At 65.3% G+C, this 53214-nt stretch carries 61 protein-coding genes, 3 tRNA genes, 4 pseudogenes and 1 riboswitch (2 of these 69 running past the window's edge); of the genes and pseudogenes, 18 read left to right on the top strand and 50 right to left on the bottom strand.

Annotated elements, in window-relative coordinates; translation table 11 throughout:
- The 21 genes and pseudogenes from N7590_RS00295 to merT form a co-directional block, all read right to left on the bottom strand.
- A protein-coding gene (locus N7590_RS00295) for a TIGR03759 family integrating conjugative element protein (RefSeq protein ID WP_003098886.1) crosses the window boundary here: on the bottom strand, positions 1-124 show its 5' end (the start). Its footprint begins 614 nt before the window's first position; only the first 124 of its 738 coding nucleotides appear in the window; it begins with the start codon at positions 122-124; its stop codon lies off the left edge, out of view.
- A 12-nt stretch (positions 125-136) separates the two neighbouring features.
- On the bottom strand, positions 137-781 hold the full coding sequence (locus tag N7590_RS00300; protein ID WP_003098888.1) for a hypothetical protein: 645 nt from the start codon (positions 779-781) through the stop codon (positions 137-139).
- Positions 778-1377: a PilL N-terminal domain-containing protein gene (locus N7590_RS00305; protein ID WP_003098890.1), complete on the bottom strand. Its 600-nt coding sequence runs from the start codon at positions 1375-1377 to the stop codon at positions 778-780. The genes N7590_RS00300 and N7590_RS00305 overlap by 4 nt, the downstream gene beginning before the upstream one ends.
- Before the next feature lie 138 nt (positions 1378-1515).
- The gene (locus N7590_RS00310) at positions 1516-3795 is read right to left on the bottom strand and encodes a helicase-related protein (protein WP_003098893.1); all 2280 of its coding nucleotides are present in this window, start codon (positions 3793-3795) and stop codon (positions 1516-1518) included.
- 136 nt (positions 3796-3931) lie between these two features.
- Positions 3932-4237, bottom strand: coding sequence for a hypothetical protein (locus N7590_RS00315; RefSeq protein WP_003098895.1), 306 nt, complete (start codon positions 4235-4237; stop codon positions 3932-3934).
- An 89-nt stretch (positions 4238-4326) separates the two neighbouring features.
- On the bottom strand, positions 4327-4647 hold the full coding sequence (locus N7590_RS00320) for a hypothetical protein (protein ID WP_003098896.1): 321 nt from the start codon (positions 4645-4647) through the stop codon (positions 4327-4329).
- A gap of 50 nt (positions 4648-4697) precedes the next feature.
- The gene (locus tag N7590_RS00325) at positions 4698-5831 is read right to left on the bottom strand and encodes a DUF6094 domain-containing protein (protein ID WP_254917107.1); all 1134 of its coding nucleotides are present in this window, start codon (positions 5829-5831) and stop codon (positions 4698-4700) included.
- Positions 5832-5871: 40 nt separating this feature from the next.
- Positions 5872-6519 (bottom strand): hypothetical protein, encoded by a 648-nt coding sequence (locus N7590_RS00330; protein WP_003098901.1) that lies wholly within the window; start codon positions 6517-6519, stop codon positions 5872-5874.
- Positions 6520-6595: 76 nt separating this feature from the next.
- Positions 6596-6856 (bottom strand): hypothetical protein, encoded by a 261-nt coding sequence (locus N7590_RS00335; RefSeq protein ID WP_003098905.1) that lies wholly within the window; start codon positions 6854-6856, stop codon positions 6596-6598.
- 16 nt (positions 6857-6872) lie between these two features.
- Complete coding sequence (locus N7590_RS00340) at positions 6873-7280, bottom strand: hypothetical protein (RefSeq protein WP_003098908.1); 408 nt, start codon at positions 7278-7280, stop codon at positions 6873-6875.
- Positions 7281-7386: 106 nt separating this feature from the next.
- Positions 7387-7725 (bottom strand): annotated as a pseudogene (locus N7590_RS00345) (hypothetical protein).
- A gap of 94 nt (positions 7726-7819) precedes the next feature.
- Positions 7820-8509 (bottom strand): DUF3275 family protein, encoded by a 690-nt coding sequence (locus tag N7590_RS00350; RefSeq protein ID WP_003098913.1) that lies wholly within the window; start codon positions 8507-8509, stop codon positions 7820-7822.
- 94 nt (positions 8510-8603) lie between these two features.
- A complete protein-coding gene (locus N7590_RS00355; RefSeq protein ID WP_003098915.1) occupies positions 8604-9431 on the bottom strand; it encodes a DUF932 domain-containing protein in 828 nt (275 codons plus the stop codon).
- Between the two features lie 145 nt (positions 9432-9576).
- The gene (locus tag N7590_RS00360; RefSeq protein WP_003098919.1) at positions 9577-10482 is read right to left on the bottom strand and encodes a DUF3577 domain-containing protein; all 906 of its coding nucleotides are present in this window, start codon (positions 10480-10482) and stop codon (positions 9577-9579) included.
- Between the two features lie 310 nt (positions 10483-10792).
- Positions 10793-11077: an XF1762 family protein gene (locus N7590_RS00365; protein WP_003098923.1), complete on the bottom strand. Its 285-nt coding sequence runs from the start codon at positions 11075-11077 to the stop codon at positions 10793-10795.
- Positions 11058-11243 (bottom strand): annotated as a pseudogene (locus N7590_RS22115) (XF1762 family protein); the annotation flags it as partial. The pseudogene N7590_RS22115 and the gene N7590_RS00365, both read right to left, overlap by 20 nt.
- A gap of 141 nt (positions 11244-11384) precedes the next feature.
- Entirely contained in the window at positions 11385-11669 is a 285-nt protein-coding gene (locus N7590_RS00370; protein ID WP_031629745.1) for a DUF3085 domain-containing protein, read from the bottom strand.
- 45 nt (positions 11670-11714) lie between these two features.
- A pseudogene (locus tag N7590_RS00375) lies at positions 11715-12706 on the bottom strand (Tn3 family transposase); the annotation flags it as partial.
- A 24-nt stretch (positions 12707-12730) separates the two neighbouring features.
- Positions 12731-14419: a mercury(II) reductase gene (merA, locus tag N7590_RS00380; RefSeq protein WP_003098932.1), complete on the bottom strand. Its 1689-nt coding sequence runs from the start codon at positions 14417-14419 to the stop codon at positions 12731-12733.
- Positions 14420-14429: 10 nt separating this feature from the next.
- Complete coding sequence (gene merP / locus N7590_RS00385) at positions 14430-14735, bottom strand: mercury resistance system periplasmic binding protein MerP (protein WP_003098934.1); 306 nt, start codon at positions 14733-14735, stop codon at positions 14430-14432.
- Between the two features lie 12 nt (positions 14736-14747).
- Positions 14748-15098, bottom strand: a complete 351-nt coding sequence (gene merT, locus N7590_RS00390) for a mercuric ion transporter MerT (RefSeq protein WP_003098936.1) — start codon at positions 15096-15098, stop codon at positions 14748-14750.
- Positions 15099-15169: 71 nt separating this feature from the next.
- Between merT and merR the strand changes: the two genes are divergently transcribed.
- On the top strand, positions 15170-15577 hold the full coding sequence (gene merR, locus N7590_RS00395) for an Hg(II)-responsive transcriptional regulator (RefSeq protein ID WP_003098939.1): 408 nt from the start codon (positions 15170-15172) through the stop codon (positions 15575-15577).
- A 261-nt stretch (positions 15578-15838) separates the two neighbouring features.
- Here merR and N7590_RS00400 read toward each other — a convergent pair whose 3' ends face one another.
- The 8 genes and pseudogenes from N7590_RS00400 to N7590_RS00435 form a co-directional block, all read right to left on the bottom strand.
- Positions 15839-16663, bottom strand: coding sequence for a hypothetical protein (locus N7590_RS00400; RefSeq protein WP_003098941.1), 825 nt, complete (start codon positions 16661-16663; stop codon positions 15839-15841).
- Between the two features lie 288 nt (positions 16664-16951).
- Positions 16952-17230: a hypothetical protein gene (locus N7590_RS00405; RefSeq protein ID WP_003098943.1), complete on the bottom strand. Its 279-nt coding sequence runs from the start codon at positions 17228-17230 to the stop codon at positions 16952-16954.
- 96 nt (positions 17231-17326) lie between these two features.
- Positions 17327-18064 (bottom strand): hypothetical protein, encoded by a 738-nt coding sequence (locus tag N7590_RS00410; RefSeq protein ID WP_003098947.1) that lies wholly within the window; start codon positions 18062-18064, stop codon positions 17327-17329.
- Between the two features lie 213 nt (positions 18065-18277).
- Complete coding sequence (locus tag N7590_RS00415) at positions 18278-18670, bottom strand: hypothetical protein (protein WP_003098949.1); 393 nt, start codon at positions 18668-18670, stop codon at positions 18278-18280.
- Positions 18671-18691: 21 nt separating this feature from the next.
- Positions 18692-18943, bottom strand: a complete 252-nt coding sequence (locus N7590_RS00420; protein WP_005408894.1) for a hypothetical protein — start codon at positions 18941-18943, stop codon at positions 18692-18694.
- Positions 18944-19241: 298 nt separating this feature from the next.
- Positions 19242-19424 (bottom strand): annotated as a pseudogene (locus N7590_RS22120) (hypothetical protein); the annotation flags it as partial.
- Positions 19425-19889: 465 nt separating this feature from the next.
- On the bottom strand, positions 19890-20390 hold the full coding sequence (lspA, locus tag N7590_RS00430; protein ID WP_003098955.1) for a signal peptidase II: 501 nt from the start codon (positions 20388-20390) through the stop codon (positions 19890-19892).
- Between the two features lie 3 nt (positions 20391-20393).
- Entirely contained in the window at positions 20394-23306 is a 2913-nt protein-coding gene (locus tag N7590_RS00435; RefSeq protein WP_003098961.1) for a heavy metal translocating P-type ATPase, read from the bottom strand.
- A 91-nt stretch (positions 23307-23397) separates the two neighbouring features.
- Here N7590_RS00435 and cadR point away from each other — a divergent pair, with 91 nt between their 5' ends.
- Positions 23398-23796 (top strand): Cd(II)/Pb(II)-responsive transcriptional regulator, encoded by a 399-nt coding sequence (gene cadR / locus N7590_RS00440; protein WP_003098965.1) that lies wholly within the window; start codon positions 23398-23400, stop codon positions 23794-23796.
- A 454-nt stretch (positions 23797-24250) separates the two neighbouring features.
- On the opposite strand, the gene N7590_RS00445 is transcribed toward cadR, so the two are convergent.
- Positions 24251-24454: a hypothetical protein gene (locus N7590_RS00445; RefSeq protein WP_023657334.1), complete on the bottom strand. Its 204-nt coding sequence runs from the start codon at positions 24452-24454 to the stop codon at positions 24251-24253.
- Positions 24455-24871: 417 nt separating this feature from the next.
- On the opposite strand from N7590_RS00445, the gene N7590_RS00450 reads away from it, so the two are divergent.
- Positions 24872-25507, top strand: a complete 636-nt coding sequence (locus N7590_RS00450) for a cation transporter (RefSeq protein ID WP_003098972.1) — start codon at positions 24872-24874, stop codon at positions 25505-25507.
- 723 nt (positions 25508-26230) lie between these two features.
- Here the strand turns inward: N7590_RS00450 and N7590_RS00455 are convergent.
- The 11 genes from N7590_RS00455 to N7590_RS00505 all read right to left on the bottom strand — a co-directional run bounded on the left by N7590_RS00455 (position 26231) and on the right by N7590_RS00505 (position 36539).
- Entirely contained in the window at positions 26231-28261 is a 2031-nt protein-coding gene (locus N7590_RS00455; protein ID WP_003098974.1) for a DNA topoisomerase III, read from the bottom strand.
- A 283-nt stretch (positions 28262-28544) separates the two neighbouring features.
- Positions 28545-28985: a single-stranded DNA-binding protein gene (locus tag N7590_RS00460; RefSeq protein ID WP_003098976.1), complete on the bottom strand. Its 441-nt coding sequence runs from the start codon at positions 28983-28985 to the stop codon at positions 28545-28547.
- A gap of 73 nt (positions 28986-29058) precedes the next feature.
- Positions 29059-29586: a DUF3158 family protein gene (locus N7590_RS00465; protein WP_003098978.1), complete on the bottom strand. Its 528-nt coding sequence runs from the start codon at positions 29584-29586 to the stop codon at positions 29059-29061.
- Positions 29583-30374, bottom strand: a complete 792-nt coding sequence (locus N7590_RS00470; RefSeq protein ID WP_003098981.1) for a PFL_4669 family integrating conjugative element protein — start codon at positions 30372-30374, stop codon at positions 29583-29585. The genes N7590_RS00465 and N7590_RS00470 overlap by 4 nt, the downstream gene beginning before the upstream one ends.
- Positions 30375-30801: 427 nt before the next feature.
- The gene (locus tag N7590_RS00475; RefSeq protein ID WP_005408896.1) at positions 30802-32040 is read right to left on the bottom strand and encodes an STY4528 family pathogenicity island replication protein; all 1239 of its coding nucleotides are present in this window, start codon (positions 32038-32040) and stop codon (positions 30802-30804) included.
- Positions 32041-32043: 3 nt separating this feature from the next.
- Entirely contained in the window at positions 32044-32604 is a 561-nt protein-coding gene (locus N7590_RS00480) for a DUF2857 domain-containing protein (RefSeq protein ID WP_003090097.1), read from the bottom strand.
- 14 nt (positions 32605-32618) lie between these two features.
- A complete protein-coding gene (locus N7590_RS00485) occupies positions 32619-34298 on the bottom strand; it encodes a ParB family protein (protein WP_003098985.1) in 1680 nt (559 codons plus the stop codon).
- Entirely contained in the window at positions 34291-34560 is a 270-nt protein-coding gene (locus N7590_RS00490) for a hypothetical protein (protein ID WP_003050422.1), read from the bottom strand. Before N7590_RS00490 ends, N7590_RS00485 begins: the two co-directional genes overlap by 8 nt.
- A complete protein-coding gene (locus N7590_RS00495) occupies positions 34544-35419 on the bottom strand; it encodes a ParA family protein (RefSeq protein ID WP_003098988.1) in 876 nt (291 codons plus the stop codon). The genes N7590_RS00490 and N7590_RS00495 overlap by 17 nt, the downstream gene beginning before the upstream one ends.
- Before the next feature lie 42 nt (positions 35420-35461).
- Complete coding sequence (locus N7590_RS00500) at positions 35462-35674, bottom strand: AlpA family transcriptional regulator (protein WP_003090093.1); 213 nt, start codon at positions 35672-35674, stop codon at positions 35462-35464.
- 118 nt (positions 35675-35792) lie between these two features.
- The gene (locus N7590_RS00505) at positions 35793-36539 is read right to left on the bottom strand and encodes a hypothetical protein (protein WP_003098991.1); all 747 of its coding nucleotides are present in this window, start codon (positions 36537-36539) and stop codon (positions 35793-35795) included.
- Positions 36540-36989: 450 nt separating this feature from the next.
- Here N7590_RS00505 and N7590_RS00510 point away from each other — a divergent pair, with 450 nt between their 5' ends.
- From N7590_RS00510 to N7590_RS00530, 5 genes are all read left to right on the top strand, one after another.
- Positions 36990-37490 (top strand): DUF305 domain-containing protein, encoded by a 501-nt coding sequence (locus tag N7590_RS00510; protein ID WP_003098996.1) that lies wholly within the window; start codon positions 36990-36992, stop codon positions 37488-37490.
- A 547-nt stretch (positions 37491-38037) separates the two neighbouring features.
- Positions 38038-38113 (top strand) — tRNA-Gly (locus N7590_RS00515).
- A 67-nt stretch (positions 38114-38180) separates the two neighbouring features.
- A tRNA-Cys gene (locus tag N7590_RS00520) sits at positions 38181-38254 on the top strand.
- Positions 38255-38395: 141 nt separating this feature from the next.
- On the top strand, positions 38396-38893 hold the full coding sequence (locus N7590_RS00525; RefSeq protein WP_053511159.1) for a GNAT family N-acetyltransferase: 498 nt from the start codon (positions 38396-38398) through the stop codon (positions 38891-38893).
- 110 nt (positions 38894-39003) lie between these two features.
- Positions 39004-39549 carry a DUF4124 domain-containing protein gene (locus N7590_RS00530; RefSeq protein WP_053449320.1) on the top strand — a complete coding sequence of 182 codons (546 nt, stop codon included), beginning with the start codon at positions 39004-39006 and terminating at the stop codon, positions 39547-39549.
- A gap of 8 nt (positions 39550-39557) precedes the next feature.
- Here the strand turns inward: N7590_RS00530 and N7590_RS00535 are convergent, their stop codons facing one another.
- A complete protein-coding gene (locus tag N7590_RS00535; RefSeq protein ID WP_230078961.1) occupies positions 39558-40127 on the bottom strand; it encodes a flavin reductase in 570 nt (189 codons plus the stop codon).
- A 178-nt stretch (positions 40128-40305) separates the two neighbouring features.
- Here N7590_RS00535 and N7590_RS00540 point away from each other — a divergent pair, with 178 nt between their 5' ends.
- Positions 40306-41010: a winged helix-turn-helix domain-containing protein gene (locus N7590_RS00540; RefSeq protein WP_164240760.1), complete on the top strand. Its 705-nt coding sequence runs from the start codon at positions 40306-40308 to the stop codon at positions 41008-41010.
- Positions 41011-41135: 125 nt separating this feature from the next.
- Complete coding sequence (locus N7590_RS00545) at positions 41136-41405, top strand: hypothetical protein (protein WP_008267735.1); 270 nt, start codon at positions 41136-41138, stop codon at positions 41403-41405.
- A 15-nt stretch (positions 41406-41420) separates the two neighbouring features.
- Here the strand turns inward: N7590_RS00545 and N7590_RS00550 are convergent, their stop codons facing one another.
- The gene (locus tag N7590_RS00550) at positions 41421-42185 is read right to left on the bottom strand and encodes a thioesterase family protein (RefSeq protein ID WP_164240761.1); all 765 of its coding nucleotides are present in this window, start codon (positions 42183-42185) and stop codon (positions 41421-41423) included.
- 147 nt (positions 42186-42332) lie between these two features.
- Complete coding sequence (locus tag N7590_RS00555; protein ID WP_164240770.1) at positions 42333-43409, bottom strand: hypothetical protein; 1077 nt, start codon at positions 43407-43409, stop codon at positions 42333-42335.
- A gap of 221 nt (positions 43410-43630) precedes the next feature.
- Between N7590_RS00555 and N7590_RS00560 the strand changes: the two genes are divergently transcribed.
- Positions 43631-44464 (top strand): AraC family transcriptional regulator, encoded by an 834-nt coding sequence (locus N7590_RS00560; protein WP_053449324.1) that lies wholly within the window; start codon positions 43631-43633, stop codon positions 44462-44464.
- 3 nt (positions 44465-44467) lie between these two features.
- Here N7590_RS00560 and crcB read toward each other — a convergent pair whose 3' ends face one another.
- Positions 44468-44860 (bottom strand): fluoride efflux transporter CrcB, encoded by a 393-nt coding sequence (gene crcB / locus N7590_RS00565; protein WP_006430497.1) that lies wholly within the window; start codon positions 44858-44860, stop codon positions 44468-44470.
- Positions 44861-44942: 82 nt separating this feature from the next.
- Positions 44943-45005, bottom strand: a riboswitch (Fluoride riboswitch).
- 22 nt (positions 45006-45027) lie between these two features.
- A complete protein-coding gene (locus tag N7590_RS00570; RefSeq protein ID WP_040008084.1) occupies positions 45028-45429 on the bottom strand; it encodes an XRE family transcriptional regulator in 402 nt (133 codons plus the stop codon).
- 111 nt (positions 45430-45540) lie between these two features.
- On the opposite strand from N7590_RS00570, the gene N7590_RS00575 reads away from it, so the two are divergent.
- Both N7590_RS00575 and N7590_RS00580 read left to right on the top strand, forming a co-directional pair.
- Positions 45541-45750 (top strand): hypothetical protein, encoded by a 210-nt coding sequence (locus tag N7590_RS00575; RefSeq protein ID WP_080376007.1) that lies wholly within the window; start codon positions 45541-45543, stop codon positions 45748-45750.
- A gap of 353 nt (positions 45751-46103) precedes the next feature.
- Positions 46104-46340 (top strand): hypothetical protein, encoded by a 237-nt coding sequence (locus N7590_RS00580; protein ID WP_008267971.1) that lies wholly within the window; start codon positions 46104-46106, stop codon positions 46338-46340.
- 1 nt (position 46341) lies between these two features.
- Here N7590_RS00580 and N7590_RS00585 read toward each other — a convergent pair whose 3' ends face one another.
- A complete protein-coding gene (locus N7590_RS00585) occupies positions 46342-47391 on the bottom strand; it encodes a 4Fe-4S dicluster domain-containing protein (protein WP_053511149.1) in 1050 nt (349 codons plus the stop codon).
- Complete coding sequence (locus N7590_RS00590; RefSeq protein WP_053449326.1) at positions 47388-47675, bottom strand: hypothetical protein; 288 nt, start codon at positions 47673-47675, stop codon at positions 47388-47390. Before N7590_RS00590 ends, N7590_RS00585 begins: the two co-directional genes overlap by 4 nt.
- Positions 47676-47853: 178 nt before the next feature.
- On the opposite strand from N7590_RS00590, the gene N7590_RS00595 reads away from it, so the two are divergent.
- Both N7590_RS00595 and hemN read left to right on the top strand, forming a co-directional pair.
- Positions 47854-48294, top strand: a complete 441-nt coding sequence (locus N7590_RS00595; RefSeq protein WP_053511164.1) for a group III truncated hemoglobin — start codon at positions 47854-47856, stop codon at positions 48292-48294.
- Between the two features lie 44 nt (positions 48295-48338).
- On the top strand, positions 48339-49748 hold the full coding sequence (hemN, locus tag N7590_RS00600; RefSeq protein WP_053511161.1) for an oxygen-independent coproporphyrinogen III oxidase: 1410 nt from the start codon (positions 48339-48341) through the stop codon (positions 49746-49748).
- Between the two features lie 4 nt (positions 49749-49752).
- Here hemN and N7590_RS00605 read toward each other — a convergent pair whose 3' ends face one another.
- Both N7590_RS00605 and N7590_RS00610 read right to left on the bottom strand, forming a co-directional pair.
- On the bottom strand, positions 49753-50220 hold the full coding sequence (locus N7590_RS00605; RefSeq protein WP_164240762.1) for a hypothetical protein: 468 nt from the start codon (positions 50218-50220) through the stop codon (positions 49753-49755).
- 56 nt (positions 50221-50276) lie between these two features.
- Positions 50277-50363 (bottom strand) — tRNA-Leu (locus tag N7590_RS00610).
- A 131-nt stretch (positions 50364-50494) separates the two neighbouring features.
- On the opposite strand from N7590_RS00610, the gene N7590_RS00615 reads away from it, so the two are divergent.
- From N7590_RS00615 to N7590_RS00625, 3 genes are all read left to right on the top strand, one after another.
- The gene (locus tag N7590_RS00615; protein ID WP_053449328.1) at positions 50495-50929 is read left to right on the top strand and encodes a BLUF domain-containing protein; all 435 of its coding nucleotides are present in this window, start codon (positions 50495-50497) and stop codon (positions 50927-50929) included.
- Positions 50930-51070: 141 nt separating this feature from the next.
- Positions 51071-52357 carry a nucleotide sugar dehydrogenase gene (locus tag N7590_RS00620; RefSeq protein WP_164240763.1) on the top strand — a complete coding sequence of 429 codons (1287 nt, stop codon included), beginning with the start codon at positions 51071-51073 and terminating at the stop codon, positions 52355-52357.
- Positions 52358-52412: 55 nt separating this feature from the next.
- A protein-coding gene (locus N7590_RS00625; RefSeq protein WP_164240764.1) for an FMN-binding glutamate synthase family protein crosses the window boundary here: on the top strand, positions 52413-53214 show its start. Its footprint extends 821 nt past the window's final position; only the first 802 of its 1623 coding nucleotides appear in the window; the start codon lies at positions 52413-52415; the stop codon falls past the right edge of the window.

Consider the following 53214-nt stretch of genomic DNA (forward strand, 5'->3'; position numbering starts at 1 on the left):
GGGCGGCCAGCGGGCGCTCCTGGCTCTGTGCGTTGCGCGCCGAGGTCGTTGCGGGCTGCTGCGCCCAGGCGGGCCATTGCGACGACGCCACCAGGACCGCGAAAAGGAGGATCGACGGCTTCATGGGGTGCTCCGGTCAGGGAATCGCCACGCGGCGGGTCTGGTTGCCGGCCTGGAACACTGCGGTGTTGCCCTCGATCGCCTGCAGGCGCCACGGGCCGACCGCATCCCCGGGCAGCAGCACCTGAAGTTGGGCGGGCGTGAAGTCCCCGATGCTCGGCGCGACGGACACGCTGCGCTGGCCGGCGCGCAGTTCGGCGCCGACGACGCGGAATGGCAGCGGCGGCAGCTCGGTCTTGGAGGCGGCGGACGTGCGCGATGCGCGCCGCTGGGCGGGTGCGGTGGCACGCGCGGCGGCTTGGCGCGCCTTGATCTGCTCGACCTCCGCGCGCAGCGCCTGGAGGTCGTCGGCCGCTGCGTAGCCACTGAGAGATTTCTCGACCTGGGCCGCGCGTGCTTCCAGAATCTGGCGGGTGTCTTTGAGGTCAGCGTCCGTCGCGACGGCCGGGCGCTGCTGGATGGCCTCGATCGTCTCGGCCAAGCCAGTTGCCTGCGCTTCCAGGCGTTGCAGGCGGGAATCCAGCCGCTCCTGGTCGGCCTGGTCGCTGAGGGCCTGGTAGCCCAGGGCCGCCAAGACGCTGAGGAAGATCAACCAGAGCCACATCAGGCTCTGCACCACCACGGCGGCGGTCGATCGCTGGGCAGGTTGCGGGGCGTTCATGGCTGGCCTCCCGAAACCATGGGTGCCAGCGGGAACGTCTGCACCGCCTCGGTGGCGGGTGGCTCGGATGGGGACTCGGCGACCGCGCGATCGCCGGGCCGCTCGAAGCAGATTTGCCGTGCGCGGTCATCCGCGTGCAGTTCCCAGGCCGGGCCAGCCAGCGTGAGCAGCGCATCGCGCAAGGTCATGGGGCCGAGGTGCAGGTGTACCGCCGGCAACGGCAGCGCGTACAGCTCGATCACGGCATGCGCGGTCTGGCACAGGCCATAGCCGCTGCGTTTGAGCACGTGCCGAAGCCCATCCCCGACCGTGGCGCGGGCATCCTCGGGCATGGACACGTCGATGGTCTGCAACAACAGGTCGCGCTGCGCCGCCATGGGTGCCAGTTCGACCAGTGTGTAGCGGGCGTAGCGCACGACCGGGATGTACTCGGAAGCCTCGGGTTCAGGCGCGGCCAAGACTTCCGCGATGGTGTCGGGCGCGACCGGCGCAGTCGTCGTCGCGCAGCCACCGGCCAGCACCGACCACAGCAGGCCGAGAAATCCCGCCAGAAGGCGGCGTTCGGGATAGTGAAACCACGGTGGAGAGGGGCACATAGCTCGGCGTCCTGAAACATCCAGCCCTCACCATCGCCGCTCAGGCCGCGAGCGGCAGCAAACAATGCGAACCAGGCAGCGTCCGATTTACCGGGAGCGGCAAAAAAAACGGCCCCGAAGGGCCGTAAGTGGAACGTGTCATGCGGCGACAAGCTGCCGGGCCAGTGCGACCTCGACGGAATCACCGTCCTGGTTCAGGACATCGAGCCCGGATTCGGGCACGTCGCCCGAGGTGGACTGCGAGACCATGATCTTCTTGGCCATCAGCTCCAGGCAGGTCATCTGCGAGGAACCGGCGTAGCCGAGGTAGATCACACGCACGGGCTGCTTCTGCCCGATGCGCCAGGAGCGGCGTGCCGCCTGCTGGAGCGAGTACACGTTGTAGCCCGACTGCATGAACACGATCGTCGGGAACTCCAACAGGTCCAGCCCCGTCTTGACCAACTCGGGGTTGGTGATGAGCACGTCGATGCCACGGTCCAGTTGCTCGGCGATCCAGTCTTCGCGGCGGCTGGCATCCACGCTCGCGCGCAGCACCGCCACCTTGAAGCCTTCCTGCTCCAGCAACACCTTCAGGCGCGACGTGGTGTCGCGCGTGCCGGTATAGACCGTGTAGGCCAGGACCTTGCGGCCCTGCGCCTTCTCCTCTTTGCAGATGTCGATCAGCTCACGCTCCTTGGGGCTGATCTCGAACTCGTTGAACTGAGCCGGGACAAACGCCAAGGTGTTGCGCGTGCGCGGATGCACCACGGTCTCCGACCGGAAGCAGCAATCCGGCCAGGCCAGCAGCACGTTGAGGACCACACCCAGCAAGGTCGTATCGCGTCGCGCCAGAGCCTGTTTCAGCTCGGCGGTCAGCCGACCCGCCAGATCGCGGTAGGCCGCGGCTTGCGCCGTGTCCATCGCGACTTCACGGAACTCCTCGTCATACGGCGGCAGGACGTTGCCGCCGATGTCCTTGAGCTTGAGGAAGATCGTGAATGGCAGGATGCAGCGCAAGACGCCCTTGGGGCCGAAGCCCGGGGCCTTGACCGTGCGCACCGATACCTTGGTGCCCTTGGCCGTCTTGTGCGCCGTGCCGGTGCTCTCGGAGTAGATGTCCTTCAACACCCCGTGATCGCGCATGAACGCCATCGCAGCCGAGGTCATGCTGCCGCTCGTGGTCGGGCGGTAGCCGTCTTCGATCATCCGCCCCGGAAGGGCTCGGAACAGCAGGTGAAAAAGATCATCACCGTAGCCGCCCATCAGCGTGCCAGTCAGCAGCAAGGTCTTGCGAGCCTTCGCCGCCAGCACGCCCATGGCCTGGCCCTGGGCACTGCCCCCGTTCTTGTACTCATGCGCTTCATCAGCGATGAGCAGGTCGAACGTACCTTGCGGCAAGTACCTCTTGATGAACTCCGAGGGTTGATAACCGCCCTCGCCAAAGCCGAACTCCATGTTGGCCATCGCACGTTCCATGCGCGTGGCTTGACGGTCGGAAAACACCAGCTCGCCGTTGCCATCCATGAGGTTGATGAACTCGTGGATGTTGTCGCCCAGCATCGAGGCCAGGAAGCCGTCACCGAACTTCTGCATCAGCTTCTGCGCAGTGACTTCCCCGATGGTCGGGATGCGCTTCAGGGCTTTGAGGACGGCCGAGGACTGGTCGCTGCCGGACAGGCTGCGCGGGCGGATCAGCGTCCACAGGGGCGCAGCGCAATGGCTGCACTTCCTGCGGTACTCCTCGGCTTCGAGCGCGACCGGGTTGACCGGCTCGCCGTCGAGGTCGGTGATGACCGTGCCGCAGTCCGGGCAGGCCGCCACGTCGCCGTGGCGGGTGCGCCGCTGGGTGAAGACGGGCTTCCAGTGGAAACCCATCCGCATCCTGACGCGCCCCAGGACGAAGAACTCCTGGCCCGTGGGCTGCACGCCCAACTGCTCACGCAGCTTGAGGAGCTTGACGAGCGTATCCGGCCCATTGAGCACCCATACCTTGGCGCCGGCCACCGTCTCCTGGATCTCCCGCCGCCACTTGTAAACCAAGTGCGGTGGCGACAGGACCAGAGTGCGGCGGTAGCCTTCGGCGTTGAGCACGGCGGCCGCGGCGATGCCAACGGTCGTCTTACCACAGCCCATCTCGCCATTGACGATCGCGGCGCGTTCGCCACGGTCGATCAGCAGCTCGGCGGCGGCGTGGACGACTTCGGCCTGGGCCGGGAACAGCTTGCGTTTGAGGCTGGCGACGATGAGCTGCCGGTGCGCCTGCGGTTGGCCGGTATAGACAGGCGGGTTGGCGCTGTTGAGGGCGTCGAGCAGTTCGTCGCCGAACTCGCCGACGAAATCCTGAAGGCTCAGGGTCAGAGGGGATGATTCCGCGTCGAGCAGTTCGCCCTGTACGGGCGCGGCGTCAGCGGCAGTGGTTTCGAGATCGAAGGACATTGTGATGCTCCAATGAAAAATGGGGCATGCACCACCCCCAGCGGGGCAATGGCATGCCCCGTGGTGGGAAGGAAATCGGCGCGCGGCCGAAGGTGGTTGAAGATGCTGGCCTGAGTGGCCTGCGGGTGAACCGTGCTCAGTCTTCGGACGGCAGCACGATGGCAGTGACGCTGCGCCCCGCATCGGTGATGATGCGAATGGCGAGTCCCGGGTGGATCACATAGTGCGATTCCAGCGACGCGCCCGATTGAAGTGCAACGCCGTTGGCGTGCCATTGGCAGACGTTGACGTCACCCCAGTCGCCACGGGTGTGGCGCCTGAAGTACGGAATCGGGTCCAGGCGACCCGCGCGGACAAGGCGATCAATGCCTCGGCTGAAGATGAGCGCCCCGATGGGGAACGCCAGCCTCTGGCAGTAGGTTTCGATGCGATGCGATGCCATGGGCTCCTCCTTGAAAGGCTATTGAGCCACGACACCCCTGGCGGAGTGAAGTGGCTCCGTCAAGTGGATGGGATGACGAGGCGGCGCCTTCAGATCAGGTCGCGCTCTTCGGGAAGCTGGACCACCGTGGTCTGGTGGTCTTCGCTGGTCTTCACGAGCAACACCAGTTCCGGCGTGATCCGGTACTGGGAGATCATCAGGTTGTCCTGTTGGATTGCGACGTCGTTGGCTTGGCGGGTGGCCTCATCGATCTCGCCCCAGTCCCCGCGCACATGGCGCTGGACATAGGCCAAGGGGTCGATCAGGCCTCGCCGAGCCAGCCAATGCACCTTCTCGCTCAACTTCAACGTACTCGGTGCGAACAAGGGTTGCTTGCGCGGCGCAGGCCGCTTGAACGGATTGGGGAACATGGTGTTTCTCCTTCGATGTGGTACAGCAGGACGGCAGCGCGTCCGGTGGATCAGCGAATGGTCAGCACCTCGCCCCTTGTCGGGGAGCCAGGCGTCATGTCCCACGCGCGGATAACGGGCACAAACTTGTCGGTGAGGATGCGTGTCTCGGCGATGGAGCCGTCTTCGCGTTCGGTGAATTCCCGCTGGAGCGTCTTGTCCTTGTGGGTGTCACCTTTGACGACGAGCACGCGCCCCGTCTGGGAGCGCACGACGCCGGAGATCGCGCCCGCGGCCAGAGCCAGGGCGAGATGCCAGTGGGACAAGGCCCGCGCCGGTGGACGCAGCGACTGCTGCGCGGTCCCCAAGTGCGTGTCCAGCGACGGCCAAAGGCCTTGCAGCCGGCCAACCTCGTCGGCGAACTGTTCGGGCTCCATCGTCACGCGGAAGAAATGCTCCGGCTCGGCCGGACTGGCGGGGACGATGTACGGCAGGAACGGCCATTCGCTCGGCAGTTCCTCGGCTTCGACTTCGCCAAGCCCAACCTGCAGCAGCAGATTGCGCACGGCCTTGACGCCATCGGGTGCCAGCTCCCGCTGACGGACCCGGCGGCCGAAGATCACCACCTGCTTGAACTGCGTTTCCACCGCTCGGTAGATACGCAGATCGGTGTAGTGGCGCGTCAACCAGCCGACCAGCTCCGCGTCGAGCACGTAGCCGGGGACGATGAAGACCAGCACGCCGCCGTATTGCAACAGCGACAGCGAACGCTGATAGAACAGCTTTTCGAGGCGGGCACGGCCCTGGCCCTGATAGCCGATGTTGCCGTTGACGTCCTTGGACAGGTCGCCATACGGTGGATTCAGCCACAGTAGTCCGAAGGACTGCTTGGAGATCATCGTGTCCATCAGGTCCGCGTGCAGGCAGTGATCGACCAGGCCGCGGGCATGGCGCGCCCGCTCGGCGTCGAATTCGACGGCGAACGCCTTGGTCTGTTCGCGCCCGAGGGCATGAGAGGCTTCGGCGATTGCCACGCCTTCACCGGCGCAGGGATCGAGGATGCACATCGGCCCGTCGCTGGGCATCAGTGCGTTGAGGGCTCTTTCGAGCGTGGGTTCGTCGGTCGGGTAGTACCCATTTTTGGCGAAATTGCGGGCGAGCCGCGGGAACATGAGAGCCATGGAAGTCTCCTGGTTGGCGGGGATGAATGACGGAAGCACGCCAAGGCGTGCCTCCGAGGGTGGGTCAAGCCGCTACCGCTTCCGGCGTCCAAATCTTGGCCGGATAGGGATAGGCGGTGAGCGCGTCACTGCGGATCAGGGAGCCCAGCGCCAAGCTCAGCGCCGGCACGTCGATGGCGAGCCGATGGCCTTCCAGCGGCCCGAGGGCGAACGGAAGGCGGGCCAGCATCTCGCGGCTTTGCAGCAGTTCCAGCACGGTCTCGCGCCAGTGGTCGAGCAGCGGCAACGGGCAGGTGTCCCGCACCAGCATCCACAGGCGGTCAAGCCGGTGGGCGCTGTCACGTGGCAGCAGTGCCAATGCGCTGGCGTTGGCCTTGTCGGGCTTGACGCAGCGCCGGTCGAACAGCCACACGTTGGACAGCGAACCGAACAGCGTTCGCCGGTAGGCGCGCGTGATGCGCTTTTCCAGGCGATCGACGTTGCCGATGAATACCGGGACGCTGCCGCCCTGGTCGGTGATGACGTGGAACTGGTCCAGTCCCTGCTCGTCGCGCCCGAGGGTCAGGCGTGCAAGGAACTGCTGGACGGCGGTGTCCCGCGCCCAGATGGACAGGAAGATCAGGTTGCCCTGGTCATCGCCGACGCAGGCGTCGGCCATCACGTCCGGGCATTCGTCGATGCGGTACAGCGTGGAAGAAGTGTTTGCGGGCATGGTGGTGTCCTCGGATGAACGGGAACAGCACCGCCCGCTGGGGCAAGTACTGCCCCAGGGGGTGGAAGAAAACCGCTCAGTCCGGCTCGAACTGTTGGGTGTGCGGATTGAAGTGAAGCGCCTCGTCCACCGCGGTGATCGGCGTGAAGCCGTCCAGGTAGATGTTGTTGAGGTACTGGTCGCGGTAGGTCAGCGCCTGCCGTGCCTGCTCCTCGGTGAGGCCGTTGTCGATGAAGTACCCCAGCATTTCCTCGTCGGAGGAAACTTCGTCGTTGGACAAACTGCCTTCAACGAGCTTCAACAGCGAGAGCGGGAGTGCAGCCAGGATCGGGTCCATGTCGGTTCCTCCTGGCTCAGGCCAACAGCGCCGCGGCGGGTGCCGTGACAGCCGTGGGTGTGCGCCGCCGTGCGTGGTAGGCGCGAACGCCTGCACGCCAGTCGGCGGACTGCTCCGGTGCGAGGTCCAGATAGGACAGCGGGCACGAGTAATAGTACGGATGCATGGACTCTTCCAGCGGCTTGTAGCCCCACTGGTTGCCGCTTCGTTCCAGCAGATCGCAGCGGATGTAGCGCAGGGACTGGCCCGGCGCGAGATCACGATGCACACCTTCGACCTTGGCGGTCAGTTCGACCACGGACCACAGCACGTTGCTGCGCAATGCGTGAGCGATAACCTTCGCGCTGACGCGCTCGGTCTGCTGTGGTGCGATCAGTTCCGCGATCAGTTCAGACCGCGATTGGGGAGAGAAATACCAGCCCATGAGAGGCCTCCTCGAAAAGTTGAGCTGGAGGCCTCCCCGTGGGGAAGAACCCCCAGTGGGTGATGGAATGCCGCAGGTGCAGCGAAGGAAAACCTATGCCTTGCCCTTAGTCCCAGTCGTCATCGTCGCGATCACAACCAGCCGGGCAGCTGCCGAACTCGATCCCATGCGAGCAATAGCCGTGCTCCGCATTCCAGTCCTGGGTTTCCTGCCGTTCGGCCGGTGTTGCGTAGTCTCATTCCTGTGCGATCTTCAGCGCCTGTGCGCGCTGTTCTTCGGGCAATCGACCGAGTTGCGCGTCGATCGCCGAACTGAAGCGTTCGACGTAGTAGTCGTGAGACAGTCCGCAACCCTTGGTGGCTTGTGCGGCTGCCGTCTCGCAGAGAGCCCGCCACGCGGGTTCATCCAGCGCGGAGCGGGGGATATCGCAAGCGATGGTGGACATGATGAAGACCTCCAGAAGATGGCCAGGGCCTCCCCCGCATGGGGAAGGAACCCCGGCGGGTGGATGAAGAACACCGCGCATGCGGCGTCTGCGATCACGCAGGTTGCAGTTCGGCCTGGCGGCTCCACTCCTGCGTCTTGAAGTCCAGCGCGTAGCCCAGCTCGCCCAGGCGGACGATCTGTGCACGCAAAGCGCGGCGGTCGATGGTCGAATCCAGTTTCACGGACTCGCCCAGCGGCCACAGCAGGCCGAAGAGCGCGGGGTCACCGTCTTGGGTGCTGCCGGGGGCAGCAGCCTCAGCAGGTGGCGGCGCATCCACGCCAAAGGGCGTGGTATCGACCATCGGGTCCGCGGACGCCTGCACGGGTGCGGGCTTGGCGGGCCTGGACGCTTTGGTGGGCTTGGCCGGCGTTGCCGCAGGCTGCGCCCCTTGCTCTTCATCGAGCGGATCGACGTCCTGGGTGGCGAAGCTGCGGGCTTCGTCGCGGCTGAGTTTGTCGATGCCGTTGAGCGTCATGCCGTCGAGGCTGGCACGGATCTCGAACCGCATGCCGCCGCCGACCGGATAGGACTTCGGGAAGATGTACCTGATGATGAATTCCCCGTCGTACTTGCCTTCGGGGTACTGCTCCAGCTCCGGGTCTTTGACCTCGAACGTACCGAGGTGCGTGGCGAGGCGGCCAACCGTGAACGGGCCGTTCTTGCCGCGGATGGTACGCAGCGTGAGCTGGCCGGGGACGACGATGGGCGCAACCGATTTCTCGGGTGCCAATGGGGTTGCCATGATGGTTCTCCTGATGATGAATGACGGGCCGCCGACGGCACCCGGTGGATGAGAGGAAATGGCTTCGCCCGAGGTGGGCGAGGTCCGCGTGGCATCACGCCTTGAGCTGGCGCATGCCTTCGGCCAGCAGCCACAACGCCCGGTTCAGGCGCAGGTTCTGGTCGATGCCTTGCACCGGACGGGTGCGCTGATTGCGGCCGTTGGCCGTGCGTCCGTTCAGGCCCCCTTTGACGAGGTTCTCCTGGACGCGGTTGAAGACGGCCCACAGGTCGTTCTTGCGGTCGTCCCATCGCCGGGGTGCCAGCAGTTGGCACTCCGTGACAGGCGTGGACTTGGCTGGATCGTCGTACTTGAGTGCGAGCGCGGAGTTTGCAAAGACCTCCGCTTCGCCCTCATCGAGGGTGATGGTGCGCATCGCATCGCGCGCGTTCTGCACGCGCTCGAAGCCGTCGAGGACTCCGTAGGCACCTTCGATCACCTGGCTGACCACGTCGCCCTTGTGGGGAACGCGGATGTCGGCGGTGGTGTCACCGCAAACCAGGCCGTTGTGGCAGACGAACCGGAACATGCCGGCGAGCATCTGATAGCTGCTCGTGCCGTCATGGCTGTTGAGCAGGATGATCTCGTTCGCCTCGTCGCCGTTGATCTGGCTTGCATGGCGAAGTCGGATGAGGTGCTTCGTGTACTCGCGCCGGTCTTCGTTGCGCACGCGCGTCTGACACACCATGAAGGGCTCGAAGCCCTCCTGGCGCAGCTTGGTCAGCACGGTCGAGGTCGGTATGTAGGCATACCGATCGGACCGGCTCCCATGTGGAGCGTCGGCGAAGATCGACGGAACGACGGCACGAATGCGGTCGTCCGAGAGTGGGCGATCAGAGCGCAGGATCGGGGATTGCGGAGCAAAGCGGGATACCAGAGACATGGCTGATCTCCTTTGAGAAATTCGACAACCGCGTGGCCGTGAGACCACGCGGAACTCGGGGGATGAAATGCGCAAGCACGCGTCCTGGGGACGCGGCGTACGTGGGGAGGAAAAGCGACAAGGCCCCGTGAGAGGCCGTGCCGGATCAGAACGAAGCAGCCAATGCCGGCTCCTGCTCCTGGACTTGCGCCTCGGGCTCGCGCTCGGCGGGCTCGGTGGCCGTGTCGATGGCATCGTCGGCTTCGGACGCGGATGCGTCTTCGGCCGGCGGCGCCTCGGCTTGCGCCTGGCTCGTCGGATAGACCTGGGTGCCGTCGATCTTGATGAGACCGATGTGGACCAGCGTCGATTCCAGGCTGGCGGCCGGTTCCCCGGCGTGCTCACCCTTGGTGCGGATGTACGGATCGATCTTCATGTCGTTCAGACGGAAGGCGATCAGCACCTTGCGGTCACCCTCGATGGCCTGAACGCACCGGCGAACCAGGTGCTCGGCTTCCGGGGTGGCGACGATGGTGTCGAAGTACCGATACTCCGGTTCATCGACAGGCCCGGCCAGTGCCGCGACGGTGCAAGAGAGGAACGAGTCGCCAGCTTTTGGGGTGACGTCCTTCACACGATTGAGATAGCCGATGCCGCGGGTGATCAACTCGTGCTGCTCGATCGAAGCCAGTTCGGCCCGGTCGATCAGTTCGGCCTTGAGCAGTCGCGCCTTGAGGGACGCGGCGGCCTGACCCTTCTGCTCACCCTTGTCGCGGATGTACACATCGCCCCACAGGTCACCGAGGCGAAAGCGCACCAGCGGGCGCTGCTTGGGATCGTCAACGCCGATGTAGCGCTGAACGAGCTTCTTGGCCTCGGCACCCGAGACCTTGACGTCGAAGTAGCGGTAGCTGGGGTCCCGGGCGGGGCCGACCAGCGCGGCGATGGTGCATGCCAGGAAAGGCTGCGCACGGCGGCCGCCCCGGACGGGCACTTCACGGACACGCTGGATGTAGCCGATGCCCGAGGTGTGGAGGTCGAAATACGATTTCTCGTTGGACGTGGTGTTCATGGTGAATCTCCATTGGGATGAAGCGGAGACACACCGGCCCACGCATGCGGGGAAGGTGCGTGACCCCGCGGTGGGTTGATAAGGCGAAAGCATCCGCCACCAGAGGCTGGTGGCCGCTCGCGGAAGGATGCGGTGCGAGCTGGCTCGGTCACGCAGTGGGAACTGCGCCGCAACCTCGAAGACCGATGGTTGCCTGGCATGTCGCTGACGACGTCAGCAGGCATGGGGCCAGCATGGCGGGGCCTCGCGCGCGCGGCAGCAATCAATCGGCACCCGGGCGCTTCCCTTTGTCCGCGCCACCCGGCGCCTGTCACAGGCACTTGGCGCCGCGCAGGTGCTCGGGGGTATCGGCGCGCGGACGGCCGGGACGGCTCCAGGCGCCGCCACCGCGCGCGCCGATCAGCCGCCAGCCGGCGGCGCGCAGGCTGGCGCCACCTTCGTCGGGCATGGTGTAGGTGAGCAGGCGTATGTAGCCCAGCGCCCTTGCCGCCTGCCAGGCCGCGCCGTAGAGCTTGCTGCAGGCGCTGGGTGTGCCGTCGGTGCACAGCCGCGTGACTTCCAGCGTCCAGGTGCCGCGCGACCGGGCGGCCGACAATGGCCACGCCGTGGATCAGGTCGCTGTCGCTCAGCGTGACGGCCAGGGCGAACTTCGCGCCCTGGACCGGGCGGTGGTGGCGATGGTGCAACAGAACGAATGCATTGGCCGTGCGCAGCGACACCGGTAGGAGGTGCAGCCTCGGCGAGGTCGATGGCGTGTTCATGCGGTTGTCTCCGGTGGCATGCCGGCGTTGTGGCCGGCGGGGCGTGCCTCGGCGGCTGGAGACAAACGCGCACGCGCGGCGATGGCGGCGGTGCGAACAAAAGAAGGCCCCCGATGCGGGGGCTGCGAGGCGGTTGCCGCGTCAGGCGGGAGGCACCACTGCTAAGGACAGGTGCGTGGCGGTGGCGGAAAGCACGAGATCGTCCGCCGAGTGCTGGAGGCGCGTGAACAGGCCGTCCTTCGGGTCGAAATACTCCGCGAAGTCATCGCCGCCCAGCTCGCGGCCGGCGAGGTGCCACCAGTCATCGAACGGGTCGGTGTCCGGGTTGCATCCGACGGCGTAGGCGAGCAGTGCCTGGCGCCCATCCGGGCGACGCTCCCCACGCTCGGCGAGGAAGTACACGCCCTGATCCTTGACCAGGACAATGCGGCACTGATTGGGGACGTCTCAGAAAACGGAAAAAATCGTACGCTAAGCCGGTTGCAGCGGTCGTAGCGGCCTGAACTTGCCCGCGCCGATCTTGGCGCTGCTGCGCCAGAGGTAATCGCCGGTCAGGTTGATGTGCTCCCAGCCCAGCGGCGACAGGTACTGCAACAGGGCGTCATCGACAGTCTGGCCGTGACCGCGTAAGGCGTTTGAGGCCCGTTCCAGATAGACCGTGTTCCACAACACTATGGCCGCCGTCACCAGGTTGAGGCCGCTGGCCCGGTAGCGCTGCTGCTCGAAACTGCGGTCGCGGATTTCGCCCAGCCGGTTGAAGAACACGGCGCGGGCTAGCGCGTTGCGGGCTTCGCCCTTGTTCAGTCCGGCATGCACGCGGCGGCGCAGCTCGACGCTTTGCAGCCAGTCCAGGATGAACAGCGTTCGCTCGATGCGGCCCAGCTCGCGCAGCGCCACGGCCAGGCCGTTCTGGCGCGGGTAGCTGCCGAGTTTCCTGAGCATCAGCGAGGCCGTCACCGTGCCCTGCTTGATCGAGGTGGCCAGCCGCACCTTGGCGTTGATCGCCTTGCCGGACGCCTGGAACTGCTGCTGATGCTTGTGCTTGGCAGCGTTGAACAGCTTGCCCAGGATGCGGTCGTGCAGGTCGATGATTTCGTCGGTGACGGTGGCCATGCCCTCGATGGCGAGCGCACCAGGGTCGCGTAGCGGCGCTGTGCCTCGAACTTGGCCAGATCGGCGGGCGTCATCTGGCCGCCTTCGCGGGCGATCTTGAGCAGGCGGTTCTGGTGCACCGACCGCTCGATGCCGGAAGGCAGGTCGAGCGCCTGCCAGGCTTTGAGGCGCTCGATGTGTTCGAGTATGTGGCGCGAGTTCGGCTTGACGGGCGACTGGCGCAGCCAGGCCAGCCAGGTCGTCTTGCCGTTGTCGTGGCGCTTGAGCAGATCGTCGAGGCGGTGCCGGTGGGTGGCCGACAGGGGATCGGACAAGGCCGCGTAGATGCGGCGGTTGGCGCGGCTGTAGGCGTTCATCGAACACCTCCCTTTTCCTCATCCGGCGCAACAGGACAGTTGCTTCACGTCCTTGTTGAAGGTCTGCGCCGCGAGCTTCAGTCCCTCGACCATGGTCAGGTAGGGGAACAACTGGTCGGCCAGCTCCTGCACGGTCATCCGGTGGCGGATCGCCAGCGCGGCCGTCTGGATCAGTTCGCCCGCTTCCGGCGCGACCGCCTGTACGCCGATCAGCCGCCCTGAGCCAGCTTCCGCCACCAGCTTGATGAAGCCGCGCGTGTCGAAGTTGGCGAGCGCCCTCGGCACGTTGTCGAGCGTCAGCAGCCGGCTGTCGGTCTCGATGCCGTCGTGGTGCGCTTCCGCCTCGCTGTAGCCCACGGTCGCCACCTGCGGATCGGTGAACACCACCGCCGGCATCGCCGTCAGGTCCAGCGCCGCGTCGCCGCCGGTCATGTTGATCGCGGCGCGCGTGCCGGCCGCCGCCGCCACATAGACGAACTGCGGCTGGTCGGTGCAGTCGCCGGCAGCAAAGATGTGCGGTGCGCTCGTGCGCATGGCGCGGTCGATGACGATGGCTCCCTGCGCATTGACTTCGACGCCTGCCGCTTCAAGGTTCAGGCTGCGCGTGTTCGGCGCGCGACCGGTGGCGACCAGCAGCTTGTCGGCGCGCACTTCCCCCTGCCCGGTGGTGAGCACGAATTCCCCGCCCGCATAGGCAACGTGGCTCGCCTGGGTGTGGTCCAGCACCTCGATGCCCTCGGCGCGGAAGGCGTCTGTTACGGCTTCCCCGATGGCCGGGTCTTCTCGGAAGAACAGCGTGCTGCGCGCCAGGATCGTGACCTGGCTGCCCAGCCGGGCGAAGGCTTGCGCCAACTCGACCGCCACCACGGAGGAACCAATCACGGCCAGCCGCTCGGGGAGCGAGCTGCTTTCCAGCGCCTCGGTGGAGGTCCAGTGGGGTGTGTCCGCAAGGCCCGGGATTGGCGGAAGCGCCGGGCTCGCGCCGGTGGCAATCAGGCAGCGGTCGAAGTTCACCTCGTGCGTGCCGCCGTCAGCGGTCGCCACGGTCAGCGTGCGCGTGTCCCTGAACCGGGCCTCGCCGCGCAGCACGGTGATGGCCGGAGTGCTTGCCAGGATGCCTTCGTACTTGGCATGGCGCAGCTCCTCGACGCGGCCTTGTTGCTGGGCCAGCAGCCGCTCGCGCAGTACAGCGGGCGCTGCGGCCGGCAGGCCAGCATCGAACGGGCTTTCGCGGCGCAGGTGGACGATGTGCGCGGCGCGGATCATGATCTTGGACGGCACGCAGCCGACATTGACGCAGGTGCCGCCGATGGTGCCGCGCTCGATCAGCGTGACGCGGGCGCCTTGCTCCACGGCCTTCAAGGCAGCCGCCATCGCCGCGCCGCCGCTGCCTATCACAGCCACGTGCAGCGCTTGTTCACCGCCAACATGCTTCGTTTCGCCACCGAGCCAGCCCAGCGCCTTGTCTAGCAGGCCGGCAGGCTTGTTCGGCGTGTCGGTAAGCCGTGCGCGATAGCCGAGCGTGGCCACTGCGGCAACCAGCGGGGCCACGCTCACGCCTGCATCCGCCTCGATTTCGGCCTGCCGCTGCGGATAGGACACCGAGGCCGCGCGCACGCCGGGCACGTTCGTCAAAGCCTGCTGGACGTGCTCGGCGCACGACGTGCAGGTCATGCCTTCGATGTGGAGGGTGATCGCCTCGGCCATGATTACGCCCTCACTGCTTGACGCTGGACGGGTAACCCGCGTTTGCGGTGGCCTTGGTCAAGGCGTCGGCATTGGTCTTGGCCTCGTCGAAGGTGACGACGGCCTCCCGCTTCTCGAAGCTGACTTCGGCCTTCTCGACGCCGGCGACCTTGGACAGAGCCGTCTTGACCGTGATCGGGCACGCGGCGCAGGTCATGCCGGGCACCGACAGGGTGACGGTCTTGGTGGCAGCCCAGGCGGGCGCGCTTAGAGCGGCGGCCAGGGCGATGAGGGTGGTGAGGGTGGTGAGGGTGGTGAGGGTGGTGAGTTTCTTCATGGTGATCTCCTTTCAGTAGAACAGCGGCAGGACGTAGGGAAACGCGAGGGCAACCAGAACCAGGGCGGCCACGATCCAGAAGATCACCTTGTAGGCAGTCCGCACTTGGGGCACGGCGCAAACGTCGCCGGGCTTGCAGGCATGGGCTGGTCGGAAGATGCTGCGCCAGGCGAAGAACAGCGCGATGAGCGCTGCGCCGATGAAGATCGGCCGATACGGCTCCAGCACGGTCAGGTTGCCGATCCACGCGCTAGAGAAGCCGAGCGCGACCAGGACAAGGGGGCCGAGGCAGCAGGCCGAGGCGAGGACGGCCGCGACGCCGCCGGTCGCCAGTGCGCCGCGGCCGTTCTTGGGTTCCGACATAAGGTTCTCCTTCCGGGACTTCGCTTGATGCTGTAACGTTACTTCCGTAGTCAACTACGGAGTCAAGCGCCATGGAGAACGCTCAAGAGAATCTGACCATCGGGGCCTTCGCCAAGGCAGCCCGGGTCAACGTGGAGACGATCCGCTTCTATCAGCTCAAGGGCTTGCTACCCCAGCCGGAGCGGCCCTACGGTCGCATCCGCCGCTACGGGCAGGCGGACGTGGCGCGGGTGAAGTTCGTGAAGTCAGCCCAGCGCCTGGGATTCAGCCTGGATGAAGTCGGCCAGCTCCTGAAACTGGAGGACGGCACCCATTGCAGCGAGGCGGCCGAACTGGCTGCTCACCGGCTGGCCGATGTGCGCGCACGCATGGCGGACCTCACGCGGATGGAAGAGGCCCTGTCGACGCTAGTGAGAGAGTGCAACGCGCACCATGGCAATGTTTCCTGCCCGTTGATCGCAGCTTTGCATTGCTGCTAAAGGGCCCACTTCGGCTCTTAGCGTACGATTTTTTTCCGTTTTCTGAGACGACCCCTGATTGGCGATGGCTTCGGTCAGCACGGGGCGCAGGTCAGCGCCTTTGAATCGCAGTGACATGGATGAAATCTCCTGTGTGGAAGAATGAGAAAGGCCTCCATCCGATGGGATGAAGGGCCTGTAGTGCACGCGGCCGGAACGGCTGGAACGCCGTGGCGGATGCCTCGGGTCAGCCGCAGGACCGCCCGGTTTCGCTGCGGGGCGTCATGCCGGGACGGCCTGGCGCTTGCGGGCCGCTTTCGCGTCGAGGATGCTCACGTCGATCTGGCGCCAGCGCCCGTCGTCGATGAGCCTCTCCAGCACTTCGCCGAGCATGTCGAAATACACCTCGTCGTGCCGATCGACCAGTTCGACCGATTCACCGTTCTGACGGTGCAGTTCCACCACGTAGGTGTCTCCGCCGCGGTCGTAGAGGATCGTCACCCGGCCCTCGAACTTCGCGGTCGAGACCGTGAAGCTGATCGCCGGCGGGGTCTCGATGATCTTGGAGGGCGTGGGATCGACCCAGGTGAAGTCGCGGGCACCGGCATCCACCAGCATGTGGGTGATGCGCCGGAAGCGATCGGGGGCCGGCATCTCCTCCAACTGCTCGATGAGCTGGCCCAACTCCATGCACTGCGGCGTGGGAATGGGCAGCTTGGCCGGCGCCGAGCCGAGGATGTGCCTCGTGATGGTGTACGGCGTGCCGTCCGAAGTCTCCTCGGTGATGACCTCCGGCGTGTCCGCGCGCAGTCCGTCGAAGCGACGACGGGCATAGGGTTGGACATGCACCTTGGCGCCTTCGGCAGGAACCGTGGTCACCAGGCTGGGATCGAGCACCGCGAACTCGGAAGGCTTGAGCTTGACGACGATGGCATCGTCGGTCGCGGCGACCACCTTGCCGTCGAAGGGTTGGGGGTCGATGGCGAAGCCCAGCGTTGAGGACAGCGGCTGATCATCGAACACGCGGTACTTGAACGACCGCACGTTGCGGGGCACATGGCCTGCGACCAGCGAAGGCATCATGGATTTGATGAGGGAACGATCCATGGGGAAACTCCTTGAGGAAAAACAAGGGATTCCCCGCCCGCAAGGGAGAGGTCCCTTGTGGGTGGCGTGGATGGACGCGGTAGGTCCGTAGGAAGAAACGACCAGCACGGTTTCCCGCGCTTGCAGCCTCGAAGGTCTCGACTGCCTGGGCATGTGCCGGCAACGCCGACGAACATGGGGCAAGCATGGCCCTGGGGCGGTCTGCCTGCCCGCAGGAAACGGCACCGCACCACAACCGTTTTCCTGTGCTGCGGGCAAGAAAAAGCCCCTCGAAAGGGGCTGGAGGAATCAGGCTTGGTACACGAAGTAGTGCTCGCGCTGACGCGGAAAGAACACGTGTTTCCACGTGTCGCCGCTTGTGTTGCCACCGTCGAAGACGACCATTTCGTAGTCGTCAATGTCGGTGTCCACCAGATCGGCGCTGTCGATATGGCGCATGTGCAGCGTACCGCTCATGCGCTCGAACACCAGGATCTGGCCGATGGCGTCGTCCTGGCTCATGGCGTTGACGCAGGCTCCAAGCTGATTCTCGAAGTCGGGCGTGGGCAAGATGAGATCGGGGAACATGAGATTGCTCCTATGGAATTGAACCAGCCCGGCTCCTGGTGGGAGGCGGGCTGGCATATGGGGGATAAAGGGGAAGGCTTGCGCGTCGCGTGTCTGCTAGGTCTCGGCCAGTGGCAAGCCCAGTAGCGCGGGTGCGTCGGCATCGAGGATGAGGATGCGCACATCTGCCTGGCCGGCCAGTTCAAGGATGTTCGCCAGGTCGTCAGGCATGCCCTTGTCGCGGTGCTCCTGTCGAAGCTGCTCAGCACTGATGCCCTCGGCATATTCCAGGTTCTTGTCTGTCCAGGGCGTGGAGATCAGCTTGACGCCAATCGCCGGGCTGTACGGAACCCGAAAGGCGATGAACAGAAAAGCCTCCGGCGTGGCGAGGTCTGCCAGGTTGGCGAGGTACTGGCCGGTTTCCTGGCAGATGTGCGCGCTGCTGACTTCCCAGCACCGGCTGTAATAGCCGGTCTCGAAACTCAACCGCTGCACCACGTCTCGCGCGGCTTCGGCCGAATAGGTATCACCGACATGGACCGGGCGGCCGTCGAGGTCGTCGCCATGGATGGCATAGACCACGGCGCCCACCACGCCTTCGCCGTTGATGCCTTCAACAGCATCACATTCAGCAATCAGCTCGTCGCTGATGGCGTCAGTGCCGCTTTTGATCAACGCGAAGTCGCTGGTGACGATGCAAGGCGATGAGATCAGGTCGTTGTCGGAAAGATGCGCTTGGCTCGTGTGGATGGATCGCCAGACATGCGGGCTTCCGTCCCCGTAGCAGATGCACAGCGTTCGGACGACTCTCAGATTCCAGTAGCCGCGTACAAAGGGATTGGGATTCTGGGTCATGGAATTTCTCCAGATTGAATAATGGAGCCAATTCCCGCCACCGGGAATTGAACCCCGGTGGGTTGAAAGTGGAAAAAGCGTCAGGCGGCACTGATCGAGGGCTTTGGGCCAATCGGCGCAGGCTGACGGAAGAAAAATCGAGGGACATGGCCGCGTGGACGCATGTCCCTCATGGGCAGTGAACAAAAAGACGGTGGTATGCCGCAGACCGGCTCACCAACCGCTGTAGTTCACCAACAGATCGGCGATGACCTTGCGGCGTTGCAGATCGAGACCATCGAAGTCCGACAGTCCTTGGAAGTGGCAGCGCTTGAGCATGGCACCGCCCTCGCGCGCGTTGTAGAAGCTGAACATGGCGGACAGGAACATGCGTTCCCCGCTGCTCAGGACGCCGAGTGCGTCGTTGGCACGCAGCATGTCGGGACGCAGATCCCACTTGCTCTTTGCCTGGTTCAGGCCTTCGCGCGTGCCGTCGCCAAACCATTGCGGGCCTGCGATCTCGACGCCGCGCTTCCAGACCTCGAAGAAGGCTTGGGGCGCGGCGGCGAAATGCTGCTCTTCCCGCATGATCTGATCGACGACTTCCTGGGGCAAAAGCTGGTTCATGACGTGGTTCCTCCAGTTGGATCAGGGTGTGGCGAGCTGGGACCCGCCGCCTCTTTCGAGGGCACGTTGAGCCGCGGCATAGCTGCGGAAGTACTGGCAGGATTCCCGCGAAACGGGACCTTCTGTATCGCGCGTGCCGATGTAGTGGCCGGCGGCGCTATGCAGGATTTCGAGCGGCAGGAACTTGCCGCAATGGATCAAGGCCAACTGGCCGAAAGAGGCTTGCTGGGACGTGGACGGGCTCCTTGGAAAAAGCGGGGCCTCGTCCCTCACGGGATGGCAGCTCCCGCACGCGGTTGAGAAAAAAGCATCGGCGTCACGGGTGACGCGCGTCCGCAGACTCGATGCGATGGCGGACTGGCGGGTAGCGCGGAAAGAATCCGCGGCAGCCTGGAAACTCTGGCTGCTGGCATGGTGCTGACGAATCAGCGACACATGCGGGCAGCTTCATGCGCGAGGCGAGCCGCGTCAGCCGGAAATCGGCATTTGCAACAGCCCCGATTGGCGAACGCGGAAAAAAGAAAGCCCCGCAATAAGTGCGGGGCTGTCAGGAGGATGAGGCGAAACTGGGTCAGCGAGGCCTGTCGCCCAGTACATGCTGCTTCCACAGGGCGAATGCCTCGTCCGGTCCCAGCTCTGCGAGGATGACGATGGGCTGGCCCCGACGGGCACGCAGCGATGCGAAATACGCTGGCCGGTCGGCGATGGCGTTGAGCTTGATGCCCTTTAGGAACAGCAACTGGCGGGGGCGAACTTTGGTGGTAACGCAGGCATGATTGCGCTTGTTTGGGGCAAAAGGGCCAGCGAAGCGGGCGGACACGGCCAGAAAACCGCGACGAACTACTTGTACTTGCCAGGCGAGGCGAACGGGTGACATCAGCATATCGCTATGCGGTAAAGAAGACCGTCCTAAAGCTTGCAGGATCCCGGCATAGCTTCATCATCACCTCTCCGTGACGGCTCATTGGAACGAAAAAGGCCAGCATCGCCGTGATGGACTTTCATAATTGCCAGGTCAACTGGCTTGCGTGCTGTTTATTCACAGCAAGGCATTGCGACGTCGTTGCAGCAATCGCCGCCATCGCAACAGGGCGTTGCAGCAAAAGCGGCGGTGGGCGCTAGCATGAGGGCCAAGCCGCGGCCGCTCATGCTGGGGGCCGTTCTCTTCAGATTGGTGTCCTGCACCGTGTGCATTGCGAATTTCCGGATCGTCCCAATGTCACTGGGACTCCTTTGTGGCGGCCGGGTTCTCCACGCTCATGAACGACTGGGCCACCAGCGCGATCGCCCCGCCCACGATGGCCATGTCAGCGATGTTGAAGGCGGGCCAGTGCCAGCCGTGCAGGTGAAAGTCGATGTAGTCGATAACGTGCCCGCGCGTGGCGCGGTCGAACGCGTTGCCCAATGCGCCGCCCAGAATGAGGCTGTACGAAAGGCCTTCCGTTTTGCGCAGCGGCCGGGAGAGCAGCCATGCGAGCCATGCCGATATTGCGAACGCGATCGCCAGAAAAAACCACCGCTGCCAGCCGCCCGCGCCAGCAAGGAAGCTGAACGCCGCGCCGGGATTGAGAGCGTGAACTAGGTTGAAGAATGACGCCACCTCGTGCGACCAACCCAAGGGAGTTGTCGCGTCAATGTAGCTCTTAGCTGCCTGATCGCCGGCGAATATAACGATCGCGAGTGAGTACCACTGCGTCTTGCGAAGAGATGGTTCATCCATTGTTCATGCCGCCTTGAACTTCAGGAGGCGCAGCCCATTGACGACAACCAAAAGACTTGCCCCCATGTCAGCGAACACAGCCATCCACATGGTGGCATGCCCTGTGAACGTCAACGCAAGGAACACCGCCTTGATGCCAAGGGCCAGAACGATGTTCTGCGTGAGGATCGCCGCAGTGCTACGCGACAGCCGGATGAAGGCGGGGATCTTGCGCAGGTCGTCGTCCATCAGGGCGACGTCGGCTGTTTCGATCGCGGTGTCGGTGCCGGCCGCGCCCATGGCGAAGCCGATGTCGGCACGGGCGAGCGCGGGCGAATCGTTGATGCCGTCGCCCACCATGCCCACCTGGCCCTCGCCGCCGACCAGGCTTTCGATGGTCTTGAGCTTGTCTTCGGGCAGTTGGTCACCACGGGCTTCAGAGATTCCGACCTGGGCAGCGATGGCCGCGGCCGTGTGCTGGTTGTCCCCCGTCAGCATCAGCGTGCGCACACCCAGCGCCTGCAGGTCGGCCACCGCCTCACGGCTGGTTTCCTTCACGGTGTCGGCCACTGCAAAAATGCCGAGCACGGTCGCATCGTCCATCAGCAGGATCGCTGTCTTGCCTTGGCGCTCCAGGGTCTCCAGCCGAGCCTGGAGCGTCGCTTCGCTCAGGCCCAGCTCCTGGGCGAGCCTGTGGTTGCCCATGTGCAACATGCGCCCGGCGACGCGGCCGCGCACGCCGCGGCCAGGCAGCGCCGCGAAGTCGTCGACCTCGTGCAGCGCGATGCCGTCACGGTTCGCCTTGCGGGCGATGGCCTGAGACACAGGATGGTCCGAGCGTGCCGCGAGGCTTGCGGCCCAGGCGGCAACTTCCTGCGCCTCGCCGATCAGCGGCACGAAGTCGGTCTGCTCGGGCTTGCCATGTGTGAGTGTGCCGGTCTTGTCCAGGGCCAACGCCTTGAGCTTGCGCCCGCCCTCCAGGTAGACGCCACCCTTGATCAGGATGCCGCGTCGGGCGGCAGCGGCCAAGCCGCTGACGATGGTGACCGGCGTGGAGATGACCAGAGCGCAGGGGCAGGCGATCACCAGCAGTACCAGGGCCTTGTAGACCCAGTCAAACCATGCGCCGCCGAAGGCGAGCGGCGGCACGACGGCAACCAGCACGGACACCGCGAACACCGCCGGCGTGTAGACGCGGGCGAACTGGTCGACGAAGCGCTGCGTGGGCGCACGGCTGCCCTGCGCGGACTCCACGGCATGGATGATGCGCGCGAGCGTCGAGTCGCTGGCGCCTGCGGTCACCTTGTATTCGAAAGAGCCGGTCTCATTGATGGTTCCGGCGAAGACCTGGTCACCTTCGGCCTTCTCGACGGGCAGGCTCTCGCCGGTGATGGGCGCCTGGTTGATGGCCGATCGACCCGAGGTGATCAGGCCGTCCAGTGCGATGCGCTCGCCAGGACGCACGCGGACCACCGCGCCCTTTGCGACCTCCTTGGCCGGCAGCTCTGTCCATGAGCCATCGGCCTGCCGCACGGTCGCGGTCTCGGGCGCCAAGTCCATCAGCCCCCGAATGGCGTTGCGGGCGCGGTCCAGCGACTTCGCCTCGATCACTTCCGCCAACGCGAACAGGAACATGACCATGGCGGCCTCCGGCCAGTGGCCGATCGCCATGCCGCCGGTGACCGCGATGGCCATCAGGGCGTTCATGTTCAGGTTGAGGTTCTTCAGCGCGATCCAGCCCTTCTTGTAGGTGCTGAGGCCGCCGGTGAAGATCGAAACCAGTGCCAGCACGATCACGGCCCAATGATTGCCGTCGTTGACCCAGTACACGCCTTCGGCGGCCACCGCCGCAACGCCCGAAACCGCCATCGGCCACCAATTGGTCTTGTGCGCGGCCACCGGGGCATCGCGCGGCTCATCAGTCCTCTGGACCTCGGCTTCCATGCCCAGCGATTCGATGGCTTCGACTGCCGGCTTGATCGCGTCGGGTGTGTGCCGAACCGTGAGCGTGCGCTGCATCAGGTTGAAATCCATTCCCTGCACGCCCGGCATGCCTTGCAGCTTGCCGCGGATCAGACTTTCCTCGGTCGGACAGTCCATCTTCGCGATGCGAAGTACCGTGGTGGCTGTCTGCATGTCCTGCCGCGCAGCCTGCATTCCAATGGAAGCAAGCGCCTTCTCGATCGGCGCTGAGGTCGCCAGCGTGTGCTGGACTCCCAGCACACGCTGCATCAGATTGAAGTCGAGCGCGGTCACACCCGGCAGCTTGCCCAGCCGGTCGCGGATCAGCGCTTCTTCCGTCGGGCAATCCATGTTCTCGATCCGGTACGTCACCCGCTCGCCGATCGGCGGCGCGGAAACGGCAGCGGTTGGTTGCTGCTGCAGGGCCGAGGATGGGATCACAGCCGCGGCTTCGATCGGCCCCGTGTGGCCGAAGGTCTGCTCCTTGGCGCGCATGCCGATCGAGGCCAGGACCTGCTCCATCTGCGCGCGTGCCTGAGCGAGGTGTTTCACCGACAGGGTGCGCTCAGCGAGGTCGAAGTCGAGGTCCTGAATTCCCTCGACTGCCCCGAGGTGCGAGCGGATGAGTTTCTCCTCGCTCGGGCAGTCCATGTTCTCGATGCGGTAGGTGGTCGACACGGCGGCGTCTCGGACAGCCTGAGCCTTCATGCCCACCGAATTCAGCGCTTGCTCCAAGGCATCGGCCGAGACTTCGCGGTGCGAAATGGTCAACAAACGCTGCGGAAGATCGAACAGGAGCCGCTCGACACCGGGCATGCCCTCCAGCGTTCGCCGCACCAGTGCTTCCTCATTGCGGCAATCCATGTTGCTCACGTGGAAAACGGTGGTTTCAGTGCTGGCCTGCTCACTGGCGCACGCCGTCTGTTGGCCATTGCCGCCGGAGCAGGCGCATGGGCTGGAAGGTTCTTTGTTCATAGATCGCTCTTCATTGACAAGGTTTTCCCCGGATGCCATCATTAGAAAACCTCTAGTAGATATAGAGTCAAGTTTTTTATAGGAAGCAACCATGATGCGGATCGGTGAACTGGGCAAGAAGGCAGATTGCTTGGTGCAGACCGTGCGCTTTTACGAGTCAGAAGGCTTGCTGCCCGAGCCTGCACGTAGCGAGGGCAACTTCAGGCTCTATGACGAAGTCCATTTGCAGCGCTTGCTGTTCATCCGCCGCTGCCGGGCGAAGGACATGACGCTGGATGAGATCCGTCAACTGCTGAACTTACGGGATCGGCCAGAGTTGGGCTGCGGCGAGGTGAACGCGCTGGTCGACGCTCATATCGCGCAAGTGCGGACCAAGATGAAGGAATTGCGCGCCTTGGAGCGCGAGTTAATGGATCTGCGACGCTCCTGCGATAGCGCCCGAACCTCGCGCGAGTGCGGCATTCTCAACAGCTTGGCCGAGCCCGCCTGAAGCTCGAGCGTGTCATCGGTGCTGGAAGTGATCGGGTCCAGTTCTGAGAGCCACGTGCCGCGCTCCATCATGCGAAAGCGCGCGGTTCTGACGTTTTGAGACGGCGTGCGACCGAGGGCGTGGCCCACAGGAGCCAGCGCGAGCCGGACGACCTGCGCGCCGCAATCTCCGCCACCTTACGGGTTCTCCAGGCCAGACCGAGCATCGCGGCGTGGCTGCGCAGGTGCAGGTGCAGGCCAAGGTAGCAGTGCGCCACGACGCGGCCCGACTCATGGGCACGCCACGCAACTCGCGATCGCTTCGCAAGAAGCCGCAAGGCCCGACTCGCGCAAGAATGCGACGTGGGCAAGATCGTATAGCCAGCAGCGCAAGCGTTTGCCGCTGCTGGCCGGCTCCGGAAGGGATAGACAAGCTGCGGGCCGTAGTCCATTGGAAAGTCCATCTTTCTTGAGTGTCACTCTTTGGCGCCCAGCGTGTGCTTTTGCGACCGGAAAGCGCTGAACAAGTGGCCCCCGGGCATCCAGAAATCGCCGTAGTTGACTTGGGCGTCTTCGTGCTCACGCTTGTGATGCCAGCGATGGGCTTCAGCCACCCCGATCAACAATCCCAACGGCCCGACCCGGTATCCCAGATTGGAGTGCTGGAAGGCCAGATGCACGACCAAGAAGCCGAGCCATGCGCCGACGGCCAACCACAGCTTGGAACGCCGCTACTGGCTCAACGGGGAGTGGAAAGGCCGCCCGCCCTCTAGCAAGGCGGCACAAGCGAGCGCGACGATCACTGTGAGTAGCTCCGTCGGAAAAGACGGCCGGCCGGTCGCGAGCTCGCCGAAGAGCACAACCGCAGTGGCGCCACGGATCAGTGGATAGCAGCCATACCGGATGACAGTCGCAATGAAGGGGGCGCATTGGTGCTCATCTGTTCTGTCCTAAAGCTCTGACTGGATTGGAAAACCTTCTAGCTACGGTAGAGTCAAGGGCGTCCGGGAAGACCCTGTGGCAAGTTCGTTGCATCTGCGCCTTGACTCTCCAGCCGCTACAGGCTTCAGCATCCATCGATTTGGAAGGAACAATGCATGGCTGAAAACCACAGAAATCACGAAAACGACGAGTTGGGCCGCCTAGATGCGAGCGATGCGAAGGACCGAAAGATTCTTCTGACTGTGTTGCTGATCAACCTGACGCAGTCCGCCGCCGGCATTGCCCTTGGCATCTGGGCTGGCTCTACGGCGCTGATGGGCGCCGGGTTGGACAACCTCGCCGATGCGTCGGTCTATGCGGTTAGCCTGTATGCCGTCGGTCGTGCGGCAACGGTCAAGGTGGGCGCGGCCCGCTTGTCGGGTTTCTTGCTAATCGGCCTGGCCGCGCTGCTGCTGTTGGAAGTCCTACGCCGCTTCGCTGGAGGGGAAGAGCCTGTCGGCCCAGCCATGATGGCCATGGCCGCGCTGAACGCGGCTTTGAACCTAGTGTGCCTCAGACTACTGCGCCGCCATCGCGGGGAAGATGTGAACTTCAAGGCGTCAGCGATCTTTACCAGCAACGACTCCATCGTCAATGGTGCGATTGTGCTGTCCGGGGTGCTGGTGATGGGGTTCGGGTCGAACATCCCGGATCTGGTGCTGGGCGTCATCGTGGCCGCAATCGCAGCGAATGGGGGGCGGGAAATCCTGCGCGAAGCATCGGAAACAGCTCGCCGTAAGGCGGGCACATAAGGCATGTTTTCGCCCAGTTCATCCCGAGGTTTACCTCTGCAAAAGAGGTAGTCCAGCCTTTGGGCTACGGCCTCGGCTGCAGCCGAGCGTACCATTGGCGATGGCCGCGCGATAGGCGGGCATGCCGTTCTCGACCTCCGTCTGCCGTACAGCAGCGGTGCGCAAGGTTGAGGGTGCATGTCGTCTCTCCTGTTCGTGTGGCCCAGGCCAATGGCCGGGCCGGGACGTTGATGGGCAGGAGAATGGCGCCGAAGGCCCAACGGCCTTCGGCTCGGGAGAAAAGAGGAACCACCCGTGGGCTGATTGGCAGGCCCGGTCGTCGCTAGAACCATCTGCTCATCAAGCAATCACACCCGGCCCATGTCGTGGCTGGGGCCGGCATCGTCTGGCGCACATCCGCGCACAAAGGGAGCCCGTTTTTGCACCGGCGGGCACCGGCACCGATTACCGCTGACCACGAAGGGTCTCCCGGTGGCTCGTGCAGCCTGGCAAGCCACCGGGAGACCCTTCGCAGAGGGCGGAAGAAACGCAGATCAACAGAACGCGCGTGGTGCGGCTCGCAGAGAAGCTACCTTCAGGTCCCGCGGCCGGGGACGGCTGGGCGGGACGCGCACACGGATCAAGAAGGCGTTGCGCGCTGGGCGTCCCGCAGGGCATGCGGCGGAGTGCGGGACAGGGGCCACGCCGCCGAAGGCGGGCACGGCTCACGGGGAACGGGGGCGGTCAGGAGCCTTTGCGGCCGCTACGGCGCGGGCGCGAGGCGCCGCGCTTGGAGCTGCCGGATTCGACTGGCAGCGTGCCTTTGCAGTCCGGGTAGCGGCTGCACGACCAGAACGGGCCGCTCTTGCCGCTGCGCTGGCGCGTGGGTGCGCCGCACTGCGGGCATGCCGGCCCTTGGGGAACCTTGATGGACAGGGAGGCGCTGCCGTACTGCGCAATCAACTGCGAAATCCACGCGGCCTGCTTGCCGATGAACACGTCCAGGGTGAGCTGTCCGGCCTCGATCATGTCGAGCGCCTGTTCCCAGACGGCGGTGGTGCCAGGGTCGGCAATCGCCGCAGGCACGGCATCGATCAAAGTGAAAGCCGCATCCGAGGCGCGGATGGCGCGCCCCTTCTTCACGAGGTAGCCGCGAGCGATCAGGCCGCCGATGATGTTGGCCCGCGTCGCTTCGGTGCCGATGCCAACCGTATCCTTGAGCTTCTGCTTCAGGCGGGGATCGGACACCAGCTTGGCGACGCCTTTCATGGACTTGACCAACTCGCCTTGCGTGTACGGTTTGGGCGGCAGCGTCTTGAGTGCCTTGAGATCGACGTCGGCCACCTGGCATGCCAGGCCCTCATACAGTTTCGGCAGCGCGGGCAGCACCTGGGCGCGGACCGCAGTATCGCCCTCGCCATCACCGTCTTCGGCCTGCGGCTCGGCGAGCACCTGGCGCCAACCCGGGATGACAACCTGCTTGCCCGTGGCCGCCAGGTTCTGCCCCCCGCACGAAAACTTGGCCACAGTGCGGTCGAACTCGTGGTGAGGGAGGAACTGCGCCAGGTAATGCGACCGGATGAGCCTGTACACGGCCAGTTCCTTCTCGCTCATGGCGGAGAGCTTCGCCGGTTCGAGCGTCGGGATGATGCCGTGGTGCGCCGTGACCTTGCCATCGTTCCAGGCGCGCGAGCGCTGCGAGCGGTCGAGCTGGCCCATGATCGAGCGCAGCGAGGGATCGGTCTTGAGCAGGCTGTCGAGAACGGTGGGCACTTCGGCAAACATGCTCTCGGGCAGGTAGCCGGAGTCCGAGCGGGGGTACGTCGTGGCCTTGTGCGTCTCGTACAGGGCTTGGGCAATCTCCAAGGTTTCCTGCACGTCCAGCCCAAGCTGCTTGGAACACACTTCCTGCAAGGTGCCCAGGTCGAACGGCAGCGGCGGGCCTTCGCGGACACGCTCAGTCTCCACCGACACGACGTGGGCACTGCCCGCAGCGCGGATCTGCTGCATGGTCTGCTGTGCGACCGGCTGCCGCAGGCAGCGGCCTGCGTCGTCGGTGCACGCATCGGGTGGAACCCATTGCGCGGCGAAAGTCGAACCGCCTGCGAACAGGGACACGGCGATGGCCCAGTATGGTACGGACACGAAGCGCGCGATCTCGCGGTCGCGGTCCACAACGAGCTTGAGCGTCGGGGTCTGTACGCGGCCGACCGACAGCACGCCGTCGTAACCCGCCTGTCGCCCCAGCACCGTGAACAGCCGGCTCAGGTTCATGCCCACGAGCCAATCCGCACGGGAGCGCGCCAGCGCCGAGTGGTACATCGAAAGCGTCTCGGCCGAAGGCCGCAGCTGGCCCAGTGCCGCCCGAATGGACGCATCGTTGAGCGCCGACAGCCACAGGCGTTCGATGGGGCCGCGGTAGCCGCAAAGCTCCACGATCTCGCGGGCGATCAATTCGCCCTCGCGGTCGGCATCGGTGGCGATAACCAGGTGAGTCGCCTTCGCCAAGAGCGCCTTGACGACCTTGAATTGCGTGGCGGTCTTCGGTTTGACCTCGACCCGCCAGTGCTGGGGAATGATGGGCAACTGCTCAACGGACCATCGTTTGAGCTGCTCGTCGTAGGCCTCGGGCGGCGCCGCCTCCACGAGATGGCCGATGCACCAGGTGACCGTGACGCCGGAACCGTTGAGGCAGCCTTCACCGCGCTGCGTGGCGCCGAGAATCCGGCCAATGTCTTTGCCCTGGGAGGGTTTCTCGCACAAGAACAGCCGCATATCCGTCCATCCCGATTCCTGTTGTTCATGGAGTTGCTGGGATCGAGGATGCCGAGCGCAGCCCCTGGCAGCAGCAAACAAGCCGCATGCGGCAGCGACCGCTTTCACGCCGATGAAATGGCGAGTGCGGGGAAGGTGCGTGGCCGGAAGTGTGCGGGCCGAGAGCCGCGATTTCCGGGAGCGCGCGTGGAACTCGGTGGACGTTGGTGGAGCTATCCCCTGGGGATAATTCGCAGCGCATGGAGGGCGGCGAAGCACTGCGGCAGCCGCCCTCCATGCCCGATCACTTCCTGCGCTTGGTCTCTTTCGGCGCCGTCGATTCCTGGGTGGCCTGGGGCTTCGGCTCTGCCTCCTGTGGCTTCGGGCTGAGGGCCACAGACTCGATGCGGTACGGCAGGATGCCGACACTGCGCGCGTTGACCTGCCAAGTCTCACGCGGCTGATCTTCGTTGTCCGTCCAGGGGTCGCGCTCCATGCGGCCGACGACCAGCACCCGCATGCCCTTCTGGTAGAGCTGCTGCCAGCGGTCGGCGTCGTGGTGCCAGAGTTCCACCGGCGCCCAGAAGCCGCCGCGGTCCTCGAACTCGCCGCCCTTGGTGGGGACGGGGTTGTCGAAGTACACGTTCAGCCGGAGCAACCGGCGAGGATCGTCGTTGCCATTGGGGAATTCGCGGTACTCGGGAGGCGATCCGATGTTGCCCTCGCCGATGAATTGTGTGCTCATGTTGGAATCTCCGTGGTGGTTGAAATACCCGTGCCTCGTTGGGCTCGGGCGCGTGCTCGGATGGCAGGCGCAATCACCGATCGCGCACTGCGGCAGGAACGGACGCGAGCCGGCGCAGGTAGGTGTTGTCCGCCTGCGCGGCCTTGCTGGCGCATTCCTGTGCTTGCCTGCCCAGGGTGTGCAGCAGGCTGATCTGCATGTTCAGCATGACGCGCTGCAGTTCGATCTCGTGCAGGTCGTGCAGCAGGTTGACCGGCGTGCTGGGGCTCGCCATCAGCTCCTGCCACAACGCCACGCCCATGGCCGATCGATCGTGCTTGCGCCAGCGAAGAAAGGTCGTGCCTGCGCCAGTGGTCTGCTGGGCCAGCTCGACGGGAAGCAGGTGGAAGGGATGCCCGCACGCCTGTGGCAGCACCTGTCGCTGCGCCAGGGCAATCAACTCGTCGCGCATGGCGAAGCACTGGCTGGCCCAGGCCTCGAAGTCCCCTTTACCTTTAAAAGGCTTTAAAAGGCCTTTTAGAGAGGCCGCGTGTTCCAGCCGCATGAAGGCTGGCTGTTCCAGACGACGGAAGTAGCGCGGTTCGCGGTTCGGGTCGCTCATGCCGGTTCGTCCTCGCCGGCGGCTGTGGACTTGGCCTCGGCCGAATCGGCGGCAGCGCCTTCGTCGGTGGGAGATGCGGCTGCGGCAGCGCTATCACCACGCTGTTGCAGACCACGGCGCACGACGGGCGGCGCAAACTTCGAGCGGCGCATGCCTTCGAGCACGTCCTGCGGCAGTTCGCCGAACTTCTCCAATGCTGCCCGAGCTGCGGCGTTCTTGGCCGCGAAGTCGTCGCGGGTGCAGCCCGAGTAGCGGTATTGCTGGGCCAGGCTGAACAGGCTGCGCAGCGCGTGGGCACCTTCGTTGAGCCAGCGCTCCAACGTCGAGCGATCGATCAGCGCGGTGTGGTGGGCGAGGATCAGCTTGCGCGCGATGTCGTCGTAGTCGGCCAGGAGATAGACGGCGGCAAAGCCCAACTGCGCATTGACGAACAGCGGAAGCTTGACGGGCTGCACGTTGAGGTTCTCGCCCAGGGTCAACGCGGCGGGCACGCCGGCCAGGGCCTGGTCCACCTGGTCGCGCAGCGTCTGCAGCGTGGTCCTGGTCTGGTCGAGCTTGTCTTCGATGCGAAGCATCCACCAGTCGCTGTATGGGTCGTCCTGCTCCGAGCCGCGCTTCATCTTGTTCATGACGGCGATGTAGCCGTTCAGGCCGACGATGCCCGGTCGCCCCTCGGCGGCGGCGCGGCCATGCCAGATGCGCGAGGCGTGGTGGGTGTGCAGCGTCAGCGACATCGCGCTGCGCAGGGAGCCGAGGTTGAGTTGCAATGGTTCGTTGCTGGTTGCCATGGTGATCGCTCGCTGGTGGACAGGGAGCCGCCAGCATCCGCATGCAGCGGAAGGCAGTCAGTCAACAAACCGAAATGAGCCGACCCCCGGTTCTGTGCGCGCTGGCGGCGCAGCGCGCACAGAACCGGGGGACCGCTCCGCAGATGGGCACTCACATCGGCGTTCCCGTCCTCGGTTGTTGACGGTATGCGTGCTGCACCGCACGTCGCGCTGCCGTTCGACACGATCCTTCGCCGCGCAGCCGTCCCCAGGGGACCGTTCCGTTGAGCGCCATGGAGGTCTGCTTCATGGTCTTGCATGCGCTCTACTCAGGTTTTGCGCAGCATGTCGCGCCGTCGCCCGGCGCTTCACCGCACAGCCGTCCCCAGGGGACCGTTTCTGCCGACCGCCATGGAGATCTACTTCACGGCTTTGACAAGCCCTGTGCTCAGGATTTGCGCAGCAGATCGCGCAGGCGCTCGATGTGCTGCCGGGCCACCTCGGGCGGCACGACGTTGCGCGGCGGCTCGGTTGGTGGCGCTCGCGCCGCCGATGGTGTTGGCGGTGCCGGGCCGGTCTGCTTGGCCCAGGCATTGAACTCGCCGCGCATGGCGCGCTGGATGATGCCGAACAGATAACCGGCGGGGTTGCGGATGCCATGCTTGCCGCACCGTGCGGCCCATTCGTCCAGCACGGCCTGCCGCAGGGCAGCGTCCACCTGCTGCAACGCCATCTTGGCTCCGGCCTGCTGTTCCGCCTTCAGTTCCGCGAAGCGCTTGGGCCATTGCAGGTCGCCCAGCGCACGCGCCTGCGCGGTAGTACGTACTTCATCAATATGACTACTACGTACTGTACGGTCCTGCTTCGAATTCCGAAGAGCGCCGTCTGGCGCGGGTTTCGGCCCTGCTTCGGATTCCGAAGATGGGCGATCGCCATTCCGAAGAAGGCTCGCGGGCCCTTCTTCGGAATCGTGGACCGCATCCTCCTGTGGATAACTTTCGGAGGCGGTGATGCCCTGGTCGGCCAGGCGCTCGGCGAGCACTTGCAGCCGCGACGGCAAGGTGCGTCCGGACAGCATCGGGTCGTCCGCGATCTCCTGGAGGGTGTTGAGTCCCACCACCTGGACGGCCTTGGCCGAATGCCCCAGCGACTGGCTGACCAGGGCCAGGTAGTCGGCGTCGAGTTGCATCGCCTCGAACGGCGTCAGCGGTTCGTCGTGCAGGACGTAGAGGTTGCCGAGGATGCGACCGGTCTTGGGGTCGCGCCGTCGTCGCACGAGGCTCAGCCAGCGCGTCAGGCGCAGCAGCGTCAGCGCCCGCGCCACGGTCTCATGGGAGGCCTGGCCTGCGCAGGGCATCGACGCCAGCCAGGGGCGCAACTGCTCATAGGTGGGAAATGCCGTGACGCCATCGTCGTTGAGCATCAATCGGAACACCTGCCAGGCGTTGCGCTCCAGCGGTGTCAGGCGGCGGTCGAGGAACAGCCGCCGCGGCACGCTCCCGTGCCGATTGCCACTGAACAGGAAGGCGTCGCCGGACGTAGGAGGCGTGGGCGTTGGAGCAGGCAGGGACGCGGGAGCGCCAGAGCTGGACTTGGGCGCGAGGTCCTTCAGCGCAGCGTCGAACAGGTCGGCGAGTGCGATGGGGCCAGGGCGCTGGGCTCGTGGGGCGGTGTCGTCCACGGCCATGGCCTAGCCCAATCCCTGATCGACCCAGTTCCTGATCGCGGCCCAGACCACCGAGAGCGGCAGCGACATGCCCTCGGCCAGGTCCATGGCCGCATCGAGAATCGAGGTCTCGTCCTCCAGATCGACGTTCCTGCTGCTGGTCACGGCTTTCCATTGCCGCCACAGTTCGGTGTCCTGGGTCTCGTCCAGGACGGGGTGGCGCCCCTTGCGCTTGGGCAGGCCGAGGATCTCCCGCCGCAGGGCGACTTCCTGATGGGTCAGGCCATAGAAGCGGCTGACCATCTCCGTGCTGGCCCCCAGCCGCAGCATGCGATCGACCGTGGCGATTTCCTTCTCCACGTCCTGTGCCTGGTTGAGCAGGCGCTGCAGCACTTCGCGGTTGACCGTGACCGAGCACCACGAGACGCTGGCGTTGGCCAGCACGCTGATCAGCGCGGGGTGCTTGAGCGCATCCAGCTCGGCCTCGCCGAAGCCCATGGCCTTGCAGCGGCGCAGTTGGCCGTTGCGAAGGTCATACAGCGCCTGGGCAATCACGGCCTGGTTGAGCGGATGCGATGTGGACATGCGGCCTCCCTCGCTCACGTCCCGGGCGCCGTGGTGCCGGCTTCCAGGTCCAGCAGACGCCGGGCGAGGCGCAGCAGCCGAAAGAGCTTGACCAACGCCGTGTCGCTCAAGCGCCTTGCGCCGCTGCCATGGCCTTGGCTCTGGCCGTGCAACAGGGTCGGCAGGTCGGCGGCGAGCTGCGCGCCGTCCAGGCCCGCTTCGGCGACGGGCTGACCCGTCAGGGAAGTGAGCAGCGTCAGCACCGCGCGGCCGAGCGGCGACGGGGCTTGGCCGCGGGCGCGGCACGCAAACCCGATGCCATCGGCGCGATCCTCGATGCACTCGTCCAGGCCTGCCTCCCCGGCGATCTCGCGCGCGAACTGCGCGATGTGGATGCGCAGCCGATCGGGCGTGTCCAGGCCGGCGTCGATGTACCAGACGTCGGAGATCGGATAGAGTCCGCCGAGTTGCACCGGGATGGACTGCAGCACGCTCGCCGAGAAGTCGGGCGGCAGCGCATCGCCCAACTGGTCGGCGACCATGCGCTGGATCGATTGGAGCCGTTCTGTCGTCGGTGCTGGCGAGACGATGTGCTCGCGAAGCAGATCGCCCGGTGCGGCCGGCTGGCTTCCCGTGGCCGCTTCGCCAACCGCCGTGTCGTCGTGGCGCAAGGTGGGCTCGGACGCCGGAGGGCTGGCGGGTGGAGGACCGGCCGCCGCTGCAGGCGTGGCGATGGACGATGCTGCGCCCGGCGGAGTCGGCGTGCCGGCGGTGGGCGAAGGCAACGCCGGCTGCGCCGCAGGTGGCGTCGGGTCACTGACCAGCGCCCGGTGGCGGCTTTCCGATTCGGTCAGGTCCAGCGCCAGCACGTCGTAGCCGATGCCCAGCAGCTCGGACATCTGGCCGATCAGCTCGTCTTGCACGCGCTGCGGCGCGAACTCGTCGCCCTGCGTGTCGAACTGCGCCAGCACCTCCTGAAAGAAACTGTCGAAGTCCAGCGGCAGCGAACGGTCCTTGGCGTAGTGCTCCCAGGTGCGTTTGCAGGCCGTGCGCATGACCGACAGCCGCTCGACCTGGTGGCGCCCCAGGCCGCCATAGAGCACAGTGGGAATGGCGGGCAGCAGGTAGCGCACCGCGTCGGCCATGCGGGTGATGTGCGACCGCTGGACGGGGAAGCCATCGGCCGCCAGGCGGCGGGCCAGTTCCGACTGGCTCAGGGCGGCGCCGCTCTCCTGCTCGTAGAACTCCCGTGCTTTCTCGACGCCGAGCGCGCGCTCGATGAACGTGAGGCCGCCGCGCAGTTCGTTCTCGGCAAGATGCCCGGTCAGCGCGACGATTTCACCGCGCTCCGGCCATGGTCGGAACAGGCACGATATGCGGAAGAAGCGTTCTTCCTTGGTCTCCGACCAGAGTTCGCGCAGGATCGCCAGTCGCGTGTTGCCGCCGTTGCGGATGATGTAGTGGTCCTCGCCGGGCCTGCGCGTGATGGCCGGCGCCGCGTCCAGGCCGCGCTCGCGGATGGATGCCTTGATTTCCTCGTAAGCCGGGTTGCGCTTCATGCGCGGGTCATGGTCGTAGGGCCGCAACTGGTCCAGCGTCACGACCATGGGCGTGTCCGCGATCGGGTCGCTCAAGGCCGTAGCCGCTGGGCCGCTGCGCTCGAAGCCGGCCGCGAGCAGCTTGCCTGCCATGTCCTGCGAGGTCATGTCAGCCATGGCCGCACCCCTCGCAGTCCCCACGACCGCCGGCCGGCGCCATGCGGGCCTCTCGCTCGGCGCGGCGGATCTGCGCACGGGCGTTCAATTCGGCCCGGTGGTCACTCGCTGTCGAACTCGTGTAGATCGCCGCGCAGCCGGCCTTGGTGAACTTGAGGTGCCCGCCCGGCGTGCGCTTGACGTGCCAGCCCTCACCGACCGCGAACTCGATCAGGGCGCGCAGCCGCTTGTGGCCGCGGGCCAGCTCATGTGCGTTCGCCATGGGGCCTCCCAGGATCAAGAGGTCGCTGCGGGCGGCCGGATACTTGAGCCAGTCGGTCCTGCCATTGCGGGAACAACTCGCTGGCGAGCGCGCGCATCGTGTCGAGCGCGGCAGGGGCGACTCTGCCGGGCGGCTGGCGGTGCTCGACCCGATGCACCGGCAGGCCGCGCGTTGCGGCACGTGGATACGCTTCTATGGCCGGCACGTCGGTGGCGAGCACGCGGATGCCGGCGCTGTCCTGGAACAGGTCGCGCAAGGCCTGCTGGATCAGCCGTGCGTTGGCGGACACCGGGTGGACGCGGTTGATGAGCAAGTGCAGCGGCGGCGGTTCGATGCCCAGGTGCCGGTACGGCGCAATGTCTTCGAGCAACTGCATGGTGCCGCGCCGCAGCTCGCGTGCCGCGAGGATCTCCGGCGTGACGGGCGACAGCGCGAGATCGGAGGCGAGCACCGCCATCTCCAGCAGCACGGAACGCGCGCCCTGGGTGTCGATCAGCACCAGGTCGTAGAGGGGAGCAAGTGCTGGCAGCAGATGCCGCAACCGCAGGCGGCCATCCGGCGCATGCAGCAACAACGTGTTCAGCTCGCCCCGGTGGTCGTCGGACAGCACCAGGTCCAGGCCCGCGATGATCGTGCGGGACACGAGCTGGCCAAGGTCGCGCTCGTTGAAGGCCAACAGCTCATAGATGCCGCCCGGCGCGCGCTGGGTCAGTTCGTAGTAGGAGGACAAGGTGGGCTGCACGTCGAGATCGAGCAGCAGCACGCGCAGGCCCGCGTCCGCGGCGAGCCCGCCCAGGTTGGCGGCCGTCGTGGTCTTGCCGACGCCGCCCTTCGTTGAAATGATGGACACGACCTGCATGGCGCTCTCCGGCTGGGAATGGGAAGTCCGCGGGAGAGCGGGTCAGGTCCGGTGGTTGAGGCGCTCGGCGATCCACTGGTCGATTTCGATCGAATCCCAGCCGACAGCGCGCACGCCCAGGCGCAGCGCCTGAGGGAACTGGCGCTTCTTCATCAGGTTGTAGATGTGGGCGCGTTTGAAGCCGGACTTCGCTTCGACTTCATCGAGCCGCAGGATGCGGCGCTCGTTCGGCGGGAGTACAGGGGTCTGCGACATGGCGGTCACTCCTGAACGCTCGGTGGCGTTTGTTGGCGTGACCTCTATTCAATAGACCTGGCTGCGGAAAGACATTGCAAATGCAATCTCCGCGATTGCACATACAAGCTGGATAACCTCATGCGCTTGCGCTACGAACGTACCTCTTAGCGTTGGCGAACTTTCCGTTTAAGGTGCGCTCAGTGATGCCCATGGTGCCGCCGTAGTGGGCGACCAATGCAGAGACAAGGGCCTCCTGCGTTTTGAAGCTGGAATAGGGCACGCCTGAAGGCGACTGGCTCAGCATCAGCGTCAACATCCCTCCAATGATGTTGAGATAGGTCGTTTCCGCCCGTTCGCTGATCTCGCATTGCTTGGATGCCAACAGCACCGAGGATTGCTTGAGTAGCGTGTCGTGCTGCTCCTGCAGTTCTCGCATCTCACGTCGGGCTTGTTCAAGCGCGGCCTGAAGGGCCAGCCGCTCCACGAGGATCGCCTGTCCTGTTTCCATGGTGATGAAAGGATGCGCCATGCGTTCGCCACGGCTGAACAGAAATCCTGGCCGGTGCTCGGGATAGTGGGTGCGCATCCAGCGTTTTAGATCGACATGGCGAACAGTCAGATCCAGAGAATTGAGCAGGTTCGGATCATTGAGCGTGATCCCGTTCTTGCCGTAGGGCAGCTCTCCGTTGAGGATGCCGTCATAGATACGTTCCGAGTGCAGCCGGCACTCATTCCATCGAGGGCAGTTCAGCGACCGAGGCAGGACACGCGGTGACGCGATCGTGGCCAGGATCATCGGGAGATACCGCAGCAACCCAGCCCATCGGATGGCCGCCTCGATGGGACGATAGAACACCTTTGATGTTGAAATGTCCTTGTGCATGTCTTCGTCTCCTTTCGGGTGCGCTACATCACCGGCTCCTTTCTTGCCCAAGGGCTGTTGTGTCGTTATGGCCTGCGACGGACGCTTGAGGCGATGCCCTAAGCGAAGGCGGAGGAGGCCATTGGCGTCCGCCGCAGGTGGCCTTGTCTTGCTTGATATGCAAGAATCGATCAGTTGCCGGCCCATCGAGCGATGAGGACGCAAGCTCGATATTGGCGCTCACGGTACCAGCGTCATAGGTGGCGCAAAGCCCATCAAGACCGATTTGGTATGGTCTGATATCCAGACGGTTCAAGACCAGCGAGTTGAAGCGTTCGACGCCCCTACGTCCAGTTGGGGACTGGAAATCAGCGGTTAGTGATGCATCGCTCCACATGCTGATATATCGACAAAGTATCTGCCGCAGTACCAGTGACCCTGCCAGGTTGCCCCAGCACATAGGAGACGGAGATGGCTGAACATTCCCATGAACATCAACATCACACATCCGGTCAGATGGGTAAGCACGGCCGACCATACGCCAAGTTCTGGGTGAACATGGTGTTGGGCCTCGTCGTCATGTACTTCGTAATGTTCAGCATGATCGACGGCGCCAGGGACTTCAGAAACAATCTCAACATGCTCTACATGGCGGTCACTATGTGGGCGCCAATGGGCATCTTCATGCTAGCGACAATGCCCGGCATGTTTCCAAACCGGCGGCTCAATCTCGTGCTGTACGGCTTGTTTGCCGTTCTCACACTCGGTTCTTTTGCCGCTACCCGTGCTCAAACCGGAATCGGCGATCGACAGTTCATCGCGTCTATGGTCCCGCACCATTCGGGAGCGATCCTCATGTGCCGCGAGGCGCAGCTCTCAGATCCGGAACTCGTCAACCTATGCCAAGCGATTTCCGATGGCCAGCGCGCGGAGATCGAGCAGATGAACCGGATTGCTGCACGCCTTCGTTGAGGCTGGCTGCCACTACACTGGCGCCGCGTTGCGCTCCGGCGAAGTTAGCCGCAGCGATGTAAAGATGAGTACTTGCGGTGTTCCGATGCCGGCGGTTGTGTCCTACAGCCGTCCAGGTGCCAGGTAGTCCACGCGACACCACCCCGCGCTGCCTGCGGAGCGAGCGCAAGTCATGATCGTCGCAAGTTGGAGTTCGATAGCGAACCCGCTCAGCAGCTGGACGCATCAGGCGTAACGACGGGTGGATGGATCATCCTTGGACGCTGGTGGAAGTGGTTGGATGAACTTTGTTGCCGAGGGCGAAAAACAAGGCTATAATTGAGTTCTTCGCTGATCACCACAGTGGAGAAAGTGATTGGGAAACAGAGACTTAGCGCTCTAGTGCATGACTCGTTTCCCGCTCCAGATTCTACAGGGCCCCGGTAGGGGCCTTGTTTTTCTGCCGCCACGGCAAGGCGGGGCACGTTGGGCCACAAGGCTTTGCGCGCAGTCAGAAAAGTGAAATCGCTGGTGTGTGTCCCGGATTTCCGGTACCATGTCGGCTTACGCGGGAATAGCTCAGTTGGTAGAGCGCAACCTTGCCAAGGTTGAGGTCGCGAGTTCGAGTCTCGTTTCCCGCTCCATGTTCCGACAGGCCCCATCTTGGGGTTTTGTCTTGTCAGGGGCTTCGTTCCTGGCGCGCAGTACGTTGGCCTCATGGCAGAGTGGCTATGCACCGGATTGCAAATCCGTTTACAGCGGTTCGATTCCGCTTGAGGCCTCCAATTGAAAAGCCCTGACTCCGGTCAGGGCTTTTTTGTTTCTGCGTAGCGCACCTGCGGCGTGGCCCTGCCAAACTTCACGTACGTCGCTGGGACTGGACTGCTAGGCTGACCACTGCGCATGAACGCCTGCAGGAACCTGGGATGTTGATCCGGCCACTGCAACACGACGACGCGGACACGCTCTGGGCGGCCCGGCTGCAGGCGCTGCGTGAATCACCCGCTGCGTTCCTTTCCACGCTGGCCGAGGCCAGCGGTGAGACCGCACAGGTGATGCGGACTCAACTCGATGACGCCCATATCCGTTACTTCGGCGCCTTTGACCAGGCACAGCTGGTTGGCTTCCTGCGCTATGTGCGGCCCGTACGTTTGTCACGGCGGCACACGGCGGAAATTCACAGCGTCCACGTGAGCGCAGGGCATCGTGGGCACGGAATCGCCCGGCAGCTGTTCCTTGGGGCATTTGCCGCCGCACGCGCGGAGGACATCGAGTCGCTCACCCTCACGGTGCTGGCAGACAACGCTGCCGCGCGCGGACTGTACGCGTCGCTGGGATTCATCGAATCCGGCACCGAGCCGCGCGCGGTGAAGCGCGATGGCCGCTACGTGGACATGGTGTCGTACTGGATTGCACTGGCCTGACGGCCGAGGGGGCCTGCGAAATGCCAGGACAGCCCGGCGGCACGTGCAGGCATCCCCGATCCGCCGTATCGTGCGTTGGTGATCCATTGCGAACCAGGGAGAGGTGAGGGATGAAGGGAATTCTGCTTGCGGTAGCCCTGATGGCGGGTAGCGCGCCGCTGGCGTCGGCCCAGGTCTACAAATGCAAGGGCGCATCCGGGGAAACGGTGTACAGCCAGAATCCGTGCGCGGCCGGTGCTGAGCCGATGAAGCTGCGGTCCACCCGTCCCTCGACCGAATCTGCGGGGGAGGCGTCGAACCGCGCCGCCGTGTACCAGAACACCGCGCTGGCGGACGCCGGTATCGCCGAGCGCAACTGCGTGCAGGGCGAGCGCTCCCGCATCTACGGCCCGTTGGAGTCACGCAGCCAACAGGTGGGCCGCCAGATCGCTGAACTGAACCGGCAACTGGCTACGGCCGGCACCAACCTCGCTGGTGCCACCCAGGATTCAGGCATTCGTGCACAGATCGCCAGCCTGCAGCAGTCGATGAGTGCGGAGCGGGTTGCCGCGGACACCCAGATGTCGAACGCACGCGAGCAGTGCGCTGCGACCCGCCGCGAACGGGAGCGCTCGGTGCGCGACACGTTCAGCAACACGCCCGCGACCACGCGCTGATCCGCCCGCTACGCCGGAGCCCGCTCCGGCGTCTGCGCCCGGAAGTTGCGCGCGACGGGTTCGCCGACGCCCAGGTAGTGGCGGAACAGATAGATCAGCGGTTTCCAGCGTGCCACGTCAATATGCTGCGTGCCGGCCTGGGTGATGTCCTCATGGGCATGCACGCAGCGGATCCGCCCCTCGGCAATCACGAAGCCCTGCCCATCGTCATCGCTTGGGGGCTGCATTGCCATCATCGTGACTTCCACCTGCAGCGGGCATTCGGCAATGGTCGCAGGTGCCACCTGAGCGGACGGCACGGCGCTGAATCCGCCCAGCGCGAATTTGTCGCGGATATGCACATAGCCCATCGCCTGCTTGGCATCGGGCACCGGGTCGCGCCCGGTCGCGCGTGCGATGGCTTCCACCTGCGCGGCCTGGGTGTGGCACGGGAAGTTCAACACGCACTCGTTGCGCAGCTGAAGGTTGCGATAGCCCTGGCCCTGCGTTCCCAGGCCCAGCACCACCCGGTTGCCCAGCGCCCAGAACGAAGAGAGCGGGCTGATGTTGCTGCTGCCATCGGGATTGAGCGTGGTCATCAACACGACTGGCGTTCCCGGGTACAGGACCGAAGGTGTGATGCGTCGGCGTCGGATCGAAGGGCGGGTCACAGCAGTTCTCGCGTGAAACGGGACGGCCACTGTGCGCCGGGGAAGGCGGATGATGCTTCGGCCTGCATCGAACTGTCGGCCGGGCCTTGCATGCCACAATGCCGGCATGGTCCACACCCCCGGTTCCCTTGTCAGTGTCGGCGCCCTGGTCGGTGACCAGGCACGCGCCGCGATGCTGCTGCAGCTGATGGATGGCCGCGCCTACACCGCGATGGAACTGGCACGTGTGGCCGGGGTGACGCCGCAGACGGCGAGCACGCATCTGCGTCGCCTGATCGAAGGCGATCTGCTGGTCGCCATCCCGCAGGGCCGCCATCGCTACCATCGGCTGGCGTCCACCGAGGTCGCGGACATGCTGGAAGGTATCCTGCGGGTTGCCGACCGCACGCCATCCTGCACCGCTGCTGCGTCGCGCAGCATGCCGGCGTTGCGCAAGGCACGCTCGTGCTACCGGCACCTGGCCGGTGTACATGCCGTGGCCATTACCGAATGCCTGCTGCAGGCCGGGCACCTGCTTGCGTTCGAGGACCATTGGGGGGTGAGTGCAGAGGGCGCCGTATTCCTGGCGCAACTCGGCCAGCCGCTGGCCGAGGTGTTGCAGCGCCCCGCGACCGGCAAGCCCGCACGCTATTGCCGGGGCTGCCTGGATTGCACGGAGCGGCGCCCGCATCTGGCCGGGCTGGTCGGTGAGGCGATGCTGGACAGCTTCGTGAAGAATGACTGGCTGCGGCGCGTTGAAGGTCGGCGCGAACTTCGGCTGACACCGACGGGGCGCGAGGCGCTGTGGAAGCGGTTCGGCCTGGCAACCTGAGCTGTACCAGCCAGTCTCATCCGACCGCGACATGGGGAGGCGCTATGGTCAGGTTCGAAGTCTTAGGGAGCTGCAATGGCGAGCAAGGACATGATGGACCGCAATACGCCGCCGGAATGCCGGCGATGAGCAAATCCGCTGCGGAAGTACGCTGGCTGACGTTCCGGCTGATGAACGGCCAGTCGATCGGGCCCGACCGGTTGAAGGATGGGTGGGTGATCGCTTCGGAGACCCGGCACTGCGGGGTGCGTCGCGAGGCCATCGAAGGTGCGGGCGTGGTCTACGCGCTGTACGCACCGGCCAATCTGGCCTCGCCGCGCCGCGCGGAAATGCGCATGCGCGAGTTCCTGATGAGTTCGGGTTACACCTTCACCATGGGTACGCTGGGCGGCTGACGCCGCCCATTGCATTTACGGGCGCACCGTCAGCGCCTGGCCGAGTGTTCCGATCGGGCCGCGTGCATCATGCAGCACGGTGCTGGTCAGGCCGATGCCCTGGCGGCCGAACGACACCGACGTGTCGAAGCCCAGCCACTCGCCTTCGGGCACGCCGAACAGGTGAGCGGTGAGATCCAGGTTCGGGAAGGCCACCTCCTTCGGATCGGCACGTACCGCCATGCCGTTGGACAGGTCGAACAGCGTCGCGGCGCGGGCCAATGGGCTGACCGTCTCGCTATCCAGCAGCGGCTGCGTTGCGCGCGCCCAGTAGGTTGCGCGGCCGGGCCCCTGATCGTGGCGACGGATCTCGATGCTCTGGATGAAGCCACCGGGCCAGACCGTGCCCGGGTCCCATGCCGGCATCGACTCCGGTGGAGTTATGCCTGGAATCGGCGTGCCGGCGATGGCCTCGGTGTCATTCGGGCGCATCAACCAGGCGCGCGCGCGCAGAGCCGGGCGATCGTCATGCCGCAGCGTGGCCTCGACCAGTTCGATGGTGCGGCCGCTTCGCAGCACCTGTACGTCGGCCTCCATCGCTTCGATCGGAATGGTGCCGAGGATGTCGTAGGACAGGCGCGCGATCAGGAAGCCATGGCCCCGCGCCGCGGCATCACGCTCCAGGTGGTGGGCGAGCAGGCCGATCGCCGGCGCGATGTGCTGCTCGCGGATGTTCCAGGCGCCGCCGGTATGTTCGGTCGGCAGGTAGCGGGTTTCGCTCAGTCGTTTGAAGAAGGCCATCGGGTGCGTTGCTTCAGCAGGGAAGGGCGGCGGCAGGAACTCCACCGGTCTCTGCATCGTAAGCGTTCGGCACCGCACCGGGCGGAGCCGGCTCCCGCAGGAGCAGTCTTTCCAGCGCGGTCTTGACGTTCCGCGACACGCGTTGTTTCACCGCTGTGCAGCCTTCAACGCTTCGACCACGTCGGCTTCAGAGAAGCCGCAATGCCCTTCGCCCGCCGCAGGCAACACCCGTGGCAAGGGCCGTGCGCCGGCGCGCGCGGCCAGCTGCGGATACACCGCCTGCATGCGCGGCACGATGGTGGGATCGTTGTGGTTGAACTGGATCACCAGCGGGCGCTTCAAGGCGCCGCTCAGTGCCAGCGTCGTGCGCACATCGGCCTGCGCGGCAGGCACGGCGTCGACACGCTGCACACCGGCATTGAACGCCGTATCGTCACCGAAGCCACGGTAGACCATCCCCGTGTTGCCCACCGGCATGCCGCCACTGCGCGTGGCCAGTTCGTGCAGGACCAGTGCGTGCAGGCTGATCGTACCGGCCAGCGCATCCGTAGAGACCTGCAACTGCCTGGCCAGCACGGCGGCATGTTCCGGTTCCCGCTGCAGCGCGCTGGCAATGCCTTGATACAGGGCTGCCTGTGGCAGCGCGGCCGCTTCCGCCGAGGCCAGCCCAGCAGCTGGCAGGCCTTCCGCTTCGGGGAAGAAGTAATCGAACGCGACCAGTGTGGTCAGCAGGTCGGCGGCGATCTGCTCGCCACTGAGGTTGGCGCCGCAAAGCGAGGCGCCCCCGGCGTAGTGCTGCGGATATCGCTCGAGGCTGGCGATGGCCACCGCGCCGCCCATCGAGAACCCGAGCAGCCAGGTGTGGCGCACGCGCTTGAGTTCGTCCAGCGCGTGCTGGCGCAGGCGCTCCATGTCGGTGATCGCATCGGCCACGGCCCAGCCTTGGCTGGAATACGCGCTCTGCGCGACGGCGTAACCGGCGGCCAGCAGTGTTGCGGTGCTGTCGTTGGCGGTCATCGGTGTGGTGCGCGGCACGCCCACCGGCTCATAGCCATGCGCCAGCATCACCAGGTCGCCATTCCAGCTGGCCGGCACGTCCAGGCGCCACGGCGCTCCCTGCAGTTCGCCACTGAGCGCGCGTGGTGCAGTGGCTGGCGCGGCCAGCAACGATGTCGACGGCAGCAGCAGGCCGAGAGCGATGGCGCAACGAAGCAAGCAACGCATCATGGTCGTTCCATCCGGGAATGGCGCCGAGCATAGATGCCCCGGGAGTGTTGCGCGCGCTGCATTGCCGCAGGGAAGTGCCGGTCGGTCGCGCGGTCGTCACGGCCATGCAGCCTTCGCGGCACTTCCAGGTAGGGCCGCCGGCCGGTTCGCCCAATGACGTGGTGAATCCGATACGATCCGTCGTATTGAAGCAGTGCCGCTTGATCTGGAGTCCCGTCATGGTTGATCGTCTCGCCATCCTGCTCGAACGCTTCGCGGTCACCGCCTCGGTGTTCCATGCCGGCGCGTTGTGCGGCATCAATACCCTGGAAGGCGAGGATGAGGCCGGCCAGCTGCACCTGGTGCGGCGGGGACCGCTGCAGGTCAGCCATGGCCAGCAGACGGTGCAGGTCGAGGCTCCCAGCCTGTTGCTGTACCCCCGGCCGATGCCCCACCGGTTCATTACCGACCCGCAGCTTGGCGCCGACATGGCCTGCGCCAACCTGCATTTCGAAGGCGGCCGGCTCAATCCAATCAGCGCTGCGCTGCCCGATTTCATCTGCCTGCCGCTGGCCGACCTGTACGGCGGCCATGCCGCGCTGGAGCTGCTGTTCGAAGAGGCCTTCGAGCAGCGCTGCGGGCGGGCGGCAATGGTCAACCGCCTGTTCGAGGTGGTGATGATCCAGGTACTGCGCCAGCTGATGGAAGGTGGCGAGATGCGCGGTGGCCTGTTCGCCGGGCTCGGCCACCCACGTCTGCGGTTGGCGCTGGTGGCGATGCACGCAGCGCCGGCACAGGCGTGGACGCTGGAAGACCTGGCCGATGTGGCGGGCATGTCGCGCAGCGTATTCGCGGCCAGTTTCCGTGAGGCGATGGGTACTACGCCGGGGCACTACCTGCAGGGCTGGCGGGTGGGGTTGGCCCAGCAGGCACTGCGCCAGGGCCGTCCCTTGAAGCGGATTGCCGATGACGTCGGTTATGGCAGCGAGGCGGCCCTGTCGCGCGCGTTCAAGGCACACACCGGGCAGTCGCCACGGGAATGGCGTGTGCAGGCGCGCGCCAGCGCGGCCTGATCGTCAGCCCAGCACCAGCCGGGCCAGCTTCATGCCGCCGAACAGGCCGGCCAGGCCCAGTGCCACCGAACCCCCGGCATACAATGCTGCCAGCCCATGCTGGCCGCGCTGCAGCAGCAGGCCGATCTCCAGCGCATAGGTCGAGAACGTGGTGTAGCCGCCGAGAATGCCGGTGGCCAGCAGCAGCCGCAGCTGCGGCGAGGCGCCATTGCGCAGGGCGAAGGCCTCGACCACCACGCCCATCAGCAGCGCGCCGCTGATGTTGATCAGGAAGGTCGACCAGGGCCAGGGACTGCCGACGGCCACGCGGGCGCCGATCAGGTTGCAGGCGTGGCGCAGGCAGGCACCCAGGCCGCCTCCGATGAAGACCAGGAAATAATTGTTCAATGCTTGCATCGCGTGCCTCGAGTGCGGGTTCGCAGGTCCGATGGCGAACGCCGAGGGCAGGCACGGCCTGCCGTCGACGAACACCGGGTTCGTCTTGGCAGGAGCCATCAGCCCTTCCAGGCGGTTATCGGGGAGCTCCATCCCCATCGCGGGCCATGCTACCAGCGGCAGTGCGTTTACGTCATCGAGGTCGTCAGTACGCGGGCGACCTTGCTGCGGCTGAAGCCATCCATCAGCAGCTCGAACGCGAGCAGGTCCAGCGCGGCATGGCGGCGGTGGTCGATTTCCAGCCCGTTCTCGGCCACCAGGTGGCTGACCAGCTCGTAGGCGTCCTGCCAGACATCCAGATGGGCCTGGCTGGGGATGTAGGCATTGCCGGGTTCGCCTACGCCGCGCCCGGTCACCCCGTACAGCAGTTCGCGCGCGTCCAGCTTGGCCGCATCGGCGATGCGGAACAGCTGTGCGGCCTTCACATGGGAAGCGCTCACATGGTCATTGAGCCAGTTGCTGATGGTTGCCGTTGTGGATTTGGCGGCGCGGGCCAGGTCGGCCGGGCGAGGGTGCCCGGCTTTCTTCATGGCGGCGGCGAGTCGTTGGCCGAGAGTATTCATCTATGCAAGCCAGCTTAACGCGTGGAATGCCAAGAATCCTTGCCGCGAGAATAAGTCTGGTTAACAGAAGAACCGACCGTGACCGAATTCTGGAGCAAACGGCAGGTGCGTACCCGGCTGGGACTGAGGACCGATGCCGAACTGGCCCGCTTCTTTGGCATAAGCCGATCCGCAGTGTCGCAATGGCCTAAGGACCTTCCGATTCCTGCCCTGCGGCAGTACATCCTGCGTCAGCGCTACCCGCATCTGTTCCCTGCAACCGACGCGCCAGGCAGCGAATCCATCTGATCTGCGCCGTCTTTTGTCGCATCTAGCACGCTAAGCGCCATTTGCTAAGTAGACTTAGCAAAATGGGCAAATTCAATGGGTCGAAAGAACTCAATCAGTGTCATCAATAGAAGTTCGGCGTCTGTCGGCCGGAGGGCACGTCGGGTTCAACCCATCCGGCGCCACCGGGACAGCGTATGTAGTTTTGTGAACGATTAATAATTTCGATCACGAAAGTCGGTGCATGTAATTGACCTGTCGTGAAATCTATGACTAATTGGCATCAACCGGACGTGAAGCCCGGGAGTCTTTCAGTAGCACGCAAGTGAGTCGGTAGACCGTCAACAATGCAGAACAAGTCCAACGGAGGTCGTATGGAATACGGCATGCATGGCTTGGCTGAACGGGTACGCCGCGAACTGGAAGCCAGCTATCACAAACACGGATGCGGTCCGGCGTTCTGGGATACCTACCAGCAGGTGCTGGATCGTCTGGTCCCGCAGGGGACCGAGCGCACCGAAGTCACCAACGAAATGGCGCTGATCATCGAGCAGCTGGGCATTGTCCGCCGTGCACAGCTGGTCCCGCCGCACGCCGACGGGCCGCGCTGATTCAGAGCAGGCGCCAGCCGCCGCAGGCAAGCAGCGCCAGCAGCAGAGACAGCAGGGCCAGGGTTCGCGGTCGCCACCAGCGCCGCGGCTGGCCGGTCATGACCTGCGGACTGCAGTAGCGCAGCAGCCCCCGGCCGAAACCGGCCCGGTGCTGGTGCTGTGCGCAGGCTTCCAGGCAGGCGCCGCAGGCCAGGCAATCGGCCTGCGGCCCCTGGCGGATGTCCAGCTGCATCGGGCAGGCGCTGACACACGCGGCGCAGTCGGTGCAGTCCCCCAGGCGGTCTGCGCTGAAGGTTGGCATCGGTCCTGCCAGCAGCGGATGCGCGGCGCGGAACACATAGTCCTGCGCGGTGGTCGGGTCGAGCAGGCCACGGCCGCGACCGAGCACGCCGCCCAGGCCGGATGGGCGCGGTCCGCGCGGCTCGCCGCGGCGCGCGTCATACAGGACACGCGGTGTATGCGGATCGGTCAGCAGTGGCTGCATGCGTGCGAACGGGCACAGCGAACGGCAGACCTGCTCGCGCAGGAAACCGGCATTGCCCCAGGTGGCAGCGGCGTAGAACAGTACCCAGAACGTTTCCCAGCCACTCCAGGCGGCGTGCGGCGCGGCAGCCACCAGCCCGGCGATCGGGCTGAACAGGCCGACAAAGGTGATTCCGGTCCACAGCGACAGCAGGCCCCATGCAAGCTGCGTGGCCGGCCGCGCCAGTGCCGGCGGCAGTGCCCGGGACACGGTGTGGCCGATCCAGTCGAAGGCACCTCTCCACAGCGTCTGGGGGCAGGCATGGCCGCACCAGATGCGTCCGGCCAGATGAGTGAGCAGTGCAAGGCTCACCGCCAGCACTGCCAACAGGCCAATCAGCACTCCCACATCACCCGGCCACAGCGTCCAGCCGAACAGGTCGAAGCGCCGGGCATTGATGTCCAGCAGCACGGCCTGATGACCGTCCCAGCGCAACCAGGGCAGCGCATAGAACAGTGCCAGCAGGCCTGCGCTGAGGATGCCGCGCCAGTGCCGCGGGCGCGGCGTCGTGGGGCAGGGCGTACTCATCCCAGTGGCAGCTCGTCGTCGTCGTCGCTCGGCATCGGCCGTTGCAGGTACCAGGTAACCGCGCTGGACAGCGCCGTCACCGTCCAGAACATGAAAAAGCCTGCGGTATAGCCCAGCTCGCGGCTGATGGTGGTTCCCGGGAAGCTGATGGCCTGCAGGCGCAACGGATCGACGAAGGCGAAGAACACCATGCTGGCCACGCCAGCGGCGATGAAGCTGGGCCAGAGGATGGCGCCCCAATGCTGGATCAGCTGCTGGCGGCGGCTGAGGGAGGGTCTGTTCATGCTGTCCCGGATTGATAAGTGGGCGGCGCGTATACTCCGCCTGGTCCGGCGCAGCATCCGCAGGGCATGCTTCCTGCAAGCGTGCCAGCCTAGGGGCAGCGAACTGCGCCGACATTGATCTGGATCAACGGCGGTGCCGGCCGGCTGCGGCACACTGCCGGCACGCTTTGGGTACCCGATGAACGCCACGCCTCCGCCTGTCCTCCCCGTTGCCTCGCCCCAGTTGTGTACCGAGCAGGACGTGACCCGCCTGGTCCACGACTTCTATGCGCGCGTGCGCGAAGAAGAGCGGTTGGGGCCGGTGTTCGAAGCGCATGTCCACGACTGGCCGGAGCACCTGGCGCAGCTGGTCGACTTCTGGTCGGCGATGCTGCGCGCTACCCGCCGCTTCAAGGGCTCGCCGATGTCCAAGCACATGGCCATCGAGCTGGACAAGGACCTGTTCGACCGCTGGCTGGTGCTGTTCCGCATCACCACCGCCGAATGCAACAACCCGCCGATGCAGGCGCTGGCCAACGACGTGGCCGCACGCATCGGTGACACCTTCTGGAAGCGCTACCAGATGCTGCGCTGGCCGCAGGTCGGCCTGCCGGTGCTGGGCAGCCCTGCCAAGGATTGATCTGGGTCAAGGCGGTCACGGCCGCCCGGCGCGATGCTGGCGCCATGGACACGTTCTCTCCCGCTGCCGGCGGCCTGGCCTGGACCTTCGACCCCGACCTGTTGCGCCGCCACGATCGGCCCGGGCCGCGCTACACCTCGTACCCGACCGCGCCGCATTTCCACGACGGCTTCGACGCGCCGGCACTGCGCCAGGCGATCGCCGACAGCAACCAGCTGGCCCGCGCGCTGTCGCTGTACGTGCACGTGCCATTCTGTTCCAGCCCCTGCTTCTACTGCGGCTGCAACCGGGTGATCACCCGCGATCGCGGCCGTAGCCACAGCTACGTCTCGCGCGTGCTGGCCGAGGCCGACCTGCTGGCGCCGCAGTTCGAGGACGGCCGTGAGGTCATCCAGCTGCATCTGGGCGGTGGCACGCCGAACTTCCTCGATGCAGAGGCGATGACCACCCTGGTGGAAGGCCTGCGCCGCCGCTTCGATTTCAGCGATTCGCCACAGCGTGATTTCTCGATCGAACTGGACCCGCGCTTCATCGATTCCCACGACGTCGCCATGCTGGCGCGGCTGGGTTTCAACCGCGCCAGCCTGGGTGTGCAGGACTTTGATCCGCACGTACAGGAGTCGATCAACCGCATACAGGGCGTGCAGCAGACGCTGGATATCCTGCAGGCCTGCCGCGACAGTGGCATGCGCTCGGTCAACGTCGACCTGATCTATGGCCTTCCCGGGCAGAGCCTGGAGGGGTTCGGCCGTACCCTTGAGCGGGTGCTGGCGCTGCGCCCGGATCGCCTGGCGGTGTATGGCTACGCACACCTGCCGCACCTGTTCCGCGCACAGAAGCAGATCGACGAACGCCGCTTGCCGTCGCCGGAGGACAAGCTGGCGCTGCTGGGCCTTGCAGTGGAGAAGCTCTCCGCCGCCGGCTACCAGTACATCGGCATGGATCACTTCGCGTTGCCGGAAGAGGATCTGTCACGCGCGCAGCGCGCCGGCCAGCTGCATCGAAATTTCATGGGGTACACCACCCACGCCGATACCGATCTGCTCGGCCTGGGCGTGAGTGCGATCAGCCACATTGGTGCCACCTACAGCCAGAATCCGCGCGACCTGCCCTCGTGGGAGGACGCCGTGGACCAGGGCCAGCTGCCGGTCTGGCGCGGCGTGGCATTGAGCGCCGACGACCAGCTGCGCGCGGAACTGATCCAGCAGCTGATGTGCCAGGGCCAGGTGGATGGCGCTGTGCTGGGCCAGCGCCACGGCGTGGATTTCGAGCGGTACTTCGCCGAAGACCTGCGGTCGGTGCAGCGGCTGCAGGAGGACGGCCTGGCGGAATACCGCGAGGGCGTGGTGCGTGCCAGCGAGCCGGGACGGCCGCTGCTGCGGCTGCTGGCGATGTGCTTCGATCCGTACCTGCGCGCGGCGCATGAGCAGCCGCGCTACTCGCGTGCGATCTGAACGCTCAGCGCTTCTTGCCGAAGCCGCGCTCCGGATGCCTGGTCGCCATGCCGCCGCTGGCGGTGGTACGCCAGTTGCCGCTCAGGTCCTGCACGCTGGTCGAGTACGAACCATCGCTGTACTCGGTGCGCCACCTGCCGCTCAGGTCGCGTGTGCTGGTCGAGCGGGCACCGTTGCTGTACTGGGTGATGATCCTGCCGCTCAGATCGGTGGTGGTGTCGGAGTAGCTGCCGTCGCTGTAGGTGGTGCGCTTGCGTCCGCTGAGATCGGTCGTGGTGACCGAGCGGCTGCCGTTGCTGTGCTCGGCGATCACGCGTTTGGACAGATCACGTGTGATGCGGGTGGACGAACCATCGCTGTGGCGGATGTCCATGCTGCCATCGCGATTGCGACGGGTATCGGAGTGCGACTGAGCCAACGCTGGAAGACTGGCGGTGCAGAGCAGGGCAAGCATCAGGGTAGACAGCTTCATGTGCGGGTTCCTTGTGCAGTGCCCCGAAGGGCGCACGCCATCCTGCGCTGCGATGTTGGTGCCCGGAGCCGGAATCGAACCGGCATGGGGTTGCCCCCGGCGGATTTTAAGTCCGATGCGTCTACCAGTTTCGCCATCCGGGCCTGCAGCGCGGCGCCGATTGTAGCCCACCCACAGCGCTGTGGCCTGATCCTCCAGAGGGAGCGGCGTGCTTAACTGTCGTTCCTATTCATGTCATAGTCCCAGCCATCGTTCCCAGGGGGGGAGCCACCTGATGTCGCTACACGCGATTGCCTATGCCAGTGAGGCCCGTGCCGATCTGCAGACAACCGATCTTGATCGCCTGTTGGCCGATGCCACGGCATTCAATCGCGTAGCGGGTGTCACCGGTGTCCTGATGTTCGATGGGACGCGTTTCCTGCAGTATCTGGAAGGCCCGGAAGATGGCATCGATTCGGTGTTCCAGCGCATCGTCAATGCGCGCAGCCATGGACAGGTGAAGATGCTGTGCCGCGCACCGGTGCTGCAGCGGGCGTTTCCGCGCTGGTCGATGGGTACCCGCAGGATCGAGGCGGACCTGCTGACACAGATTGTCGAGGCGGCATGGCCGGGCTTCCTGCTTGGCAGCGGCGGCTTCGAACGCCTGCTGCAGGCCTGGACCGGCGCAGACGGCGAGCTCGAGCCGGCGGCGGTCGCGCTGGGTTCCTGAGTCCGCCTTGGCGACGACGCGTCGGGGCCTTAGGCTGTAGCCTTTCTGGTGTGGGTTTCCCGGAGTGGTACAGCGAATGAGTGTGTGGGCCGAAGCCATGGCAGCGCGTGCGCGGTTGCACCCCCTGCAGGGAGTGCGCCGATGAGTGTGCCGGTTGCAGCAGCCGTGGCGCCACGTTTCGCGGTGATCGGCCTTGGGTACGTCGGCCTGCCGCTGGCGGTGGCCTTCGGCCGGCATTGGCCGACGCTGGGTTTCGATATCGATGCCGGCCGTCTGGCCGAGCTGCGCAGCGGCCAGGACCACACGCTGGAAGTGCAGGCCGACGAACTGGCCAGCGCGCATCAACTGCAGTACGGCAGCGATCCGGCCCTGCTTGATGCCTGCAATGTCTATATCGTTACGGTGCCGACCCCGATTGATGCCTACGAGCAGCCCGATCTGGAGCCGCTGCGTTCGGCCACCCGCCTGATCGCCAGCCATCTGCGCGAGGGCGATCTGGTGATCTACGAATCCACGGTGTATCCGGGCACCACGGAGGAAGTCTGCGTGCCGCTGCTGGAGCAGGGCTCGGGCCTGCGCTTCAACCAGGATTTCTTCTGCGGCTACAGCCCGGAACGGGTCAGCCCCGGTGATCGGCAGCGGCGCCTGTCCGACATCCGCAAGATCACCTCCGGTTCAACGCCAGAAGCCGCTGCGGTGATCGATGGCCTGTACCAGCGCATCATCGCGGCCGGTACGTTTCCGGCACCGTCGATGCGCGTGGCCGAAGCGGCCAAGGTGGTCGAGAACATCCAGCGCGACGTCAACATCGCACTGGTCAACGAGCTCGCGTTGATCTTCGATCGGCTCGGCATCGATACCCAGGATGTGCTCGATGCGGCGGGCAGCAAGTGGAACTTCCTGCCGTTCCGCCCCGGCCTGGTCGGTGGCCATTGCATCGGCGTGGACCCGTATTACCTGCTGCACAAATCCGAGAGCGTGGGCTACCACCCGGACCTGATCCATACCGCGCGGCAGGTCAACAACCGCGTCGGCGAGCACGTGGCGGCGCGGGTGCTGGCGATGCTGGCCGAGCGTGGCCGTGTGCCGGCACAGGCACGGATCCTGGTGCTGGGCGTGACCTTCAAGGAGGATTGCCCTGACCTGCGCAACAGCCGCGCGCTGGAGCTTGCGCAGCGCCTGCGTGACGCCGGTGCGCGGGTTGAAGTCAGTGACCCGTGGGTCGGCCCGGCGGTGCTGGCCGATGAGGGTGTGCACTGGCTGGCCGAACCGCTGGCGGGAAGCTATGACGCGGTGGTGCTGGCGGTGGCCCATGCCCGTTTCAAGGCGATGGATGAAGCCCAGATCCGGGGCCTGCTGGCCCCCGGGGGACTGGTCTACGACGTGAAGTCGGCCTGGCCGCGCAACGTGGTTGACGATCGCCTGTAAACCCGGCGGACGGGCAGCGCGGTAGACTCGGGGGCAGTTGCAACCGAGGAAAGCCATGCACCGGTATATCGTCTACCTGCTCGCCATCCTGATGTTCCCGATATGCCTGTGGCTGGCCACGATCTGGCCGGCCTGGTACTGGGGCGTCGGCCTGACTGCCGCGATGGTGGCGCTGGGGACCTGGGATCTGCTGCAGAAGCGCAGCACGCTGCGCCGCAACTATCCGGTGATGGCGCATTTCCGCTATGGCCTGGAGTCGATCGGCCCGGAGATCCGTCAGTACTTCGTGCAGAGCGACCTGGAAGACGTGCCGTTCTCGCGGCAACAGCGGGCGTTGATCTACCAGCGCGCCAAGAACGAGATGGACACGGTGCCGTTCGGTACCCTGCGCAGCACCTATGCGGTGGACTACGAGTGGATCAACCATTCGCTGGCACCCACCTCCATCGCCAAGCACGATTTCCGCGTGTTGATCGGCGCCAACTGCGCCAAGCCCTATTCGGCCAGCGTGTTCAACATCTCGGCGATGAGCTTCGGCTCGCTGTCGGCCAATGCGATCCGTGCGTTGAACGAAGGCGCGCGCCGCGGTGGCTTCTACCACGACACCGGCGAAGGCTCGATCTCGCCCTACCATCGCGAGATGGGCGGCGATCTGGTCTGGGAAATCGGCTCCGGCTATTTCGGTTGCCGTGATGAGAAGGGCGCCTTCAGCGAAGAGCGCTTCGTCGCCAATGCCACCCACGATCAGGTCAAGATGATCGAGATCAAGCTGTCGCAGGGTGCCAAGCCGGGCCACGGTGGCGTGCTGCCGGCACCGAAGGTGACCGCCGAGATCTCGGTGACCCGTGGCGTGCCGA

Origin of the sequence: Stenotrophomonas sp. GD04024 (assembly GCF_029837545.1) — a bacterium.
Lineage (GTDB): Bacteria > Pseudomonadota > Gammaproteobacteria > Xanthomonadales > Xanthomonadaceae > Stenotrophomonas > Stenotrophomonas forensis.

What these genes read in the sequence shown, in the direction of transcription:
- merT (WP_003098936.1), bottom strand. Translation starts at nt 15,098, where the DNA reads ATGTCGGAACCCAAGAACGGCCGCGGCGCACTGGCGACCGGCGGCGTC.
- N7590_RS00300 (WP_003098888.1), bottom strand. Translation starts at nt 781, where the DNA reads ATGAACGCCCCGCAACCTGCCCAGCGATCGACCGCCGCCGTGGTGGTG.
- N7590_RS00435 (WP_003098961.1), bottom strand. Translation starts at nt 23,306, where the DNA reads ATGAACAAAGAACCTTCCAGCCCATGCGCCTGCTCCGGCGGCAATGGC.
- crcB (WP_006430497.1), bottom strand. Translation starts at nt 44,860, where the DNA reads ATGCAAGCATTGAACAATTATTTCCTGGTCTTCATCGGAGGCGGCCTG.
- N7590_RS00555 (WP_164240770.1), bottom strand. Translation starts at nt 43,409, where the DNA reads ATGCGTTGCTTGCTTCGTTGCGCCATCGCTCTCGGCCTGCTGCTGCCG.
- N7590_RS00590 (WP_053449326.1), bottom strand. Translation starts at nt 47,675, where the DNA reads ATGAACAGACCCTCCCTCAGCCGCCGCCAGCAGCTGATCCAGCATTGG.
- N7590_RS00490 (WP_003050422.1), bottom strand. Translation starts at nt 34,560, where the DNA reads ATGGCGAACGCACATGAGCTGGCCCGCGGCCACAAGCGGCTGCGCGCC.
- N7590_RS00470 (WP_003098981.1), bottom strand. Translation starts at nt 30,374, where the DNA reads ATGGCAACCAGCAACGAACCATTGCAACTCAACCTCGGCTCCCTGCGC.
- N7590_RS00460 (WP_003098976.1), bottom strand. Translation starts at nt 28,985, where the DNA reads ATGAGCACACAATTCATCGGCGAGGGCAACATCGGATCGCCTCCCGAG.
- N7590_RS00400 (WP_003098941.1), bottom strand. Translation starts at nt 16,663, where the DNA reads ATGGATCGTTCCCTCATCAAATCCATGATGCCTTCGCTGGTCGCAGGC.
- N7590_RS00550 (WP_164240761.1), bottom strand. Translation starts at nt 42,185, where the DNA reads ATGGCCTTCTTCAAACGACTGAGCGAAACCCGCTACCTGCCGACCGAA.
- N7590_RS00415 (WP_003098949.1), bottom strand. Translation starts at nt 18,670, where the DNA reads ATGAACCAGCTTTTGCCCCAGGAAGTCGTCGATCAGATCATGCGGGAA.
- N7590_RS00450 (WP_003098972.1), top strand. Translation starts at nt 24,872, where the DNA reads ATGGCTGAAAACCACAGAAATCACGAAAACGACGAGTTGGGCCGCCTA.
- N7590_RS00310 (WP_003098893.1), bottom strand. Translation starts at nt 3,795, where the DNA reads ATGTCCTTCGATCTCGAAACCACTGCCGCTGACGCCGCGCCCGTACAG.
- N7590_RS00335 (WP_003098905.1), bottom strand. Translation starts at nt 6,856, where the DNA reads ATGGACCCGATCCTGGCTGCACTCCCGCTCTCGCTGTTGAAGCTCGTT.
- N7590_RS00535 (WP_230078961.1), bottom strand. Translation starts at nt 40,127, where the DNA reads ATGACCACGCTCAATCCCGATGGCAGCAGCAACATCAGCCCGCTCTCT.
- N7590_RS00455 (WP_003098974.1), bottom strand. Translation starts at nt 28,261, where the DNA reads ATGCGGCTGTTCTTGTGCGAGAAACCCTCCCAGGGCAAAGACATTGGC.
- N7590_RS00545 (WP_008267735.1), top strand. Translation starts at nt 41,136, where the DNA reads ATGAGCAAATCCGCTGCGGAAGTACGCTGGCTGACGTTCCGGCTGATG.
- N7590_RS00485 (WP_003098985.1), bottom strand. Translation starts at nt 34,298, where the DNA reads ATGGCTGACATGACCTCGCAGGACATGGCAGGCAAGCTGCTCGCGGCC.
- merA (WP_003098932.1), bottom strand. Translation starts at nt 14,419, where the DNA reads ATGGCCGAGGCGATCACCCTCCACATCGAAGGCATGACCTGCACGTCG.
- N7590_RS00615 (WP_053449328.1), top strand. Translation starts at nt 50,495, where the DNA reads ATGTCGCTACACGCGATTGCCTATGCCAGTGAGGCCCGTGCCGATCTG.
- lspA (WP_003098955.1), bottom strand. Translation starts at nt 20,390, where the DNA reads ATGGATGAACCATCTCTTCGCAAGACGCAGTGGTACTCACTCGCGATC.
- N7590_RS00560 (WP_053449324.1), top strand. Translation starts at nt 43,631, where the DNA reads ATGGTTGATCGTCTCGCCATCCTGCTCGAACGCTTCGCGGTCACCGCC.
- N7590_RS00585 (WP_053511149.1), bottom strand. Translation starts at nt 47,391, where the DNA reads ATGAGTACGCCCTGCCCCACGACGCCGCGCCCGCGGCACTGGCGCGGC.
- N7590_RS00320 (WP_003098896.1), bottom strand. Translation starts at nt 4,647, where the DNA reads ATGTTCCCCAATCCGTTCAAGCGGCCTGCGCCGCGCAAGCAACCCTTG.
- N7590_RS00530 (WP_053449320.1), top strand. Translation starts at nt 39,004, where the DNA reads ATGAAGGGAATTCTGCTTGCGGTAGCCCTGATGGCGGGTAGCGCGCCG.
- N7590_RS00510 (WP_003098996.1), top strand. Translation starts at nt 36,990, where the DNA reads ATGGCTGAACATTCCCATGAACATCAACATCACACATCCGGTCAGATG.
- N7590_RS00605 (WP_164240762.1), bottom strand. Translation starts at nt 50,220, where the DNA reads ATGAAGCTGTCTACCCTGATGCTTGCCCTGCTCTGCACCGCCAGTCTT.
- N7590_RS00525 (WP_053511159.1), top strand. Translation starts at nt 38,396, where the DNA reads ATGTTGATCCGGCCACTGCAACACGACGACGCGGACACGCTCTGGGCG.
- merR (WP_003098939.1), top strand. Translation starts at nt 15,170, where the DNA reads ATGGAGAACGCTCAAGAGAATCTGACCATCGGGGCCTTCGCCAAGGCA.
- N7590_RS00465 (WP_003098978.1), bottom strand. Translation starts at nt 29,586, where the DNA reads ATGAGCGACCCGAACCGCGAACCGCGCTACTTCCGTCGTCTGGAACAG.
- hemN (WP_053511161.1), top strand. Translation starts at nt 48,339, where the DNA reads ATGGACACGTTCTCTCCCGCTGCCGGCGGCCTGGCCTGGACCTTCGAC.
- N7590_RS00580 (WP_008267971.1), top strand. Translation starts at nt 46,104, where the DNA reads ATGGAATACGGCATGCATGGCTTGGCTGAACGGGTACGCCGCGAACTG.
- N7590_RS00315 (WP_003098895.1), bottom strand. Translation starts at nt 4,237, where the DNA reads ATGGCATCGCATCGCATCGAAACCTACTGCCAGAGGCTGGCGTTCCCC.
- cadR (WP_003098965.1), top strand. Translation starts at nt 23,398, where the DNA reads ATGATGCGGATCGGTGAACTGGGCAAGAAGGCAGATTGCTTGGTGCAG.
- N7590_RS00495 (WP_003098988.1), bottom strand. Translation starts at nt 35,419, where the DNA reads ATGCAGGTCGTGTCCATCATTTCAACGAAGGGCGGCGTCGGCAAGACC.
- N7590_RS00620 (WP_164240763.1), top strand. Translation starts at nt 51,071, where the DNA reads ATGAGTGTGCCGGTTGCAGCAGCCGTGGCGCCACGTTTCGCGGTGATC.
- N7590_RS00570 (WP_040008084.1), bottom strand. Translation starts at nt 45,429, where the DNA reads ATGAAGAAAGCCGGGCACCCTCGCCCGGCCGACCTGGCCCGCGCCGCC.
- N7590_RS00540 (WP_164240760.1), top strand. Translation starts at nt 40,306, where the DNA reads ATGGTCCACACCCCCGGTTCCCTTGTCAGTGTCGGCGCCCTGGTCGGT.
- N7590_RS00480 (WP_003090097.1), bottom strand. Translation starts at nt 32,604, where the DNA reads ATGTCCACATCGCATCCGCTCAACCAGGCCGTGATTGCCCAGGCGCTG.
- N7590_RS00330 (WP_003098901.1), bottom strand. Translation starts at nt 6,519, where the DNA reads ATGCCCGCAAACACTTCTTCCACGCTGTACCGCATCGACGAATGCCCG.
- N7590_RS00500 (WP_003090093.1), bottom strand. Translation starts at nt 35,674, where the DNA reads ATGTCGCAGACCCCTGTACTCCCGCCGAACGAGCGCCGCATCCTGCGG.
- N7590_RS00340 (WP_003098908.1), bottom strand. Translation starts at nt 7,280, where the DNA reads ATGGGCTGGTATTTCTCTCCCCAATCGCGGTCTGAACTGATCGCGGAA.
- N7590_RS00355 (WP_003098915.1), bottom strand. Translation starts at nt 9,431, where the DNA reads ATGTCTCTGGTATCCCGCTTTGCTCCGCAATCCCCGATCCTGCGCTCT.
- N7590_RS00410 (WP_003098947.1), bottom strand. Translation starts at nt 18,064, where the DNA reads ATGACCCAGAATCCCAATCCCTTTGTACGCGGCTACTGGAATCTGAGA.
- merP (WP_003098934.1), bottom strand. Translation starts at nt 14,735, where the DNA reads ATGAAGAAACTCACCACCCTCACCACCCTCACCACCCTCACCACCCTC.
- N7590_RS00595 (WP_053511164.1), top strand. Translation starts at nt 47,854, where the DNA reads ATGAACGCCACGCCTCCGCCTGTCCTCCCCGTTGCCTCGCCCCAGTTG.
- N7590_RS00505 (WP_003098991.1), bottom strand. Translation starts at nt 36,539, where the DNA reads ATGCACAAGGACATTTCAACATCAAAGGTGTTCTATCGTCCCATCGAG.
- N7590_RS00475 (WP_005408896.1), bottom strand. Translation starts at nt 32,040, where the DNA reads ATGGCCGTGGACGACACCGCCCCACGAGCCCAGCGCCCTGGCCCCATC.
- N7590_RS00305 (WP_003098890.1), bottom strand. Translation starts at nt 1,377, where the DNA reads ATGTGCCCCTCTCCACCGTGGTTTCACTATCCCGAACGCCGCCTTCTG.
- N7590_RS00360 (WP_003098919.1), bottom strand. Translation starts at nt 10,482, where the DNA reads ATGAACACCACGTCCAACGAGAAATCGTATTTCGACCTCCACACCTCG.
- N7590_RS00350 (WP_003098913.1), bottom strand. Translation starts at nt 8,509, where the DNA reads ATGGCAACCCCATTGGCACCCGAGAAATCGGTTGCGCCCATCGTCGTC.
- N7590_RS00405 (WP_003098943.1), bottom strand. Translation starts at nt 17,230, where the DNA reads ATGTTCCCCGATCTCATCTTGCCCACGCCCGACTTCGAGAATCAGCTT.